Source organism: Oceanisphaera ostreae, assembly GCF_042676125.1.
In the GTDB taxonomy this organism is placed as follows: Bacteria; Pseudomonadota; Gammaproteobacteria; order Enterobacterales; family Aeromonadaceae; genus Oceanimonas; species Oceanimonas ostreae.
In genome coordinates this window covers 1-52,213 of record NZ_JBHTJS010000019.1, presented here as the reverse complement: position 1 = coordinate 52,213, position 52,213 = coordinate 1, and the positions used below count along the sequence as shown (strand labels likewise).

The 52,213-nt window shown below is 49.4% G+C and carries 43 protein-coding genes and 1 pseudogene; 23 read left to right on the top strand and 21 right to left on the bottom strand.

Annotation, left to right across the window (positions count from 1 at the left end; translation table 11 throughout):
• Positions 1-1,284 precede the first annotated feature (1,284 nt).
• Positions 1,285-1,548, top strand: a complete 264-nt coding sequence (locus ACFQ1C_RS06000; protein WP_379557693.1) for a GrxA family glutaredoxin — start codon at positions 1,285-1,287, stop codon at positions 1,546-1,548.
• Positions 1,549-1,902: 354 nt separating this feature from the next.
• A complete protein-coding gene (locus ACFQ1C_RS05995; protein WP_379557692.1) occupies positions 1,903-3,117 on the top strand; it encodes a pyridoxal phosphate-dependent aminotransferase in 1,215 nt (404 codons plus the stop codon).
• 359 nt (positions 3,118-3,476) lie between these two features.
• Here ACFQ1C_RS05995 and cls read toward each other — a convergent pair whose 3' ends face one another.
• Positions 3,477-4,934 (bottom strand): cardiolipin synthase, encoded by a 1,458-nt coding sequence (cls, locus tag ACFQ1C_RS05990; protein WP_379557691.1) that lies wholly within the window; start codon positions 4,932-4,934, stop codon positions 3,477-3,479.
• Between the two features lie 342 nt (positions 4,935-5,276).
• On the opposite strand from cls, the gene ACFQ1C_RS05985 reads away from it, so the two are divergent.
• Complete coding sequence (locus ACFQ1C_RS05985) at positions 5,277-5,822, top strand: DUF1439 domain-containing protein (RefSeq protein ID WP_379557690.1); 546 nt, start codon at positions 5,277-5,279, stop codon at positions 5,820-5,822.
• Positions 5,823-6,453: 631 nt separating this feature from the next.
• On the opposite strand, the pseudogene ACFQ1C_RS05980 reads toward ACFQ1C_RS05985, so the two are convergent.
• The 4 genes and pseudogenes from ACFQ1C_RS05980 to purL all read right to left on the bottom strand — a co-directional run bounded on the left by ACFQ1C_RS05980 (position 6,454) and on the right by purL (position 12,264).
• Positions 6,454-7,142: pseudogene (locus ACFQ1C_RS05980) on the bottom strand (EAL domain-containing protein).
• A 66-nt stretch (positions 7,143-7,208) separates the two neighbouring features.
• Positions 7,209-7,877 carry a diguanylate cyclase domain-containing protein gene (locus ACFQ1C_RS05975; protein ID WP_379557689.1) on the bottom strand — a complete coding sequence of 223 codons (669 nt, stop codon included), beginning with the start codon at positions 7,875-7,877 and terminating at the stop codon, positions 7,209-7,211.
• 6 nt (positions 7,878-7,883) lie between these two features.
• A complete protein-coding gene (locus tag ACFQ1C_RS05970; protein WP_379557688.1) occupies positions 7,884-8,234 on the bottom strand; it encodes a PAS domain S-box protein in 351 nt (116 codons plus the stop codon).
• A 139-nt stretch (positions 8,235-8,373) separates the two neighbouring features.
• Positions 8,374-12,264, bottom strand: coding sequence for a phosphoribosylformylglycinamidine synthase (gene purL, locus ACFQ1C_RS05965; RefSeq protein ID WP_379557687.1), 3,891 nt, complete (start codon positions 12,262-12,264; stop codon positions 8,374-8,376).
• Positions 12,265-13,344: 1,080 nt separating this feature from the next.
• On the opposite strand from purL, the gene mltF reads away from it, so the two are divergent.
• Both mltF and ACFQ1C_RS05955 read left to right on the top strand, forming a co-directional pair.
• The gene (mltF, locus tag ACFQ1C_RS05960; protein ID WP_379557686.1) at positions 13,345-14,766 is read left to right on the top strand and encodes a membrane-bound lytic murein transglycosylase MltF; all 1,422 of its coding nucleotides are present in this window, start codon (positions 13,345-13,347) and stop codon (positions 14,764-14,766) included.
• 104 nt (positions 14,767-14,870) lie between these two features.
• Positions 14,871-15,032: a hypothetical protein gene (locus tag ACFQ1C_RS05955; RefSeq protein ID WP_379557685.1), complete on the top strand. Its 162-nt coding sequence runs from the start codon at positions 14,871-14,873 to the stop codon at positions 15,030-15,032.
• Between the two features lie 616 nt (positions 15,033-15,648).
• Here the strand turns inward: ACFQ1C_RS05955 and ACFQ1C_RS05950 are convergent.
• A complete protein-coding gene (locus ACFQ1C_RS05950) occupies positions 15,649-16,107 on the bottom strand; it encodes a TlpA family protein disulfide reductase (protein ID WP_379557684.1) in 459 nt (152 codons plus the stop codon).
• A gap of 139 nt (positions 16,108-16,246) precedes the next feature.
• Between ACFQ1C_RS05950 and arsC the strand changes: the two genes are divergently transcribed.
• Together arsC and ACFQ1C_RS05940 are read left to right on the top strand one after the other, a co-directional pair.
• Complete coding sequence (gene arsC / locus ACFQ1C_RS05945; protein ID WP_379557683.1) at positions 16,247-16,594, top strand: arsenate reductase (glutaredoxin); 348 nt, start codon at positions 16,247-16,249, stop codon at positions 16,592-16,594.
• A complete protein-coding gene (locus ACFQ1C_RS05940) occupies positions 16,594-16,971 on the top strand; it encodes a DUF2069 domain-containing protein (protein WP_379557696.1) in 378 nt (125 codons plus the stop codon). Before arsC ends, ACFQ1C_RS05940 begins: the two co-directional genes overlap by 1 nt.
• Positions 16,972-17,354: 383 nt before the next feature.
• On the opposite strand, the gene ACFQ1C_RS05935 is transcribed toward ACFQ1C_RS05940, so the two are convergent.
• From ACFQ1C_RS05935 to ACFQ1C_RS05920, 4 genes are all read right to left on the bottom strand, one after another.
• A complete protein-coding gene (locus ACFQ1C_RS05935) occupies positions 17,355-18,032 on the bottom strand; it encodes an ABC transporter permease (RefSeq protein ID WP_379557682.1) in 678 nt (225 codons plus the stop codon).
• Between the two features lie 3 nt (positions 18,033-18,035).
• Positions 18,036-18,776: an ABC transporter permease gene (locus ACFQ1C_RS05930; protein WP_379557681.1), complete on the bottom strand. Its 741-nt coding sequence runs from the start codon at positions 18,774-18,776 to the stop codon at positions 18,036-18,038.
• A 165-nt stretch (positions 18,777-18,941) separates the two neighbouring features.
• The gene (locus ACFQ1C_RS05925) at positions 18,942-19,718 is read right to left on the bottom strand and encodes an ABC transporter substrate-binding protein (RefSeq protein ID WP_379557680.1); all 777 of its coding nucleotides are present in this window, start codon (positions 19,716-19,718) and stop codon (positions 18,942-18,944) included.
• A 77-nt stretch (positions 19,719-19,795) separates the two neighbouring features.
• Complete coding sequence (locus ACFQ1C_RS05920; protein ID WP_379557679.1) at positions 19,796-20,563, bottom strand: ABC transporter ATP-binding protein; 768 nt, start codon at positions 20,561-20,563, stop codon at positions 19,796-19,798.
• 276 nt (positions 20,564-20,839) lie between these two features.
• Here ACFQ1C_RS05920 and ACFQ1C_RS05915 point away from each other — a divergent pair, with 276 nt between their 5' ends.
• Positions 20,840-21,745, top strand: a complete 906-nt coding sequence (locus ACFQ1C_RS05915; protein ID WP_379557678.1) for a lysine exporter LysO family protein — start codon at positions 20,840-20,842, stop codon at positions 21,743-21,745.
• Positions 21,746-22,189: 444 nt separating this feature from the next.
• The gene (gene asd, locus ACFQ1C_RS05910; protein WP_379557695.1) at positions 22,190-23,293 is read left to right on the top strand and encodes an aspartate-semialdehyde dehydrogenase; all 1,104 of its coding nucleotides are present in this window, start codon (positions 22,190-22,192) and stop codon (positions 23,291-23,293) included.
• Positions 23,294-23,747: 454 nt separating this feature from the next.
• On the opposite strand, the gene ACFQ1C_RS05905 is transcribed toward asd, so the two are convergent.
• On the bottom strand, positions 23,748-24,812 hold the full coding sequence (locus tag ACFQ1C_RS05905) for a GGDEF domain-containing protein (RefSeq protein ID WP_379557677.1): 1,065 nt from the start codon (positions 24,810-24,812) through the stop codon (positions 23,748-23,750).
• Positions 24,813-25,683: 871 nt separating this feature from the next.
• Here ACFQ1C_RS05905 and ycaO point away from each other — a divergent pair.
• A complete protein-coding gene (gene ycaO, locus ACFQ1C_RS05900) occupies positions 25,684-27,435 on the top strand; it encodes a 30S ribosomal protein S12 methylthiotransferase accessory factor YcaO (RefSeq protein WP_379557676.1) in 1,752 nt (583 codons plus the stop codon).
• 222 nt (positions 27,436-27,657) lie between these two features.
• Here ycaO and ACFQ1C_RS05895 read toward each other — a convergent pair whose 3' ends face one another.
• From ACFQ1C_RS05895 to ACFQ1C_RS05880, 4 genes are all read right to left on the bottom strand, one after another.
• On the bottom strand, positions 27,658-28,392 hold the full coding sequence (locus ACFQ1C_RS05895; RefSeq protein WP_379557675.1) for a DsbA family protein: 735 nt from the start codon (positions 28,390-28,392) through the stop codon (positions 27,658-27,660).
• 71 nt (positions 28,393-28,463) lie between these two features.
• Complete coding sequence (locus tag ACFQ1C_RS05890) at positions 28,464-29,087, bottom strand: energy-coupling factor ABC transporter permease (RefSeq protein ID WP_379557674.1); 624 nt, start codon at positions 29,085-29,087, stop codon at positions 28,464-28,466.
• A gap of 411 nt (positions 29,088-29,498) precedes the next feature.
• Positions 29,499-30,230: a DUF3108 domain-containing protein gene (locus ACFQ1C_RS05885; protein WP_379557673.1), complete on the bottom strand. Its 732-nt coding sequence runs from the start codon at positions 30,228-30,230 to the stop codon at positions 29,499-29,501.
• A complete protein-coding gene (locus tag ACFQ1C_RS05880) occupies positions 30,230-31,546 on the bottom strand; it encodes an MFS transporter (RefSeq protein WP_379557672.1) in 1,317 nt (438 codons plus the stop codon). The genes ACFQ1C_RS05885 and ACFQ1C_RS05880 overlap by 1 nt, the downstream gene beginning before the upstream one ends.
• Before the next feature lie 172 nt (positions 31,547-31,718).
• Here ACFQ1C_RS05880 and ACFQ1C_RS05875 point away from each other — a divergent pair, with 172 nt between their 5' ends.
• Positions 31,719-32,345, top strand: coding sequence for a response regulator (locus ACFQ1C_RS05875; RefSeq protein WP_379557671.1), 627 nt, complete (start codon positions 31,719-31,721; stop codon positions 32,343-32,345).
• A gap of 53 nt (positions 32,346-32,398) precedes the next feature.
• On the opposite strand, the gene ACFQ1C_RS05870 is transcribed toward ACFQ1C_RS05875, so the two are convergent.
• Together ACFQ1C_RS05870 and ACFQ1C_RS05865 are read right to left on the bottom strand one after the other, a co-directional pair.
• The gene (locus tag ACFQ1C_RS05870; protein ID WP_379557670.1) at positions 32,399-35,896 is read right to left on the bottom strand and encodes a hybrid sensor histidine kinase/response regulator; all 3,498 of its coding nucleotides are present in this window, start codon (positions 35,894-35,896) and stop codon (positions 32,399-32,401) included.
• Between the two features lie 322 nt (positions 35,897-36,218).
• A complete protein-coding gene (locus ACFQ1C_RS05865) occupies positions 36,219-37,397 on the bottom strand; it encodes a 3-phenylpropionate MFS transporter (protein ID WP_379557669.1) in 1,179 nt (392 codons plus the stop codon).
• Between the two features lie 80 nt (positions 37,398-37,477).
• On the opposite strand from ACFQ1C_RS05865, the gene ACFQ1C_RS05860 reads away from it, so the two are divergent.
• From ACFQ1C_RS05860 to ACFQ1C_RS05845, 4 genes are all read left to right on the top strand, one after another.
• Positions 37,478-38,410 carry a ChaN family lipoprotein gene (locus tag ACFQ1C_RS05860; protein WP_379557668.1) on the top strand — a complete coding sequence of 311 codons (933 nt, stop codon included), beginning with the start codon at positions 37,478-37,480 and terminating at the stop codon, positions 38,408-38,410.
• 186 nt (positions 38,411-38,596) lie between these two features.
• Positions 38,597-38,920, top strand: coding sequence for a DMT family transporter (locus ACFQ1C_RS05855; RefSeq protein WP_379557667.1), 324 nt, complete (start codon positions 38,597-38,599; stop codon positions 38,918-38,920).
• 103 nt (positions 38,921-39,023) lie between these two features.
• Positions 39,024-39,761 (top strand): glycerophosphodiester phosphodiesterase family protein, encoded by a 738-nt coding sequence (locus tag ACFQ1C_RS05850; RefSeq protein WP_379557666.1) that lies wholly within the window; start codon positions 39,024-39,026, stop codon positions 39,759-39,761.
• A gap of 172 nt (positions 39,762-39,933) precedes the next feature.
• Entirely contained in the window at positions 39,934-41,247 is a 1,314-nt protein-coding gene (locus ACFQ1C_RS05845; RefSeq protein WP_379557665.1) for a DEAD/DEAH box helicase, read from the top strand.
• Between the two features lie 411 nt (positions 41,248-41,658).
• On the opposite strand, the gene ACFQ1C_RS05840 is transcribed toward ACFQ1C_RS05845, so the two are convergent.
• From ACFQ1C_RS05840 to hutX, 4 genes are all read right to left on the bottom strand, one after another.
• Positions 41,659-42,873: a benzoate/H(+) symporter BenE family transporter gene (locus tag ACFQ1C_RS05840; RefSeq protein ID WP_379557694.1), complete on the bottom strand. Its 1,215-nt coding sequence runs from the start codon at positions 42,871-42,873 to the stop codon at positions 41,659-41,661.
• A gap of 168 nt (positions 42,874-43,041) precedes the next feature.
• Positions 43,042-43,494, bottom strand: coding sequence for a CBS domain-containing protein (locus ACFQ1C_RS05835; RefSeq protein ID WP_379557664.1), 453 nt, complete (start codon positions 43,492-43,494; stop codon positions 43,042-43,044).
• A 229-nt stretch (positions 43,495-43,723) separates the two neighbouring features.
• Positions 43,724-44,251 (bottom strand): heme utilization protein HutZ, encoded by a 528-nt coding sequence (gene hutZ, locus ACFQ1C_RS05830; RefSeq protein WP_379557663.1) that lies wholly within the window; start codon positions 44,249-44,251, stop codon positions 43,724-43,726.
• Complete coding sequence (hutX, locus tag ACFQ1C_RS05825; RefSeq protein ID WP_379557662.1) at positions 44,244-44,747, bottom strand: heme utilization cystosolic carrier protein HutX; 504 nt, start codon at positions 44,745-44,747, stop codon at positions 44,244-44,246. The genes hutZ and hutX overlap by 8 nt, the downstream gene beginning before the upstream one ends.
• A 425-nt stretch (positions 44,748-45,172) precedes the next feature.
• On the opposite strand from hutX, the gene ACFQ1C_RS05820 reads away from it, so the two are divergent.
• The 8 genes from ACFQ1C_RS05820 to ACFQ1C_RS05785 all read left to right on the top strand — a co-directional run bounded on the left by ACFQ1C_RS05820 (position 45,173) and on the right by ACFQ1C_RS05785 (position 52,040).
• Entirely contained in the window at positions 45,173-45,805 is a 633-nt protein-coding gene (locus ACFQ1C_RS05820) for an energy transducer TonB (protein WP_379557661.1), read from the top strand.
• Positions 45,806-45,808: 3 nt separating this feature from the next.
• The gene (locus tag ACFQ1C_RS05815; protein WP_379557660.1) at positions 45,809-46,432 is read left to right on the top strand and encodes a MotA/TolQ/ExbB proton channel family protein; all 624 of its coding nucleotides are present in this window, start codon (positions 45,809-45,811) and stop codon (positions 46,430-46,432) included.
• Complete coding sequence (locus ACFQ1C_RS05810; protein ID WP_379557659.1) at positions 46,429-46,851, top strand: ExbD/TolR family protein; 423 nt, start codon at positions 46,429-46,431, stop codon at positions 46,849-46,851. The genes ACFQ1C_RS05815 and ACFQ1C_RS05810 overlap by 4 nt, the downstream gene beginning before the upstream one ends.
• Complete coding sequence (locus tag ACFQ1C_RS05805) at positions 46,851-47,699, top strand: heme/hemin ABC transporter substrate-binding protein (protein ID WP_379557658.1); 849 nt, start codon at positions 46,851-46,853, stop codon at positions 47,697-47,699. Before ACFQ1C_RS05810 ends, ACFQ1C_RS05805 begins: the two co-directional genes overlap by 1 nt.
• A 2-nt stretch (positions 47,700-47,701) precedes the next feature.
• Positions 47,702-48,718 (top strand): FecCD family ABC transporter permease, encoded by a 1,017-nt coding sequence (locus tag ACFQ1C_RS05800; RefSeq protein WP_379557657.1) that lies wholly within the window; start codon positions 47,702-47,704, stop codon positions 48,716-48,718.
• On the top strand, positions 48,715-49,509 hold the full coding sequence (locus ACFQ1C_RS05795; RefSeq protein ID WP_379557656.1) for a heme ABC transporter ATP-binding protein: 795 nt from the start codon (positions 48,715-48,717) through the stop codon (positions 49,507-49,509). Before ACFQ1C_RS05800 ends, ACFQ1C_RS05795 begins: the two co-directional genes overlap by 4 nt.
• 162 nt (positions 49,510-49,671) lie before the next feature.
• Complete coding sequence (gene ettA, locus ACFQ1C_RS05790; RefSeq protein WP_379557655.1) at positions 49,672-51,339, top strand: energy-dependent translational throttle protein EttA; 1,668 nt, start codon at positions 49,672-49,674, stop codon at positions 51,337-51,339.
• 179 nt (positions 51,340-51,518) lie between these two features.
• Positions 51,519-52,040 (top strand): porin family protein, encoded by a 522-nt coding sequence (locus tag ACFQ1C_RS05785; protein ID WP_379557654.1) that lies wholly within the window; start codon positions 51,519-51,521, stop codon positions 52,038-52,040.
• Positions 52,041-52,213: the final 173 nt, after the last annotated feature.

Below are 52,213 nucleotides of genomic sequence, written 5' to 3'. Positions count from 1 at the left end.
TTTGGTTCGGTATTGCATACACTTCCTCACTCTGAAGAAGTGTCTACTTATTCGGGGCCATTCCAAGCACTTAACTCAACATTCATAATTAAAAACTCAACACTAGTATGTAGCTGCTGGGACTGCGGAGCAGGATGGTTTTTAAATCCCGCAAAGAAACGTCATCCTCGCGTAGGCGGGGACGGGAGTACCAGCTACTCTTTATTCAAAACATGAGCAGCCTACAAAATACACCGAACATTGTAGCCAGCGCTTCAGCTGCTGGGACTGCGGAGCAGGATGGTTTTTAAATCCCGCAAAGAAACGTCATCCTCGCGTAGGCGGGGACGGGCATCCAGGCTTTGTGGCGCAGAACGGTCAGCCTGCGGGACGCCGGCAAAGGACACTGGACCCCCGCCTTCGCGAGGGTGACGATAAAGGTAAGCCAGCGCTTTAGCTGCTGGGACTGCGGAGCAGGATGGTTTTTAAATGTCTGCAAAGGACACTGGACCCCCGCCTTCGCGAGGGTGACGATAAAGGCAAGCCTGCGCTTTAGCTGCTGGGACTGCGAGCAGGATGATTTTTAAATCCCGCTGAGACGGGACTGGCAGCTAAAGCGCCAGCCTACATAAACATCGAACTTTGTAGCCTGCGCTTCAGCTGCAGGGACTGCGGAGCAGGATGATTTTTAAATGTCTGCAAAGGACACTGGACCCCCGCCTTCGCGAGGGTGACGATAAAGGCAAGCCTGCGCTTTAGCTGCTGGGACTGCGAGCAGGATGATTTTTAAATGTCTGCAAAGGTCACTGACCCCCGCCTTCGCGAGGGTGACGATAGGGGTAAGACTGCGCTTTAGCTGCAGGGACTGCGGAGCAGGATGGTTTTTAAATGTCTGCAAAGGTCACTGGACCCCCGCCTTCGCGAGGGTGACGATAGGGGTAAGACTGCGCTTTAGCTGCAGGGGCTGCGGAGCAGGATGATTTTTAAATGTCTGCAAAGGGCACTGGACCCCCGCCTTCGCGAGGGTGACGATAAAGGTAAGCCAGCGCTTTAGCTGCTGGGACTGCGAGCAGGATGGTTTGGTCGTTGATCTTAATTTATAGCTAGCAGCTTTGCTTTCGGCAGTCTTACCCATAAGTATTTTTTCAGATCTAATCACTATTGTTCCGTGGGTTTCGTGGATTCCGTGGCAAAAAAAAGTATTTGTATTTTGATCTCTCAGTAACTGAACGCTTAAAGCTTTCGGCTTCAAGCTATCCCACACACCTGTTAAACTGGGTGCAATTAATTAGTCTGGAGAAATGTATGTTTGCAGTTATTTTTGGTCGTCCCGGTTGCCCGTTTTGTGTTCGTGCTAAAGAGTTGGCAGAAAAGCTCACCGAACAGCGTGACGATTTTAACTTTCGCTATATCGATATTCATGCCGAAGGCATTTCTCAAGCAGATCTAGAGAAGACCGTCGGCAAGCCGGTAGAAACCGTGCCACAGATTTTTCTCGACCAAGCACACATCGGCGGCTACACCGAGTTTGAAGCCCACGCCAAAGCCAACTTAGGCCTGTTTGATTAAAACAAGCGCCCGGCGCCCAGCACCAAGCGCCTAGCTAAAAACACATCGACAAAAGATATCAAACCAGCGCTCTAGGTTCGGTGTTTATCTTTAGCTGGGCGCCGGGCGCTTGGTGCTCGGCGGTGTTTGCCCTTATCTGACCGCTGAAAGCTGATCGCTGACCGCTTTAATTACCGCTTCCCCCTTTTCATCTTGATTGCAAAGTCTCATTATGGGCATATCACTAGTCTTTGCTGGCCAGTGGCTCCCAAATGGCGTTATTGCGGTACCACGGAAGGTATGAACTGCCCCTGTGTACGACACGTTGTTCGGTGACTGCCCAGGCTGAAGCTTATTCCGAGGCCGTTTGTACTCATGTATTCCCTAGATAAATCACACAAGTTAGCTAACGTCTGTTACGACATTCGCGGTCCGGTTCATAAAGAAGCCCGTCGCCTAGAAGACGAAGGCCATCGCATTCTCAAGCTTAATATTGGTAATCCGGCAAGCTTTGGCTTTGATGCCCCAGAAGAGCTGCTCAAAGATGCCATCGTTAACATGCCTACCAGCCAAGGGTATTGTGAGTCTAAGGGCCTGTTTTCGGCCCGCAAGGCCATTATGCAGTACTACCAGCAGCAGGGGCTGCGCACCACTGATGTAGAAGATATCTACATTGGCAACGGGGTGTCTGAACTAATTGTAATGGCCATGCAGGCGTTGCTTAATAATGGCGACGAAATTTTAGTACCTTCGCCAGATTATCCGCTGTGGACCGCCGCCGTTACCTTGTCAGGCGGCAAGGCGGTGCATTATCAGTGTGATGAACAAGCCGATTGGTATCCTGATTTAGACGATATTCGCGCTAAAATCAGCCCGCGCACCAAAGGCATCGTGCTGATAAACCCCAATAACCCTACTGGGGCTGTGTATGACAGCGAGTTTTTACTCGAGGTTATTGAGATTGCGCGACAAAACAAGCTCATTATTTTTGCCGACGAAATTTACGATAAAATTTTGTATGACGATGTCGTTTTCCGTTCTGTATGCACCTTGTGTGACGATGTGTTGGTGGCCACCTTTAACGGCTTATCTAAGAGCTATCGGGCCGCCGGATTCCGTCAAGGTTGGATGATGATCAGCGGACCTAAGCATCAGGCCAAGGGATATATAGAAGGCCTAGAAATGCTGTCGTCCATGCGACTGTGCGCCAACGTACCTATGCAGCATTGTATTCAGGCGGCACTGGGCGGCTATCAGAGTATTAATGAACTGGTGTTATCCGGTGGCCGGTTACGCCAGCAACGCGACGTGGCGTGGCAGCTACTGAACGATATTCCTGGGGTGTCTTGTGTTAAGCCTAAGGGCGCGATTTATTTATTTCCGCGTCTAGATCCAAAGGTATACAACATTAAAGACGATCAAAAGATGGTGTACGACTTGTTGCTGCAAGAAAAGCTGCTGATTGTGCAAGGCACCGGCTTTAACTGGCCCACCCCCGATCACTTTCGTTTAGTCACCCTGCCCCGCGTAGAGGTACTAGAAGACGCCATCGAGCGCCTAGCCCGCTTCCTTAAGCATTATCGGCAATGAAAAAGCGGTAAGCCGTAAGCTGTACGCTGTCAGTTAAAGACAAACCCTAGATCCTGATGTGCATCAGGATGACGGCTGAGGACGAGCTCCTGACGTGCGCCTTAAACATAAACACGCGCCGCCCTATGCCGTCATGCCGGACGCGCTCCGGTATCTCGTTTTGTCTTTGAAGGCTCTAAACCTAAGTGCGAGATCCTGATGTGCATCAGGATGACGGCTGGGGGCGAATCATTTCAGCTTAATCGAATATCCAGTGAATATTCGCAGTGGGCTGAAACGATGAGTATCAACTCCTAAAGCGTCGGACTACAGGCGAATTGGAGTCTATTTTCTAGCTGACAGCTTATCGCGGAAAGCTGCTACAACAATGGACTCAGTAGATAGAAGAGGTTTTCTAGTACCCGCTGGCGTAGGGGCCGTTGGCGCCACTTTAGCCACGAGACGGGCTTGGTGTCGGCTAGGTAGCCGTCGGCTAGCTGCAGTAGCTCTCCCATGGCTTGGCCGTCATCTATAAGCAGCGTCATTTCAAAGTTAAGCCACAGGCTGCGCTTATCTAAGTTAACGGTGCCCACTAATCCGAATTGATGGTCGACCAACACACACTTGGTATGTAGTAATCCCGCTCCGTAAAGGTGTATTTCTACTCCCGCCTGCAGCAATTCATCGAAGAAGGCATTGCAGGCATAGTTGACCATGCGCGAGTCATTTTTCTCTGGCAATATCAATTGTACTTCTACGCCACGATCAGCCGCTGAACACAGTGCGGCAACGAGCGGATCATCGGGCACGAAGTAGGGGGTGATTAACACCAAACGTCGCCGCGCTTGATAGATGGCCGTTAACAAACTTTGCTGAATGGCATCGCCGCCCATAAAGGGACCCGAGGGCAGTAGCTGCAATTTAAGCGGGCTGTCGAGGCAATTAATGGGGTGATACTCCAGCTGCTCTAACAAGCGTTCGCCGGTTTCCATTTCCCAGTCCCACACAAACAGCGACCAGAATATGGGCACTATGGGCCCGCGAATACGCAGCATAATGTCTACCCACTGGCCCACACCGGCATTTTGTTTAAAGCAGGCAGGATCGACTAGGTTCATGGAGCCGGTGTAGGCAACATCATCATCGATGACCACCAATTTGCGGTGCATGCGCAAGTCTTGTCGCTCAAACAACAGCCGAAATGCCCCCACCGGCAACACTTCTACTACCTTAACGCTCGCAGCTCGTAGCCGCTTTAGCCAGTGACTGCGAAAGAAATCGGCGCTGCCCACTGAATCCAACAACAGCCGACAATCGACACCACGACGTGCGGCAGCCATCAGCGTAAAGGCAATATCATCGGCTCGCCCACCGGCATGCCAGATATAAAACTCTAAATAACAAGAGCTGCGAGCGTCGTGAATATCGGCTTGCAGCGCTGCAAGAATGTCGTCGGGGTGCTGCAACAAGCTCATACCATTGCCGCTCAGCATGGGCATGTTGAGTCTGGCTTTTACTAATTCATAGATAGGCCGAGCGGGTTCGCTTACTTCAAACTTCTGGCCAGGAAAGCGCTCAACCAGTACATTGATCCAGTCGGCGTAGGGGCGATACATGGTTTTGGCCCTGTCGGCTCGTTTGCGGCCCAGACGGACTTCGCCCAATAAGAGGTAGGTGGCGACACCCAAGATAGGGATAGCATAAATAAGTGCCAGCCAAGCTAAAGATACCCCCACCGGGCGACGCTTCATTATCACCCTAAAGGTGACCCCAAACACCAAGCTGGTATGAACGGCAAACAACAGCCAACCGAACAGCGTAGAAATATAATCACTCAAAAATACCTTGCTCCTCTAAAGCGGGACGGTGCAGACTAGGGTCTATTGACCTTTCGCGGTTAAGTTTTGTTCGAGTTAAACGCGTTTTTATCGCGGCGAGTGGGGTGTAGCCTAGTCATTCTAAGCAAACGCCCACTCAACAAAGAGAAAAACGCGTTTAGCCGAACCCGAAGGGCAGCATTTGTGGAGCCTTTCTACGGCGTTATCGCTTATTTATGGAGAATGACTCCATGGCATAAGCGATGCCTTGTATAAAAACCCCACAAACTGCTGCAAAAATAATCTCGAAAGGTCAACAGACCCTAGATAAGATACTAAATTTTGTTGAATGGATGCTATTTGATGAAAATAATCATGTTGTTAGTCATGTTTACCATGAGTGCGCTGGCAAGTGCACAAACTCTAACGCTAACCGAACAACAGCTTAATACCGAGCTTAAAAAACAGCTAGGTAAAGAGTTTCCACTTGGTTTAGGTCAATGGTTGTCGGCCGCAGTAAAAGTGCGAGATGTGAATGTTGAGCTAGGGCGCCAGAGCCCAGATAAAGCCAGAGTATTGGGCCAAGCCTTAATTTCACTTAACCAAGGCCAGCAGCAATATCATTGGGATGTTAGCGGTGACTTTAGTGCTCGCCCTCGCTATGACAATGAACAAGGTGCGCTGTTTCTTGATGAGTTTGAACTGTTAAATTACAGCCTTAACCAAGATGACAGCTCCCAACAGGCGCGTTTTATTTTGCCAATGCTGTTACAGGCATTAACGGGGTATCTATCGCAATATCCGGTGTATACCTTAGATGAGAAAGATCCGCTGCAGCGCCAACTAAAAAATCAGGCAGTAAGCCTAGGCATAACCCCCGGCAAAATATCGCTACATGGGATTGATTGAAAGTCGTAAGGGCAGCGGTAAGCTTGAAGCCGTAAGCGACAAGGCAGACATAAATACACTCTGCCCTCAGCCGTCGTACCGGGCTTGACCCGGTATCTTATTTAGTCTTTGAAGATTAAAAACGAGATCCTGACGTGCGTCAGGATGACGGCATAAATACAAAAGTCTTCCCCCATTGTAGCCAGCGCTTTAACTGCTGGGACTGCGCAGCAGAATGATTTTACATCCCGCTGAAACGGGCCTTTAGGACTTGTGGCGCAGAACGGTCAGCCTGAAGGACGCCTGCAAAGGTCACTGGACCCCCGCCTTCGCGAGGGTGACGATAAAGGCAAGCCAGCGCTTTAGCTGCTGGACTGCGAGCAGGATGGTTTTTAAATCCCGCTGAGGCGGGACTGGCAGCTAAAGCGCCAGCCTACATAAACATCGAACTTTGTAGCCTGCGCTTTAGCTGCAGGGACTGCGGAGCAGGATGGTTTTTAAATGTCTGCAAAGGTCACTGGACCCCCGCCTTCGCGAGGGTGACGGTAAAGGCAAGCCTGCGGGACGCCTGCAAAGGGCACTGGACCCCCGCTTTCGCGAGGGGGACGATCAAGGCAAGCCAGCGCGCTTTCTTTTAGCTGGGTGCCGAGCGCTATGTTTCTAAGTAGGTTTCTAGCTCATTGGGGCTCATGGGTGGGGCGAGTAGTCGACCTTGAACACCGTGGCAGCCGTGTTGGCGTAAAAATGCCCATTGAGCTTGTGTTTCAACTCCACAGGCCACTACGTTGATGCCTAACGACTCAGATAATAATAATAATAATAATGAACGAATGACAGTCTGCGAATACGTACAACTGGGGTTGGTAAACAAGCTGCGATCCAGCTTAATGCCATCAATAGAGATTTGGTTAAATTTGCTGAAGTTAAAGCGCCCTTCCCCTACGTTATTCAGGTAAATTTTAATGCCTACCGCTCTTAGTTTAGTAAGGGTGCCGCTAAGGGATTCGCTACGACGCATCAGATGGTCGCCACACAGTTCTAAGATAAAATCAGCCGGATCAACCCCTTGTTGCTGTAATAAAGCGACTAGCGGCTCTACTCTTAATTGCTCTAGTTCTAGTCCGCTAAGGTTGATGCTAATGCTACCCTGAAAATATTGGTGCGCCCGCCAATAACGTAACTGTTGGGCCGCGGCAATAAACACCCACTCAGCCAAACTGTATAAAGAGCCTGCAGCAGCCGCGGCCGATAAAAATTGTCCGGATATAACACGCCCAATTCGGGGTGTTGCCAGCGCAATAATACCTCAAGACTGAGCAGCTGCTTGCTCTGCGCTGCCAATATCGGCTGATATTGCAAAAAGAACTGACTGTCTGTAATGGCCTGATGAAAGTTGCTACTTAGGCGTTACTGAGATTGTAACTGAACATATTGAGAGTGGTCGAACAGACAGATTTTATTGTGACTATAGCGTTTGGCTTGATACATAGCGGTATCGGCATAACGCAGCAAGCTTTCAATATCTTCACCGTGTTCGGGATAAAAACTAATGCCGATGCTCGCACCGACGCTCAACTCATAGCTGCCAATTGGCACCGGCATTTTAAGCTGGGTCAGTAAATGTTCAGCCTTACTGTGCAAATTAGTTGCCGTTGCGTTGGTACGCCAAATGATCACAAACTCATCGCCGCCGATGCGCGCTACCAGTTCATTGGTATCCGCCTCTTTTTGTAATCGACTAGCTAACTCTTTCAGCACTCGGTCGCCAACGCCATGGCCAAAGTTATCATTAATGGGCTTAAAGCGATCGAGGTCGATAAACAGCAGTGCCAGCGACTCTCCTTTTGCTAATGTTGATTTTAATTTGCTAAACCAACTCAACAAAAAAGTACGATTAGCAGTACCGGTTAATGGATCATGATGGGCAAGATAGCTAAGCCGTTCTTCGGTCTGTTTTAGCTGACTCATGTCATCCAGTATGCCAATAATATGATCCACTCGGCCTTGGCTATCTTTAACCAGATACAACATTAGCCAGTGAGTAACCAGCGCGCCTTTACGGTTATAGTGCTGCACTTCGCCTTACCAGTGATCAAGCTGTAGCAAGTGCTGCCAAATATCACGGTAATAGCGTCGCCGATGCAAACTACCATTAATATTAGTGATATGTGCACCTTGCACCTGAGCCTCATCCAATTCGCTTAGATGACAAAATGCGGGATTAACGTCTAGCACTCGACCACGGGCATCCATCACCACTATGCCCTCTCGGGTATGATGCATGATCTGTTTGGTCAAATTAATTGATCTAGTTGCAAGCTCCCTGAGACTGTCGCTACTCGCCTGTTGCCAAGCAATAGGGGCAGCCCATAACAAGTTACTATGATCCATATCCGTGATCGACTCGTGAGTGAATGGTGTTTTTGTATACATTAGGGTCTGCTGATCTTGATATTAAATATCGACTATTTGCCGTGATGGTTACCAAGCAGCTATATCGTATAGACTCAAGCGAATAATAAAAAGCCCACTTTAGAGTGGGCTTTTTCAAAACTAGAGGCAAACTGCAATTTTAACCGAGGTTTTTCCGTGCATTACGGAAAATTCGCATCCAGCCGCCATCTTCACCCCAACCATCAGGATGCCAAGAGTTGGCCACGGTACGGAACACCCGTTCTGGGTGCGGCATCATAATAGTGACGCGCCCATCTTGGCTGCTCAGCCCGGTAATACCATTGGCAGAGCCGTTCGGGTTAGCCGGATAACGCTCGGTTGTTTGACCGTGATTATCCACAAAACGCAGCGCAACCGTGCCACTGGCTTCAATGGCATTAATGTCTGCGTTTAGGGTTTGTATGCGGCCTTCACCGTGAGACACCGCGATAGGTAGGCGCGAGCCGGCCATGCCCGATAAGAACAGACTAGGCGACTCTTGCACTTCCACTAAGCTAAAGCGCGCTTCAAAACGCTCCGACTGGTTGCGCACAAAGTCTGGCCAGTGTGCAGCACCAGGAATCAGGTCGCGCAGGCGCGAGAGCATTTGGCAACCGTTACATACACCAAGAGAGAAACTGTCTTCTCGGGCAAAAAACGCGGCAAACTGCGCGCGCAATGCCTCGTTAAACAGCACCGACTTGGCCCAACCACCACCGGCACCCAATACGTCACCGTAAGAGAAACCACCACAGGCGACCATACCGGCAAACTCGTCTAACCGGTAACGGCCACTTTGCAGGTCACTCATGTGCACGTCTACTGCCGCAAAACCGGCGCGGTCGAAGGCGGCCGCCATTTCTACGTGCGAGTTAACGCCTTGCTCACGCAAGATGGCCATACGCGGATGCACACCTTTAGCAATATAAGGCGCGGCAATGTCTTCTTTAGGATCAAAGCTCAGCGCAACAGATAACCCAGGGTTATTCGCTTCTAACTTGGTCGCATATTCGGTTTCGGCACTTTCGGGGTTATCGCGCAATGCTTGCATCTGATAGCTGGTTTGTGACCATAAACGGCGCAGCTCGGTGCGAGCCTCCGTGTAGACGGCTTCACCGGCATAAAAGAAGCGCAGCTGATCGTCTTGGTTAGGCGCACCAATCACATGGCTGCACGTCGCCAAGCCGTGGCCGGCTAGACAAGTCAGCACCGCTTCTTTGTCTGCTTGGCGCACTTGTATTACCGCACCCAGCTCTTCGTTGAACAAGGTGGCCAGATGATCGCTACCTAACAAGTCGAGCTCGACATCTAGGCCGGTATTACCCGCAAAGCCCATTTCTGCCAGCGTGGTAAATAAACCGCCGTCACCTTTGTCGTGATAAGCCAACAGTTTCTTATCGGCCACTAGGGTTTGCATGGCATAAAAGAAGCTTTTCAGCTGTGCTGGGCTGTCTAAATCGGCTGGAGTATCGCCGAGCTGGCGATAAACTTGCGCCAATGCCGAGGCACCTAAGCGATTTTTACCATTACCCAAATCGACTAAGATCAGGCTGGTATCACCCTGATCACAACGCACCCAAGGGGTAACGGTGTCGCGAATATCTTTGACCCGTGCAAAGGCGGTGATCACCAATGACAGCGGCGAGGTTACCGACTTGTCTTCACCCGCATCGGTCCAGCTGGTTTTCATCGACATGGAGTCTTTGCCCACCGGAATGGTCAGCTCTAACTCTGGGCATAATTCTTCGCCAACGGCTTTTACTGCTTCATATAAACCGGCGTCTTCGCCTGGGTGTCCGGCGGCGGCCATCCAGTTAGCAGACAGTTTAATGTGCTTAAGCTCGCCAATGTTGGTGGCGGCAATGTTGGTAATGGCTTCGGCAACGGCAAGTCTGGCCGAGGCGGCATAGTCCAGCAGCGCCACGGGCGTGCGCTCGCCCAACGACATGGCTTCACCTACGTAGCTGTCGTAAGACGCGGCAGTTACCGCACAGTCGGCCACCGGCACCTGCCAAGGTCCCACCATTTGGTCTCGCGCGACTAAACCGGTCACGGTTCTATCACCAATGGTGATTAAGAATCCTTTATCGGCTACGGCAGGCAACGTCATTACACGCTCGGCGGCATCTTTTAGCTCGATGCCGCTCAGCTCTAATGCTGGGCTTTGATGACGGTTAGTTATTGCGTCACGCTGCATTTTGGGTGCCTTGCCTAATAACACTTCTAACGGCATATCGATGGGCTGATTGTCGAAGTGAGTATCGTGCAGGCTTAAATGCGGCTCGGCGGTAGCTTCACCCACTACGGCAAATGGCGCGCGCTCGCGACGACAAATGGCTTCAAATTCGGCCAGTCGATCGTTGGCCACCGACATCACGTATCGTTCTTGAGATTCGTTACACCAAATTTGCAGCGGGCTCATGCCCGGCTCATCGTTAGGAATGTTACGCAAGTCGAATCGACCACCACGGCCACCGTCGTTCACTAACTCAGGCATAGCGTTAGACAAGCCGCCCGCGCCCACGTCGTGAATAAACTGAATGGGGTTGTTCTCACCCATAGCCCAACAGCGGTCGATCACCTCTTGGCAACGGCGCTCCATTTCTGGGTTGTCACGCTGCACGGAGGCATAGTCTAAGTCTTCGCTAGACTGGCCCGAGGTCATGCTAGACGCAGCACCGCCGCCCAAGCCGATGTTCATGGCCGGACCGCCCAGTACAATTAGCTTGGCGCCAACGGTGATCTCGCCTTTTTGTACGTGTTCGCCACGAATGTTGCCCAAACCACCGGCCAACATAATGGGCTTGTGATAGCCACGCACTTCTTCGCCGTTAAAGCTGGATACTTTTTCTTCGAAGGTACGGAAGTAACCCAACAGTGCCGGACGACCAAACTCGTTGTTAAAGGCAGCTCCGCCCAGCGGGCCCTCTAGCATGATATCTAGGGCGCTTACGATGCGGTCTGGCTTACCGAAATCTTGCTCCCAAGGGCGCGGGTAGCCAGGTATTTTTAGGTTCGATACGCTAAAACCGACTAAACCGGCTTTAGGCTTAGAGCCGCGCCCGGTGGCGCCTTCATCACGAATTTCACCGCCAGAGCCGGTAGCTGCCCCCTCATAAGGAGAGATAGCCGTGGGGTGGTTATGGGTTTCTACCTTCATTAAGATATGAATATCTTCTTGATGATAGCGATATTCACCTGACTCGGGGCTGGCAAAGAAACGGCCGGCAACCGAGCCGCTCATGACGGCGGCGTTGTCTTTGTAGGCAGACAACACATGCTCAGGCACTTGCTCGTGGGTGTTTTTGATCATCTTGAACAGCGACTTAGGCTGCTCTACACCGTCTATGGTCCAGTCGGCATTAAATATTTTGTGACGACAATGCTCAGAGTTCGCTTGAGCGAACATATAGAGTTCGATGTCGTTAGGGTTACGGCCTAACTCGGTGAAGCCATCGAATAAGTAATCAATTTCGTCTTCTGCCAGTGCCAAGCCTAAGCGCAGATTTGCCTCGGCAAGGGCCTCACGGCCACCGGTTAGCATATCCACGGCGGTGACGGGTGCCGGCTCTGCTTGGGCAAACAGGCAGCTGGCGTGCTCTAGTTCGCCGAGCGTTACTTCGGTCATGGGATCAAACAATAATCCCGTAATAGCATCTAGCTCGGCGTCCGTTGGCGTGCGCTCGAAGCTTAAATAATAGCTAATGCCACGCTCAATGCGCTTTACTTGCTTTAAGCCACAGTTGTGCGCAATGTCGGTAGCCTTGGTCGACCAAGGTGACAAAGTACCAGGGCGAGGCGTAACCAGTACCATCAGGCTATCGGGGGCGGGAGTGAGGCCCTGAGCCGGGCTGTCGAGCAATTGGCTTAATACTTGTAGCTTTTGCGCCTCGAGGTTGGCGTGAACAGCAACAAAGTGTACATATTCAGTAGCAATGGCAGCCAGCGGCAGCTGCTTTTGCTGGGCCTGGCGAACCAATGCTTGGGTTCTGAAACCAGATAAGGCGGCTGAGCCTCTCAGTATTTCCATAGTGGCGATTCTCAAAGCGTGAGTGAATGGGGGGTTGAGAAGTTGGGCGGTATTATAGGATCCCCCCCCTGCTCTGTCGACGACCATTTAATCAGGGGTAAGGTGTGAAGGGTAAAAGCCCTTCGGGCAGCGGTAAGCTTGAAGCTATAAGCGATCAGCCATAAGACAGAGAAAAACCTTTTTTTGCCACGGAATACACGGAAAAACACGGAAAAATTAAGATGGGATAAGGTCGAAAAGTGACTAAGAGATCTTATTGGTAAGGGCAAGAGATAGCGCCTGACGCCCAGCTACCAGCGCCGAAAGTGCAAAAGGGTAAAGGTTTTTGTTTATGCCGTCTTCCTGACGAAGGTCAGGATCTCGGTTTAATGTTTAGATTTTGTAGGTCCATATTTTATGGTACCTGATTACGTATGAACCTCAGCTACGATAGAACCCGTATCATGCTGTAACCCCAGTGAACAGGCAGGTACTAGATGATTAGGCAACCAAAGCAAGATTGACTTTGCCTTAACAGGGGTAACTTAAACATTACCTACCATGTAACAGATTGAATTTATTGATAATAACCTCACCATAAGTATAACTAAGCTTCGTGGGCAATCAGGTTATGGTAAGAGTATTGGACCGGCTTTAGGTCTTAACAAGAAGATATGTTTTTCAGATTTGAGCACTATTTTTCCGTGTTCTTCCGTGTATTCCGTGGCAAAAAGGTATTTAGTCTTACGTCTTAGCTTATCCCCTTCACTCTTCACAAGGTTTAAGGCTGCTGCTTTAACTAGCAGTCCCGTCCCCGCCTACGCGAGGATGACGTTTCTTTGCGGGATTTAAAATCCATCCTGCTCTGCAGTCCAGCAGCTGAAGCGCAGGCTTACCCCTATCGTCACCCTCGCGAAGGCGGGGGTCCAGTGTCCTTTGCAGACATTTAAAAGCTATCCAGCTCCGCAGGACTACAAACGAGGGTTCGGTGTTATCTTAGCTGATCGCTTACAGCTTCAAGCTTATCGCTGCCCGAAGGGCTTAGACGAAGCTGGCGAGTTCTGTTATAAAATGGCGATTGTCTAAATTGAGGGTCTGCTTTTGCGCCTGGTCATATTGCTAATTAAGCCTTTACTGCTATTAAGTTTGCTGGCGGTAAGCGGCTGCGATTTAGATGCCCGTCACACCAGCGGTGTTGAGCGGATAAAAGATCGCAAAACCTTGCGCGTGGGTACCTTGTATCACCCGCTTTCTTATTTTTTGCGCGATGGACAAGAAGAAGGCCTAGATTTTGAACTAGCGCAGCAATTTGCTCACTCACTGGGCGAAGATATAACGTTAAGCATGGTGCCCGCTTATAGCTTGAGCGAGCTGTTTACCCTACTAGATAACGGCACCGTGGATATGCTGGCAGCCGGTTTAACCAGTACCGAGCAGCGACGTAAGCAGTATCGATTTGGCCCCAGTTATTATCATATTGAACACACCTTGGCTTACCGTAACGGACTGTCTCGGCCTAAAAACCCTGAAGAAATACAGGGAGATATATTAGTACTGGCGGGTTCTAGCCAAGCGGAGTGGCTGCATACGTTGCAACAAGAGTTGCCCGAGTTACATTGGGAAGTTCGGCGTGACACCGATGCCGAAGATTTATTGCGCCAAGTAGCCGAGGGAAAAGCAGATTACACCTTGGTATCTGACCTTTTACTGGCTAGAACCCAGCGCTATTATCCCAATGTTCAAGCGGCATTTACCTTAGGTGATCCGCAACCCGTGGCGTGGATGCTGCCTAACAGTAGCGACGACAGCATGTTGGCCAGCATGCTGGATTTTTTTAATCAACAATATGACAGCGGCAACTTGGCCCATTTGCATGAAAAATACTTTGGCCATGTGCAAAGCTTTGACTACGTAGACACTCGAACTTTTTTACAGCGCATAGACAAGTTACTGCCGCAATATCGTCCGCTGTTTGAACGCCATGCCGGTGAGCTAGATTGGCGACTGTTGGCGGCGATGAGTTATCAGGAATCACACTGGGATCCTGAGGCGACCTCTTATACGGGAGTGCGCGGTATGATGATGCTTACCGAAGATACCGCCGCCCAAGTCGGCGTAAAAAACCGTTTGGATCCCGAGCAGAGCATTCGCGGCGGTGCTCAATATTTAACTTCGCTAATAGAACGCTTGCCAGAGTCGATTCCTGATGGTGAACGTATTTGGTTTGCGCTGGCCGCCTACAATATTGGCTTGGGTCATGTATTAGACGTACGCCGTCTTACCCAGACTCGCCAACAAGACCCTAATTCTTGGGCTCAGGTTAAAGCGAATTTACCGCTGTTGCATCAGCCACAATGGTATAAGCAAACCCGTTATGGCTATGCCCGTGGGCGCGAAACCAAGCAATTTGTGAATAATATTCGCCAGTATTATCAAAGCTTATTGTGGCAAGACAATGCCCAAACGGACGCCAGCCTAGCCGCCCAACACGATCCTTTGTCGACAGAGCCCGACATTTATTAAAAATGTCACTTTACCCAGACCGCACAAACTGATATTTAGTGCTCTATCGCCGCTTTTATCAAGTAGCTCAGCTTGTCCGTTAACAACGTGACACAGGAATTAATATGTTGAAAAGAAGACGCCTGTTATTAAAACAGCGCAAAACGGCGACCTGCTCGCCACGTCGAAAAATACTGATGAAAGACGTACGACGCAATATTCTGCGCCGTAACAACGCCTATTTTTTAGAAGAAAAAGCAGAACGAACAGCAAATAGTGAAGGGTGATAGCCCTTCGGGCAGCGGTAAGCTTGAAGCTACAAGATAGAGCAAAACCTATTTTTGCCACGGAATACACGGAAAAGGGGGCCAAGGGAAAACTTACAAACTCAGCATTCAACACCCAAGCCCCTGACCTGCGTCAGGTATTCATACCAATCTAAGTAAGTATGTGATCTGTTTTGAAGTTGAGCGCTAGAGGTACAAAGGGCAGCTTTAAGAGCTAATATTTATCCAAGTAACAGCCAAAAAAAATGGTAAATACCAACTCTCCCCGAGCGTAATTTCGCCTTATTTAGGCAAGGAGTATTCGACCTCTTTAGGCCGCGCTATGGTTTTTGGTCGATTGAAATCGACCCTACAGAAGACATAAAAATCTGATCCGTTAGTTTTCCAGATTGGTATCAGTCTCTATTTCGCCTTTCACTTTTGCTTAGGTCTGGCCTTGGTCTTTTGTTTAACTTACAGCTTACAGCTCCCCGAAGAGTCGCCCTTACCATCAACATTGCTTTCAGATCTGATCTCGATTTTTCCGTGTTCTTCCGTGTATTCCGTGGCGAAATCGTCTTTAGTGTTTAGGTTTGTCCTTCCGGGCATTATGAAATATCCCGCGCCGCACCTAAGTTTATTTAGACCAGTACGCGGTTTGCCAACGGGTAAGATCTTCTGGTTTAAGCTCCCCTTGAACGCTGTCTACTAGATTACCCTTTGGGTCTAGTATCATGGTGGTGGGTAAGGCGTTGGGAGTATCAAAAGGCCACTCTCCCGTGAGCTCCAGCACCACCGGCATGGTCATTTGGTAACGGGCGGCCAAGCCCTGTAACTCAGCGCCAGATAACTTATCGTAGCTAACAGCCAATACCGCCGGCCCTTGGCTTGCGCTCAGCTCATTAAGCAGTGGCATTTCTCGCAGGCAAGGGGCGCACCACTCCGCAAAGTAATTCACCACCAACCACTGGCCTCGGTAATCACTTAGCTGTTGTTGCTCTCCATTCGCAAGCGTGAGGCTGGCCTTTTCACCGCATCCCGAGAGAGACAGCAACGCTGCACACATTATTAAAAACCCTGCTGTTCGCTTTACCATATGCTGTACCCTCTGCACTCTCTTTTATACAATCGACTGTAAACAATCCGCTTTCGAACAATCATCTGCGTTATCATTTGCCGCTACTATTACCATTACTACTGCCATTACACTGGCCAGATTGCCACAGGAGTTTAGAATGAGCCTATGTATTTACCATAATCCGCGCTGCTCTAAAAGCCGCGATACCCTTGCGCTGCTAGAGGAAAAAGGACTCGCCCCCAATATTATCAAATATCTAGAGACCCCACCTGATGCCGGCCAGATTAGTCAGCTGCTTTCTTTATTGGGCATGAGCTCGGCCCGCCAGCTCATGCGTACCAAAGAAGCGGTATATAAAGAGCTGGAGCTCGCCGAGGTGCACGATGAACAAGCCCTGATTAACGCTATGGTGGCAAATCCTAAGTTGATTGAACGCCCTATTGTGGTAAATGGCAAGCAAGCCGCTTTGGGTCGCCCACCCGAGCAAGTACTGGATATTTTATGATGACCACGAAGCTGGCACGTTTACTGGCCTTGGTTGGTTATTTTGGCCTTATGCTGTGGGTGGTTCTCTGGCACGGCTTTATTTCTCCTCATCCTCAATTAAGCGTGACCTTTATGTTGGTCATGTGGCTACCTTGGCTGCTGGTCCCCATTAAAGGCATGCTTAACGGTAATCCCTATACCCATGCGTGGGCTGTTTATATGTTGATGCCCTATTTTTTGCATGGCGGCGTACTGCTTTGGTCAGATGAAGGCGAGCGCTGGCTAGCCATCGTCGAGCTATTGCTGGCCAGCACCATGTTTATTGGCAATATGTATTACGCCAAACTACGCGGTCGCGAGCTGGGTTTAAGTATTCGCAAGAAGAAAAAAGCTTAACAGACAGCGATAAGCCGTAAGCTGTCAGCCGTAAGAAAAAACAAAAAACCGAGCCCACCACAGGCTCGGTTTTTTATTTAAAATCTGAAGGGTGAAGAGTACGATATAACATCTAAACCTAAACCTATTTTTGCAACGGAATACACGCCTCTTTATTTATGAGAGGCACGGAAAAATAGAGATCAGATCTGAAAAGACATATCTTATTGTTAATACCTTACAAAAAATATGTTTTAGTCATTTTTCGCCCTTATCTCAGCTTAATTTTTCCGTGGGTTCCGTGGGTTCCGTGGCGAAGAATGTTTAATTTCTTTGTTTAGCTGGGGCTTGGTGCCGGGCGATCGGCGCTATATTTTCCCTTTACCCTTCACGGCGAAGCAATATTATAAAGCTCGGGACCAGCGATTTTCTAGGCGTCTAAAGCCCCAGACCAATACGAAGGTTAGGCACATATATAGTAACCCTGCTGCTAGAAAGGCCTCAAAGGGTGAATAATAACGAGAGTTTACAATGCGTGCCGCACCGGTTAAATCCACAATGGTGATCACCCCAGCCACCGCCGAGCCATGTAGCATAAAGATTACTTCGTTACTGTAGGCGGGCAAGGCACGGCGAAAAGAGTTAGGTAAGATAATGCGCCGCAACGTAGTGTACCTGTTCATGCCATAAGCATAAGCCGCTTCTACTTGTCCCTCTGGCATCGCGTTAATGGCGCCGCGAATAATTTCGGCCGTATAAGCACTAGTATTTAAGGTAAAGGCCAAAATGGCACAAAACCAAGCTTGGCTAAATAATTCCCAAGCCGCTGATTCACGCAGCCACTCCCATTGCCCTGCGCCATAATAAATAAGAAAGAGCTGTATCAGCAGTGGTGTACCACGAAAAAAGTAGATATAAGCCCATGCAGGACCTTTAAGTAACCAGTTGCTGCTGTTGCGAAAAATACCCAGCGGCACCGCAACTAACAAGCCGATAAACAGTGAAACGGCGACTAGCCACACAGTGGTATAAAAGCCTTGCCAGTACACAGTCCATTCGTTTGCGATAATGGTAAAATCCATAGCCTATCTCGCCGCAATTGCGTAATGACGTTCGGCCCACTTCAACAGTGAGGTCGATATCGTGGTAAATAACAAGAAAATGACCGCCACCGCCATATAAAAAGTAAAGGGCAACTGAGTGGCACCGGCGGCTAATGATGCCTTACGCACCATATCGTCGAGCCCGATAATGGACACTAAGGCGGTGGTTTTAAGCAGCACCAGCCAGTTATTACCCAAACCCGGTAGCGCGTGGCGCATCATTTGTGGAAATAAAATACGACGCAGCACCAGCATTCGGCTCATGCCATAGGCTCGAGCGGCCTCTAGCTCGCCTTTATCTACCGCCAAAATCGCGCCACGAAAGGTTTCTGTCATATAAGCACCAAAAATAAAGCCAATGGTAAGAATGCCGGCAATAAAAGGGCTTATTTCTATATAGTCAGGCACATAGCTTACCCACTCGTGAGCGGGATTATCGGCACCTAGCCACGCATTTAGCTGTTCATTAACGGAATAGAGTGAGTTATTCAGTAATACCTGACCGCCAAAGAAAATCAACATCATCAACACTAAGTCGGGAATACCGCGAATAATGGTGGTGTAGCCGGTGGCCAACCAACGGACAGGGGTAAATGAGGAAAGTTTAGCCAGCGCTCCTAGTAAGCCCAATGTGACCGCTAATAACAGCGAAAACAGCGCTACTTGTATAGTTAGCCCGGCTCCTTCTAGCAAAGAGCTTTCGTATCCTTGCAGGTCCAACATAACGACGTCCTATGTTATTGGCCTTGACCATAACGTTGTAAAGGGTGAAACGAAAAGAGTGAAGAGGACAACACGGATAAAAACGGTGCCTAAATACTCAGTATTTAGCTTGTCCCCTTCACCACCAACCCTTTATTCTTCACGTTATTAAAATCTAAATACTACTTAATTTCCGTAAACGTCGTATTCAAAATACTTGTTGTTTACCGCTTCATATTTACCGTTTTCACGCAGATCTTTAATGGCGTTATTCAACTTTTCTTTTAAGTCTTTATCTTGTTTGCGCACGGCAATACCAAAGCCATCGCCAAACCATTTTTCATCAGTAACCGAGGGCCCCACAAACTCAAACTTGTCGCCACCGTCTTTATTCAGCAAACCTTCTTCAATAGCCGTCGCATCTAAAAAGACATAATCAACACGGCCCGCTTTCAAATCCAGATACGCTTCATCGGCGGTGCCGTAGCGTACCAACTTTACGTCTTTACCAAAGTTATCGGTCACATATTTGTCATGAGTGGTGGCTATTTGCACGCCCACTCGCTTGCCTTTTAGTCCGGCTTCGCTTAAATCAAGTTCGGTGCCTTTTTTGGCGACAAATTTATTAGGCACTAACGCATATTTATTGGTGAAGTCTACGGTGCGCTTACGTTCTTCGGTGATCGACATGGCGGCGAGAATAGCGTCATATTTACGCGCTAATAATCCAGGAATAATGCCATCCCAGTCTTGTGCAATCAGTTCACATTTTACTGCCATTTGTTCACACAAGGCGTTCGCCATATCGACATCAAAGCCTTGCAGCTCACCGCTTTTATCGGTCCAAGAAAATGGCGGATAAGCTCCCTCTATTGCAAAGCGTACCGTTTCCCACTCTTTTGCTTGTACGGCTCCTGCCGCAAACGTCGCCATGATGGCACCTGCAACTAACAGTTTTTTCATCACATTACTCCTTGTATTACGCTTGTTGTATATCCGTTTTAGCCATTTTCGGTAGGCCTGTTTATTGACAAACAGCTTTAATAAACCGACGAGATAAATTGTTTAAACCGCTCTGAACTTGGGTTAGCAAACACCTGCTGGGGATCTCCCTGTTCTTCTACCATGCCTTGATGCAGAAACATTAACTTATTAGACACTTCTTTAGCAAAGCTCATTTCATGAGTCACTACCAGCATGGTACGGCCTTCTTCGGCAAGGCTGCGCATAACGCCTAATACTTCCCCTACCAATTCAGGGTCCAGCGCCGAGGTGGGCTCATCAAATAGCATGACTTCTGGGTCAACCGCTAACGCTCTGGCAATGGCTGCCCGTTGCTGTTGCCCACCCGATAAATGATTAGGGTAATCACCTCGTCGTTCATACAGCCCCACCTTGTGCAGCAGCGCTTCGGCCTTATCTATGGCCTCTTTTTTGGGCACTTTTAATACATGAATAGGGACTTCAATAATATTTTCTAATACGGTCATATGTGACCATAAATTAAAGCTTTGAAACACCATAGCCAAGCGAGAGCGAATACGTTCAACTTGGTGCATACTCACCGGCTCGCGTTCCCCCCCCTTGCCGGTACGCATTTCGATAAGCTCGCCATGTAGGCGTACGTCACCTGCAGAGGGCGTTTCTAACAGATTTATACAGCGTAGAAAGGTGGATTTACCTGAGCCAGAAGAGCCGATGATAGAAATAACATCGCCATTTAAGGCTGTTAAATCAATGCCTTTTAGCACTTCTAGGGCACCGTAATGTTTGTGCAAACCAGACACTTCAAGGGCTGCTTTATTCATCTATTACACCCTTATTTTGATACGGCTTTATGAGCATAGCGCTATCTTAACTCGTTAATGACTTGTTACACTTGATGGAAAAAATATCACCTGTTGCCGCTAATAACAAGGTGTGATGCTGTACACCAGCCAAGTAATCGCTTACTTTTCAAACAGTAACAGGCTATCTGATAACTCAAAGACTCGTTTACTATTTTTTATCTATGGCTGCTCGCGTATTCTATACATTTCAAATAGCATGGCCTTTAGCCTGTATCAACCCATTGGAAATGACACATGTACTCGGGATTATTGCTCGTTTTATTACCTCTAGCATTGGGATATTGCATTCCATGCCGTTCGCAATCGTTGTTGCATGTGCTGAATGTGTCTGTGGCTCGCATGGTATATTTGATCTTATTTCTGATGGGGATCAGCTTAGCGTTTGTAGATAATTTAGTGGCCCATCTAGGTACTATTTTCCAAGTAAGCCTTGTGTTTTTAGCGTGTATTAGCGCAGCAAATTTAGCGGGATTATGGCTGTTAGATTTACGCCGGGGGCAGCTGAAGGGAAAACGTGGTGTGCCGGTCATTAGTAAGTGGGCGTTACTGTTAGACTCGGCAGGGTTATGCCTCGTCATTCTTGGCGGCGTGATCACCGGGCAATTTCTTGATGCAGACTGGTTTAAAGTAGATACCTTAAGCGAATGGGCACTGATGCTACTGCTGTTACTGATTGGCGTGCAGCTACGTAACTCTGGAATGAAGCTCAGACAAATTTTGCTCAATCCCTGGGGGCTCAGCATTGCCTTTATTGTATTGGTCAGCTCTTGGGCCGGCGGCTTATTAGGTGCTTGGTTGCTAGATATGCCTCTAAACCATGGCTTAGCTTTTTCATCAGGTTACGGCTGGTATTCTCTGTCTGGCATTTTAATTAGCGACCAATTAGGCCCAGTGCTAGGCAGTGCTGCTTTTATTAACGACCTTACACGCGAGCTGGTGGCGATTATGATGATCCCTGCTTTAATGCGCCGCTTTCCTTCTTGTGCGGTGGGCTACGGTGCAGCCACCGCCATGGACTTTACGCTGCCGGTATTACAGCGCTCCGGTGGCGTAGCCATTGTTCCCATTGCCATTGTTTCTGGCTTTATTTTAAGCTTAGCAGCACCCATTTTTATGCTGACGTTTCTCTCGCTGGGTTAGACAGCAAAATATTGTAAAGGGTGAAGGGGAAAGGGAAAAAACAGCGCCGAGCGCCCAGCTAAACAAAAAATTAAACATACAACGCTTTAAGTCGTCATCTGTAAGGTAAGTTCACAACCAAACCATCTTGCTTCGCAAGACTTGCAGCTAAAGCGCAAGGCTACAAAAACGGGTATGTATCTTTAACTTATGGCGTACAGCGTAAGGCGTATAGCGGGTATGACCGCGTCATTTTAGACAATAAACGTAGCGGACGAGTCTTTTTTTGTCATTTTTGGCTCTAGCTTGGTGCTTGGCGCCGGGCGCTTTTTTTTTGGTGCTTTTTGAGGCTAAAACAGCTGATTTTGGGGTTAAAATCCCTTTATATCTTGCACCTGAGCGCTCAATCGGTATTGTAAATAAGGAATTTTGGTTTATTTACTTCCAAAGGAAGGATATTTAATGATGAAAACTGTAGGTCTAGTCGGTTGGCGCGGTATGGTGGGTTCGGTATTAATGAGCCGTATGGTAGAAGAAGGCGATTTCTCCCGTATTAAACCGGTCTTTTTCACTACCTCTCAAGCAGGTCAACCCGCCCCCGACTTTGGCACCGAAGCCGGTACCCTGCAGAATGCTTACGACATAGACGCTCTTAAAGAGCTCGATGTGGTACTTACCTGTCAGGGCGGCGACTACACCAATGACGTGTATCCTAAGCTGCGCGCCGCTGGCTGGAATGGCTATTGGATTGATGCCGCTTCTGCCCTGCGTATGGATGACGATGCTCTAATTGTATTGGATCCCGTTAACGGTAATAAAATTAGCGAAGCGCTGGCAAACGGCACTAAGACCTTTGTTGGCGGTAACTGTACCGTTAGCCTGATGATGATGGCGCTGGGCGGTTTGTTTGAAAAAGACTTGGTTGAGTGGATTGCGGTATCGACTTATCAAGCCGCATCCGGTGGTGGCGCACGTCACATGCGCGAACTAATCACCCAAATGGGCATGCTACGTGATGAAGTAGCCACAGAGCTTGCCGACCCAGCATCAGCCATCCTTGAACTAGAGCGCAAGGTTACCGAAAAAACACGCAGTGGTGATTTACCCGTCGATAACTTTGGTGCTCCTTTAGCTGGCAGCCTGATCCCTTGGATTGACTCTCAGCTAGAAAACGGCCAAAGCCGCGAAGAATGGAAAGGCCAAGCAGAAACTAACAAGATCTTGGGTACCGAGAAAGTAATCCCAATTGATGGTTTGTGCGTGCGCATAGGCGCACTGCGCTGCCATAGCCAGTCGTTCACTATCAAGTTGAAGGAAGATATCTCAATTCCTGAAATTGAGAAAATTCTGGCTAGCAACAACGACTGGGTTAAGGTGATTCCTAATGACCGCCAACGGTCGATGGACGAGCTAACACCTGCAGCGGTTACTGGTACTCTAAGTGTACCGGTCGGTCGATTGCGCAAGCTGAACATGGGCCCACAGTATTTGTCTGCCTTTTCGGTTGGCGATCAGCTGCTGTGGGGTGCCGCCGAGCCCCTACGCCGTATGCTGCACCTATTGCCATAGGTATGATTTTGTCATGCTAAAGCAAAAGCCCGCCATTTTGGCGGGCTTTTTCATGATCATACTTTAACCGTTCGCTATAATACCAATCACACTAAAAAAATGGTCTGATTTTATTTCATGTAAAGGTCGAACAAAGGCTCTATTCCACCGACACGCTGCAAGCACATCCGTGTGACGCTCAAACACATAACATCCCTGTTATGTGATGGTCGGTGGAGTAGATACCTTCACTCGCCCCTATGCCACGGAGCCGCCTGAGGGTGAGGTTAGCAGACAACTCGGTGCTTAAAGAGAGGTAACAGAGATGGCCTCCCACGACCGTGATATGCCAAGGATGGCATGTCCGAGCTTACATGGATGTACTCGTAGCGTGTCATGGGAGGCGGCTGTGTTACCTCTGACGTTCCGACCCAACACCTGACCAAATACTTAATGTGATTGGTATAAATACCTGTTATGCCTGCGCCTCTTTCATTGTTACAGCATGCAGCTCGTCGTCGGCTATAATCTTGTTCCGTCCGGTATTTTTAGCGTGATATAACCGCTCATCTGCCAGTTTTATGGTTGCGTCAAAGGTTGATATATCATCAAAAATGGCCAACCCGGCACTAAATGTTACTGATAGGGTGGTGTCATTTCTATTAAAAACAATTTTTTCAAATTCATCTTTTATCTTATTCATCAACATCTTGGATGAGTCCATACTGATATCGTAAAAAACGAGTAAGAACTCCTCCCCACCCCACCTAACCGTCAAGTCACCGCCTTTAACATTATCCGTTAATACTCTTGAGAGCCTGACGAGTACCAAGTCGCCAAAGTCATGACCATAACTATCATTAACACTTTTAAACTCATCTATATCTAAAATAGCCATTATAGCTGACTTTTTGAGGGTACCTTTCTTCAATGCAACCATGATACCGCTTCGATTTAGCAAGCCGGTCAACGGGTCGGTGTTAGCGAGGTGTCGATGGTTTTCTGAAGCTTCGGATATGGCGTCATAAGAGCCAATTCGAATCAATTCACTAGTCAATATCAAGACATACAGCGCAACGGACGAGGCTATTATTCTGGTAACTTCAGCATTGGAATAGTTATAAACAAACGAAAATGGCCCCAAAATAAAGACCAAACTCACTAATAGATAAAGACCCATATAAATACTGCCAACCTTGGGCCCGGCAAGAATGACCATCAGCATAGATAACGAGTAGGTCCAGTAAACCCCTGAGCCATCGGCACCGCCACTCAGCAACAAATACCACGTTAGACAGAGCAAAGTAGAAGAAAGAAAAAGACTGGCAGGCCGAATATGCGGTGTTTTTTTGATGACAAAGCTAACTGCTAGCACAATAGCGATAAACAAAAAAAGCACGTAAAAGAGTACTACTCGACCTTGAGTAAGGGAGACTACCCCAAAAATGCAGAGCAAAAGGGTGCCAATAGCAGAAAATGCAAACACGAGTGTACGTTTGCGCTCATTTTCTATTTCATCTGGTGTTTTTCCAAATTTCAACGTTTATCCCCTAATATAACGCCACATCAAGTTGGAGAAATGACGACGCCGGAATGCTTATCACCTTGCACCAAAACGCGGGATTACCGTCTAATTGAGCATCCTGCTCGTAGCCTGCTGCACTAACGCCCAGTGGTTACGGGAAGTAGTACTTTTTATTTTTTTGAGTCTGTTGCCAATACTGCACTAACATTCGCGTACGACGCTATCATTATACGACGCAACCATTGCAAAAAGAAAGTTTTGAGAGCCTCCGAGCAGCGCAGTTAGAACACATCATAGCCAACATGGTGTCGTCATCAAGTTTACAACGCACACGACAAGCCCTCTCCCATATAGTAATACCAATCAGGAAAATTAACTGATCAGATTTTTATGTCTTCTGTAGATACTCTGTTGGGTGTCAAGGTCTCACGTTAGCTTTGTAGGCTGGCCTCTTTTAGGCCGTGCCACCATTATTGTGCGAATAAATTCGCCCCTGCAAAAACAAGGATCCATCCTGATCGTAGATCGATTTCAATCGACCAAAAAACATAGCACGCCCTAAAGAGGTCGAATACTCCTTGCCTAAATAAGGCGACCCTATGCTCGGGTGGGTTGGTATTTACCACTTGTTTTATGATTTTACTTGGATAAATATTAGCGCTTAAAGCTGACCTTTGTACCTCTAGCGCTCAACTTCAAAACAGCTCACATACTTACTTAGATTGGTATAACTGTAGACAAACATTTCCGTTTTACACGGAAAAAAGCGTGAAGTGTGAGGCAGACGAAATAACATCAAACCGGTTTTAGCCTTAAACAAAACTTGTTCACAAAATCGCCTCGGGTTAGGATCTGCCCCCTTTTGCCGATCACACCCGAGGCCCTCATGAAAACATTCATTCCTAGCAAAGATGCTGCGCTGGAAGACTCCATCAGCTACTTCCAACAACAGTTGGTCAACTTAGGATTTGATATCGAGGAAGCCTCTTGGCTGAATCCGGTGCCTAATGTGTGGTCGGTGCATATTCGCGATAAACAATGCGGTTTGTGCTTTACCAACGGTAAGGGTGCCAGCAAAAAAGCCGCATTAGCCTCGGCACTGGGTGAGTACTTTGAGCGTTTAGCCACTAACTACTTTTTTGCCGACTTCTACCTAGGCCAAGACATCGCCGAGGGTGACTTCGTACATTACCCCAATGAAAAATGGTTTGAACTGCCCGCCGATAATAACCTGCCTACCGGCATGCTTGATGAGTATACCCGTGGCTTTTATAACCCCGACGGTGAAGTTACCGCCGATATGTTGATCGATTTGCAATCGGGCAACGAAGAACGCGGCATCTGTGCCCTACCCTTTGAGCGTCAAGGCGATAACCAAACCGTTTATATTCCCATGAATATCGTCGGTAATCTGTATGTGTCTAACGGCATGAGTGCCGGTAATACCCGTACCGAAGCCCGCACTCAAGGTTTATCGGAAGTCTTTGAACGTCATATTAAAAATAGAATTATTGCCGAGCGCATCAGCTTGCCCACTATTCCTGCTGAGGTGATGGCTCGTTATCCGCATATTCAGCAGCCGATAGCCGCACTAGAGGCAGAAGGCTTCCCTATTCATGCCTTTGATGCATCGCTTGGTGGCGCATACCCGGTGATTTGCGTGGTGTTATTTAACCCTGATAACAGCACCTGCTTTGCTTCTTTTGGTGCTCACCCGCGCTTTGAAGTAGCACTAGAGCGTACCGTCACCGAGCTGTTGCAAGGCCGCAGCTTAAAGGAACTGGACGTATTTGTGCCACCTTCTTTTAATGATGACGAAGTAGCCGACCATCATAATTTAGAAACCCACTTTATTGATTCTTCTGGCCTGATCAGCTGGGACCTTTTCCAAGAGCAGTCTGATTATGACTTTGCCGATTGGGATTTTAGTGGCAGTTCGGAGCAAGAGTTTGCGCATCTATTGGCGATTTTCAAACAGTTAGAACAGCCCGTCTACATTGCCGACTACGAGCATTTGGGCGTGTATGCTTGCCGTATTCTAGCACCTGGCATGTCGGATATTTACCCGGTAGAAGACCTATTGCTGGCCAACAATAATATGGGCGCTAATTTGCGAGCCACTCTGCTGAGCTTGCCAGGTTCTGATGCTGATGCCGAGCAGTTAATGGGCTTATATGAGCTGTTGGAAGAAGAAGGCTTAGACGATTTCACCCGTGTACGTGAGCTGCTGGGCATTGCTTCAAGCAAAGGTACGGCATGGCATACGCTGCGCATTGGTGAGCTTAAGTGCATGTTGGCCTTGGCCGCTAACGAATTAGAGATAGCGCTGGAATATGCAGATTGGACCTTAAGCTTTAACGCCTCGGTGTTTAGCGACGAGCGCCACCGTTATTATCGCTGCTTAAAAGCTGCCCTTGAGCTGTTCTTAAGCGAAGACCGGGACCCTACTCAATACCGCTCAGCCTTTAGCAGCATGTTTACTGCAGAAACGGTCACTGAAGTGTGGGCACAAATTGATGGCAGTGCGCGTTTTCATGGCTTAACGCTGGCAGACGAAAGCTTGGCTGATTTTCCTGCGCATCAAGCATTGCTGGCCACTTATGAAAAACTGCAGCAAGCGAAGCGCAAAGCCATGTGAATGACTTGAAAAGCAATGTTGGATGTTCTTAAAAGCAATGATGGATGTTAAATTTTGAATGTTGAATTTAAGACCTAGATCTATAGTGACTAGGGGCTAGGGACTCGTGATTGGAACACTGGGGTTGTCTGTCCGTTACTATTCCCTATTCACCAATCCCTACTCCCCTGTAATAAAAAAACCGGCTGACGCCGGTTTTTTTATTACTGAGCAAAGGTGCTATTACGACTTTTGCTTTTTTAGAATGTCTTTTAATGCAGCTGCATCTACGGCGCCGGGGATCAGAGTACCGTCAGTGAAGACCAATGCGGGAGTACCGTTTAGGCCTAAGCTGCGGAACAGGCTTAAGTTTTGGTTCAACTTGTCCGACACTTGCTTGCTATCGGCGGCTTTCAGCAAAGCTTTGCTATCTAACCCGGCCTTGTCGGTAATAGAGGCCAGCGCTGCGGTTTTTACGCGCTGCTGGCTCATTAGTGCCTGATGCAGCTCTTCATATTGGCGTGGTGCTTCTTGAGCCGCCGCCAATGCCAGTCGGGCAGCTTGCACCGAGTCTGGGCCCAAAATACCTAAATCTTTAACGATGACTTTGAGTTCAGGCTCATCTTTGATCAAGGTGTTCAGTGTTTCGTTCATACGGCGGCAATAAGGGCAGTTATAGTCGGTGAAATACACCATGGCTATTTTGCCTTTGGGATTACCCATAATACCGTCGGTTTTATTAGCAAACAACTGACTAGACTGCTGTTTTAATTGCTTAGAAAATTCAGCCTGTTGTGCCAGCTGATCTTTTTCTTCCAGCTTAATAATGGCTTCACGCAATATTTCTGGCTGTTCTAGCAGTGTTTCGCGTACTAGCTTTTTCACTTCAGCTGCGCTCATCTCTGCTTGAGCAGGCGTGGCAGAGAACAGACCCAAAGCAAGTATGGGGGCCAATGTAGTTAATAATTTAGGTTTCATCCAGCGTCTCACTTCAGATTAGGTTATCGGAGGCAGCCTATCAGACCAAAGAATACAGCAGAAGGCCTGCCTCACTTATTAATTAAATAATCGCGATCCAGATAAGTACGCATCCAGTGGGGTTTGAACACCACTAACACGGTAATCGCCATGCCGTTAAGCAACGCTTCAGGAAACAGCAACAAGGGCAACACGCTGAGGTAATTATCCAGCACTGTTTGCCAATTATATTGGTCTGACCATACCATAAACCCAGAAAAAATTAAGGTTTTCATCGAGATAGTTAGCGCAGCATTGAGGAAGCCGGCGACAAAAATATACACAAATAAATGGCGGTATAAATAGCTGTAGGTCAGTAGAAACACCAAGTAGCTAAAGCTAAACGGTATTACCACGCCAAGCAGAAGGTTAACATCGAAGGTAGACCATGACTCAAAGCCAAAGAAGGTGATCAGCAACAAGCTAAGGCTGCTCATCAATAGCCCCATGCGCCAGCCCAGCATTAGCGCAAGTGTCGTGAGGCCAAGAAAGTGCACCTCTAGCCCTTCTTTCACTCCCGCCTGCAGCATCCACAGAGGCACCAGAGCAATGGCGGCACCAAAACTTAAATGATGGCGGGTTGTGTCTGCCAACCAGTCACGCCAGTCTACATTCCAGGCGGCAATTAATACCGCCAGCACACCCAGTATAATCACGTTCCCCTCACTTTTTATGGCACGCTAAGTAATGCCGCTTAACAGGTGTGGTTCTGCCGTCATTCCCGAAGGAACGTCATCCTCGCGTAGGCGCGGACGGGAATCCAGGGCCTGTGGCGCAGAACGATCAACCAACGGACCGCCTGCAAAGAAACTGGCCCCCCGCCTTCGCGAGGGTGACGATAAAAATAAGCTAGCCCCTGAATCCACATAAGTTATGCCGGACTGCTTAAGTAACCCCGCATAACTGGTGTGGTTCTGTCGTCATTCCCGCGAAGGCGGGAATCCAGGGCCTGTGGCGCATAACTATCAACCAGCGGTCCGCCTGCAAATAAACTGGCCCCCCGCCTTCGCGAGGGTGACGAGAAAAGTAAACCTGCCTCATAATCCACATGAGTTACGTGGCCTTACTTAGTTAGCGGCTGTTTGCTCTGCAAGCTTTATTGGTGCACCAACTAAGGTGTAATCGAGTTTATCTAGGGTGACGGTAACCGACAGTTTACTGTTTTCTCTATGGCTGATTTGCACCAGTTGATAATCTAACTCGGGGGCAACCCAAAAGCGTGTTTGGCGCTTACTGCCGCCACGGTCGCGCTCCACAATCAGGCTATCAAAACTGCCAACACCGGTTTTAATCACTTCTTTGCCTACCACATTAAAGGTAACGTCTTTTATTTCGTCATCGCGCACTACGGGGTAGGTAAAGCTGGTTTTACCGGCCATAAGATCGCAACGCGCCTCAAAGAAAAAACTCACAGAGTCAAAGGCGCCGTCTTTGGTCGACATTAAGGTGTCACCTTCCTTACCCTGATAAAGCACCATTTGAGTTTTATTATCAAACACCAAGCGCTCTTCATGACGAGTACCTAGGTATTTGGTTTTATAGCTAAAGGTTTCTGGCACCGCGGTGCAATCTTTCCACCTAAAGCTGGCTTTTTGATCGACGTCTAACAGCCAATGTGCCAAAGAAAAGTGCACATGATACTGATCTTTATTGCGGTCGATATTGAGGGTGTTAACGCCACGGGTTTTATCACCGTTGAGCAGCACGCTAAATTCGGCTCGCAAATGCTCAATATCTTGAGCACCGGCGGCTCCCGTGGTCAAAAGGACACCCAGCCCTAACACTATTTTTTTAAACATCAGCTTTCCTCATCTATCTGTGCCTGAACATTGGGCAAGGTCTGCGCTAACCATACACCAATCACCCCCAGCAAAGAAAATACCAGGATAACCGCAAGGTTGGATAATAGTGCTAACAACATGCTCACGGCGCCCACCACCAATAGTAATATTCCCATTAGGGTATTACTGACCGCGACATAATCGGTGCGCCGATTTCCGCCGGCCAAGTCAACCAAATACGTTTTACGCCCCACTCTTACGCCAGCATGAGCCAAGCTAAGAACAAAAATAACCACCGGAAAGTAACCCAGCCAAGGCGTGCCGGACCACCAATCAAGGTGCAACCACACGACAACGCCCAACACAGAGGCAATGGTGGCCGCCCACTGCATAACACGACGAGCAGAGTGGTCTGCCATGCGCCCCCATATCCAACTACTAACAAACTGGGCTAACCCTTGGGCAATCACCAGCCAGCCCAGCACTTGCATACTGGTGTCATTTTCTCGCGCCAGCAGCACATAATACGGCGTGACTAACGCCGTTGATAACAACAAGGTGCGTACCAATAAAAAGCGCGCAAAGTGGGCGTCTTCTCGCACCAGCTTGAGGTTCGATAACGCATGTTGCCAGCCGTTCACCGCGCCTTCGGTGGCACCCGCCTCTTCTGCTATGTTCCAATAACACAGCATGCCCAGCGCCCACACCACGGCGGCGGCCAGTAAAATAAGCGCGTATCCCCATAACGGAATGTCATTTAAAGTACTAAGCACCAAGCCAAATAGCAGCCCTATGCCACCCGCCCAGCTGGCACCTGCCCCCGTGACTTTACCCCGTTCACGTTTAGGAACGGTTTTGCCCAATACATCTTTGGCGGCAATGGAGCATAAGCCTCGAGACAGGCTCATTACCGCCAGTAATGTAAGCAATAAAATACCGGCCAACCAACCCGAACTCATTAACGCTACCGCGGCCATCAAGACTAAACATGCCGCCTGTAAGCCCGCTCCCCATAGCCAAGCTCCTTTTCGTTTGGGCAAGCGCCTAACGTAAGCACCCAGCACGATTTGTGGCAGCATGGATCCGCTTTCACGTACCGGCACTAACCAGCCGATAATCCACACGGGCGCCCCCACCGCTTGCAACAACCAAGGTAATACGGTTTTGGCGCTGGTCATTAGCTCGGCCAAGGCCGTGGCGATTTGTGCAAGAATCAACCAGCGACGATTACCTTTAATAACGTTACAGGCTTCATCGGGAATATCTTTACAAAGCCGAGCATCTTCTTCCACATTGAGTGCGCGAGCTAAACGGGTTGCGTTTATTTTTTTCAATATCATCTCAATCTCTCACTGGATCACGAAAATGACTTCATCTTGTTCTCAGGCCGCACTAGAGACCCTATGATAACAAGCTAGAATAACACCATGAGCTTTGTTAAAAGCTATTGACGATACGCTTTATTACTTACGCTCTTTATCACCGACACAAGGATTAAAATACCAGATGGATACGGGCTACCGCATTATTATTGCCGATGACCACCCCTTGTTTCGTAGCGCCCTTCATCAAGCGGTGCAAACAGCAGTAAAGGGGGCTGAGCTGCAAGAAGTAGACTGTATTACTAGTTTAATGCAGTTGCTGAGTGAAGCCGAAGACATCGACCTATTGCTGTTGGATCTTAAAATGCCTGGGGCTAGCGGTTTTTCGGCACTCGCATCGTTACGTCATCAATACCCAGACTTACCCGTGGTGATCGTCTCGGCAAACGAAGAACCCGCCATAGTGCAGCAGGCAATGCGCTTTGGTGCCATGGGCTTTATTCCTAAGTCTGCGCCTATGCCCACCTTGGTAAGCGCGCTTAATATGATTTTAGAGGGAGAGCCTTGGTTTCCTGAGGGCATTAGCTTAGAAGATGCACCACAAGATAATATTGCCGAGCGCCTAGCCAGCCTAACTCCCCAGCAGTTTAAAGTGTTAATTATGTTGTCTGAAGGTAAGCTCAACAAGCAAATTGCTTTTGAACTAAGCGTCTCAGAAGCCACGGTAAAGGCGCACGTTACCGCCATATTTCGCAAGCTCAATGTTCAAAATCGCACCCAAGCGGTGATCGCATTGTCGCAGATGGAATAATACATAGCGCCCGGCGCCCAGCACCAAGCGCCCAGTTAACAGAAAACACCGCTCTATGTTGAGCTGGGTGCTGGGCGCTCGGCGCTCGGCGCTATGTGTTGTAACAGCGTGCGTAGCTTGAGAGGTTTGACGGGTTTGCTTAAATAACTTAACCCCAGCAGCTGCAGTTGGGCTTGTAACTCGGGTTGGCGGTCGGCACTGATCACTACAGTGGGCACAGCGCCAAACGTCTGGTGCAAGGTGGTAACGACATCCACTCCGTTCTCCCCTTCATCCAAATGATAATCTGACAGAATAATGTGTGGCATAAAGCCGTCGATATAATGCTGATGCGCCTCTGCACCGTTGAGGGCCAGCCGTAGCTCACAGCCCCAACGGCCTAATAGATCAGACATGGCGGTAAGAATGTCGGCATCATTATCAATGCACAATATGCGTACACCTGCCAGTTGACTGTTGTTGCTTGTGGGTAACGATGCGAGTGGCGATGTAATCGCTCCTGCCGATAGCGTAGCCCTTGGTACCGTCACGCTGAATACCGAGCCTTTACCTTCTACTGAACGTAGCGCCAGTCGATGGCCCAGCATGGTCGCCAACCCTTGAGCAATAGCCAACCCCAGCCCTAATCCTTGCTGGTGATGACGTTGGCCATGCTCTAAGCGCATAAATTCATCAAAAATAGCACGCTGTTTATCAACGGCAATGCCAGGTCCGTTATCCCACACCTCAAGGCACACTTCGTCACCTTGGCGACGAGCTCCCAATAAAATGCGCCCACCAGGGCTGTAACGCAGGGCATTGGTTAAAAAGTTTTGCAAAATACGACGTAACAAACGGGGATCGCTGTGCACGCCTATCTGGCTGGTCACCACGCTAAAACGTCCACCTTCTTGCTCAGCTAACACATTAAACTCGGCCTGCAAGGTATCAAACACATTGCTAAGCGCAAAGTCGACCGGCTTAGCAGTAAACTTTCCAGCTTCTAACCGTGACATATCAAGCAAGTCACTGATGAGATCTTCGGCGGCCGCTAACGATCGATCGATATGGCCGGCCAGTCGTTTACTTTCACTGTCGCTTGATGTTTCTAACCAAGACGAAGCAAATAACTTAGCCGCATTCAGAGGCTGCATTAAATCGTGACTTACTGCGGCTAAAAAGCGACTTTTAGAGGCACTGAGTTTTTCCGCTTCATCGGTCGCCATCTGTAATTGTTGATTCACGGTCGACAGTTCTTGGGTGCGTTCAGCCACGCGATCCTCTAGCACCACATTGGCGTCTTTTAGCAACTGCTCGGCTTGGCGGAAGGTGGTAATATCATTAAACGTCATTACAAACCCGCCACCGGGCATGGGGTTACCCTGCATTTCAATAACGCGGCCATCGGGGCGTACTCGGGCTGATGAGTGTGCCGAGCCGGCCTTCATGTGATTAACTCGGCGGTCAATATGCTCTTGTATCGAGCCTAGGCCACATAAGCCCCGCTCGGCGTTATAGCGAATAATATCGGCAATGGGCCGCCCGACCTGAATAAGCCCGGTAGGATAACCAAATAGCTCGATGTAGCGTCGGTTCCACGCCACTAGGTTTAGCTCTTTATCCACCACCGAAATGCCTTGGCCGATATGCTCTATCGCTCCTTGCAGTAAACCTCGATTAAAACGAAATACGTCTCCGGCTTCATCGACAATCACTACCAGTTCGTCTAGCTCCATACTGCGCCCTTGCAACACCGAGGCCAGCACCAGCCGTGCCGACGATGCACCAAATACCCCAGCTAGCACTCGTTCGGTATGGCGGATCAAGCTGGCCGGTGCCTGCAAGCTGCCATCGAGGGTGCCATGCTCACCGGCATAACGAGAAAATGCCCGGCTCACTCTGGCTTCTCCGACAAACCGAGAGGCTAACTGTTCCAGCTCCTGTACTGAGACTTTAGCCTGGTACACATCGCCATCGGCCTTATGCTGGCGGCCGACAAAGGCCCCCGCTTGCAAGCGCTCGCTAACCGTAGACACCGACCACCAAGAACCCAGCACGTAGCCCGCAAGGTTAAACAGCAAGCTCAGTAAAATACCCCAGGTGACGGGACTCATTTCGCCTACCGCGCCCCAATTAGGCGGGGTAAGTAACCACAGCAAAAAGTTAGTGTCTGCATCACCGGCAAACATGCCAGTTTCGGCCATCAGGTTCAGCAACCACATCACCATGCCCAAGCTTAAACCCCAATAGGCACCTCGGCGATTACCGCCCCGCCAATACAGTCCCAAGACCAAGGCGGGCACAAACTGAGCAATGGCCGCGAAACTTAAATAGCCGATGCGTGACAAGCTCTCAATGTCGCCTAACCACAAAAACACCAGCCAAGACGTGGCCATAATCACGATAATAGTGGCGCGCCGTATCTTTAACAGCAGTTGGGCAACGTCGTTAAAGTTCGCTCCTTGTAGCTGACGCCGGCGCAAAATCATCGGCAACACTAAGTCGTTACTCACCATAATGGCCAAGGCGATGGTAGAAATAATCATCATGCCGGTGGCCGCCGAAGCGCCACCAATAAAGGCCAATACGGCCAACGCGGGCTGTCCTTGCGCCAATGGCAGGCTAATGACATAAGTATCCGGCGAGACATCGGCCCCTAACCATTGCTGGCCAGCCAGCGCCAGCGGCAACACGAACAGCCCCATAAGTAGTAGATAAACCGGAAATAGCCGCCGCGCCCAGCGCAAATCGGCGGGCCCGTGATTTTCAACAACCGTGACATGAAACTGGCGCGGCAAGCAGATAACAGCACTCATCGACAGCAGGGTATACACCCCCATATCCAGCAGGTTAGCGCCAGTAACGTTAACGAAGCTGCCAATAAAGTCTTCCGCCACCATCACCCGTTGCTGGTTAGGATGAGCCACTATCAGCCAGAGCGCGAAGCCCCCCACCACAATAAAAGCCACCAGCTTAACGACCGACTCCAGCGAAATGGCGACCATTACCCCTCGTTGGTGTTCGGTGGCATCAATATGGCGGGTGCCAAATAACAGAATAAACACCGCAAACAGCACGGTGACCATTAATGCCACTTCGCCGGCACTGCGCCCGCCGCCGCCCACGACATCGGGCGCCATTAAGTTAAGTCCCATGACAATGGCTTTTAGCTGCAGGGCGATATAGGGCAAGACGCCGACGATGGCGATCAGGGTGACATACACCGCCAACCGCTGAGATTTACCGTAGCGGGCGGCAATAAAGTCGGCAATAGAGGTAATGTGCTCGCGCTTAGCCACATCAATAAGGCGGGCAATAAGCGGCCCGGCCAGCGAAAACATGATGATGGGGCCAAGGTAAATTGAGAAATAAGACCAACTGTCGGTACTGGCCTGCCCTACGGTGCCAAAAAAGCTCCAAGAAGAGCAATATACTGCCAACGAAAAGCTATACAGCAGCGGGCGCAAGCGCTCGGCACGCGGGCCCATACGCACTTTATCGCCCAGCCAGGCACACAAAAACAATACCGCCAAGTACGCCAGCGCGATGTTAATAACGGTCCAGCCCTGCATTAACTCTTCCTTTCGTATGAATAAAATATGAAGACAAAGCCATAAGCCTGTAGCTCGGGACACAGAGGCAACAGGGTAGCCTCCTCCGACACGCTTCAGATGAATGACACTCACCGTTTCAGCCAGCTGCGAGCATTCTCTGGATACTCGGTCAGGCTAAAACGATTCGTCACGGCGAGGCAAGCTCGCCCCCTGTGCGCTCAGCATATGACATCCGACCGCCAAGGATGGCGGGAGTGCCGAAATGGCAGGAGCATTTTTCGGCCTTGTCATGTGATGGTCGGCTGAGCCTATCCCAACAGCCTCTTCATTAGTCTCGGAGTCATCGGTGTACTGGCTGAATGTTAAGGCTGGGCGCTGGGCGCTTGGTGCTACCCGGTAAAGGCCTTCGCAGCAACCAACAGGCGGGTAGTATTATCGCCGCCATTAGCCAAAAAAGCTGTCCGCCTAAAGTCGGATATAGCTGGCCCGAGGCTACCAATAATAAAGCTACCGTCAATCCCATGGCCAAGGCTCCATATAACGCTTGGGCACCAATCACCGCTTCGGCGTCTAAATCTCGGCTAATGTAGCGCATGGCGCCTAGGTGACTAAGGCAAAAACTGCCTGCGTGTAGCAACTGCGCCATAATCAGCCATGTTATATCGGTGGTAGCCCCTAATATACCCCAGCGCAGCAGTGCACATGCGGCCCCTGATAATAATAATGTGCGGGCCGTCATCGCCTCAAACCATCGCCGGTTCATGGCTAATACGCCAATTTCAGCCAACACCCCAAGCCCCCACAAATAGCCGATGGTGCTGGTGGCATATCCTTGGCTCTGCCAATACAAAGCACTAAAGCCATAATAAACAGCATGACTGCCCTGCAATAACGCCACTATCACTATAAATCGCTTAATCTGGGGGCGGCGCCACACCTGCAGTACACTGTCGCCTTGGCGCTCGCCATGCAGATCAACCGGTGATGGAGTCATCGGCAGTAAGCTCATTAGCCACAGAGCAGCCAGCGCCATCACCATAATATGCAGGATCCACTGATTTCCCCATTGACTCGTTAGACTGCCCACCACAATGTTGGCACCAATAAACGCCACCGATCCCCATAGCCGCGCTTTGCCGTAATCTAGCTGTACCTGCACCACGAGCCGACTGGCCACGGCTTCATTGAGCGGCATTAGTGCAGAGTAAATCACATTCACCCCGATCATCAGCAAGGTCAACGCTAGCAGCGATTGATTAAGGTAAAAAGCGGCAAAGCTCAGCAAACTTAACCACGCCAACCAGCGCACGGCAGGCAATAAATGCTGGGCTCGGCGGATGCGACTCATCACCAACAAATTACCCACACAGCGGGCCGCCATGCCAAGGCCAAGCAAGACGCCAATAACATCGGCGTGCACACCCACATGACTAAGCCACAGCGACCAATAAGGTAAATAGACGCCGTAACTAAAATAAAATAGAGCAAAAAGAGAGGAAAGCCAGAATACTGGGGGCATATTTGCGACTAAGTGGTGGATCCATATTGGTTATGATAATACTTTATCTGTTAATTATTATTTCTATTTGGTTAAATTTTATGGGACGATTTATATTATTGGTAGGCCTGCTGCTCTCGGGTTGTCAGGGCTACCACTCGGCCTCTTCGGCTTCAATTCCAACAAACAATTTATTCGATTATCAGCTACAAAATCCCGCAGGAAAAACCGTGTCATTACCCGAGGCCGCCCAACAGCTGGCTGACGCCGACGTGATAATAGTAGGCGAGCTGCATGGGCATCAGGGAATACATCGTTTTCAGGCCGACTTACTCGCACAACTGCTTAGCCAACCGCGCCCCCTTGCCTTAGCCATGGAGCAATTTAGCCGGGATAATCAAGACGCGGTAAATAGGTATTTAGCAGGGAAGATGGGCGAAGATGCATTTATAAAAGAAAGTAATGCGTGGCCGAGTTATCGCAGTGATTATCGCGCCTTAGTGACGTTGGCTAAAGAAGCCGACATTGAAGTAATAGCCGCTAACTCGCCGCGCCATATTGTGCGTTGTATTGCCCAAGAAGGGGTCGATTATTTACAACGACTACCGGCGAATGAGCGCGGCTGGGTTGCCAAACAACTGACCCTTACCGATGATGCTTACAAGGCGCGTTTTATGGCAAACCGCCATCATGGTCAAGCACCCAGCGAGCAGCAATTTGCCGCGCAAACTACCTGGGATGACACCATGGCCGAAAGCATTACCCAGTATTTGCAGCTACACCCTAAACACAGCGTGCTGTTAACGGTGGGGCGCTTTCATATTGCAGAAGGCTTGGGCACGGTACAGCGGCTGCAACAGCGCAATCCCAAGCTTAAAATAGCGCTGATTTATCCAGTCACGACCGATGAAGCCGTGCCCGACGCGCCGTTATGGGCATTACAGGTTGCCTCATTACCCACCACCCGATTAGAGGGGGAGCCCTTGCCAGCGTTTAGCCTGGGCGAACCTGCTTGTGTACCAGTCGGCGACTGAACTGCCATAACGCCCAGCACTCAGGCCTGATACAAGGCTTGGTCGACGCGGTTGTGCAGGTGTTCACCGTCCGAATGACCATTAAAAAGTGGCCAACCCGCCGTTCATGGTCACCTGCAAAGTGTTATTATCAGACCGCTTTTTGGAGCAGATATATTATCTGTGGTCTTTGCAGGGGAATGTTTTTTGAACGTTTATGGATTACTGGCCGTGGCTATTATCGCCGAAGTGATAGCCACCACCGCCTTAAAAGCCTCTGACGGATTCAGCCGCTTAGGGCCAAGTTTGTTGGTAATCATCGGCTACAGCCTCGCTTTTTGGCTACTAACACTAGTGATGCGTACCATGTCGGTGGGCATTGCTTATGCTATTTGGTCTGGTGCTGGCATCGTCTTGGTTACCTTGTTAGGGGCATTGTTTTATCGTCAACTGCCCAGTGTGACCGTAATACTGGGCATGGCCTTAATCATCATCGGTGTGGTGATTATCCAGCTTGATTCCAATGGATGACGTGATGCATAAAAGGTAACGCCTGAGCTTGCAGTTCAGATGTATTACTTCTCACACCTCACCATTTATCCCTCACGGAATTAGTTTAACGAGGCATGATTAAATGTTGCTATGCGGACACAGAGGCTTGGCCAGTTTAGCACCCGAAAACACCTTATCAGGGTTAGATGCGGCCCATAAACAGGGGCTAACGTGGGTAGAAATTGACGTGCAACTCACCCAAGATAATCAAGTGGTGCTGTTTCATGATGAGCGGTTGCACCGCTGCACCAATGGTCGAGGCCTACTGCGCGAGCATAGTTGGCAGCAACTTAGCCGCCTTGATGCGGGCCGCTGGTTTTCAGCCGAGTTTGCAAGCGAGCGATTAGTACTGCTGCACGATTATCTAACCCACGCCGCCCGCCTTAATATTAAGGTCAATATCGAGCTTAAACTCTACCCTAAAGATAACGCCGCCAACCTCAGCCAACAGGTCAGCCGCGTGATCTCCTGTGGGGCGTTTGCTCACGCTAACTTGTTATTTTCTAGCTTCGAACCTAATAGCCTTGTACAAATGCAACGGCTGCAACCCACTATCGCCCGCGCTTTGCTGGTAGAGCGCATTCCCACCGACTGGCATGCCGCACTGCAGCGACTCGATTGCGCCGCGCTAAACTGTAATCACCGACATTTAACCCAAGCGCAAGCGCAAGCTGTCAACGCTGCCGGTTATCAGCTTAATTGTTATACCGTAAACAGCCAACGCCAAGCCGACACCCTCGCGAGCTGGGGAGTAAATATGATTTTTACAGATAAGCCGTTAAGACAAGCGCCCGGCGCCCAGCACCAAGCGCCTAGCTAAAAAATACGAAACATCCTGCCCTATATTGAGCTGGGCGCTTGGCGCTGGAAGCTCGGCGCTGTAAAAACACTTAAACTTATTGCCCTTTGTGCTTTTCTGTTATCATAACGCCAGTTTGCCTAACGGCAATGCCTCTCAGCCGTCCGCCAGGACCTTTTTAGTTCGGAGTCTCATGTCTTTTGCTTCCCTAGGCCTTAACGCCCAGCTCGTTCAAGCGATCAATGAATGTGGTTATACAGAGCCCACCCCAATCCAAACTCAAGCTATTCCGCTAGTACTTAAGGGCGGTGATTTGTTGGCCGGAGCCCAAACCGGCACGGGTAAAACGGCGGGCTTTGGTTTGCCAATGCTACAGCGCCTAAGCGAAACAAAAGCTAGACCGTTGGCTAATGGCCGAGCACCGGTGCGTGCCTTGGTGCTTACGCCCACTCGTGAGCTAGCCGCTCAGGTAGAAGAAAATCTACGTGCCTATGCCAAGCACTCAGACTTGCGCACCTTGGCCATGTTTGGTGGCGTAAGCATTAACCCGCAAATGAAGGCCTTGGGCGGCAAAATTGACATCGTAGTGGCTACTCCGGGCCGTTTACTGGATCACGTATCTCAGCGCTCTATCGACTTATCACGCGTTGAAATGCTGGTGTTAGACGAAGCAGACCGCATGCTAGATATGGGCTTTATTCGCGATATTCAGCGTATTATCGCCAAGATGCCGTCTCAGCGCCAAAATTTACTGTTTTCTGCTACTTTTTCTAACGAAATCAAGAAACTGGCTGAAAATTTGCTCACCAATCCCGAGCACATTGAAGTAGCAACTCGCAACGCCACTGCCGACACCATTGCGCAGCGTTTTTATGGCGTAGATAAAAATAAAAAGCGCGCCCTGCTCAGCTATTTGATTGGCCACAACAACTGGCGCCAAGTGCTGGTGTTTACCCGTACTAAACACGGTGCTAATCGCCTAGCAATGCAGTTAGAGAAAGATGGCCTGCCCGCCATGGCTATTCATGGTGACAAGAGCCAAGGTGCTCGTACTCGAGCCTTAAGCCAATTTAAAGAAGGCAAGTTGCGCGTGTTGGTTGCCACCGACATTGCCGCCCGTGGTATCGACATCAGCGAACTGCCCCACGTAGTCAACTACGAGCTGCCGCATGTTGCCGAAGATTACGTGCACCGTATTGGCCGTACCGGTCGTGCTGGTATTAAAGGCGAAGCCCTATCGTTGATCTGCTTCGAAGAAAAGCCATTGCTTAAGGCGATTGAACGGGTAACCAAGCAAACCGTTGAGCTGGAAATTATGGCAGGTTACGAGCCCATTCCTGACAGCCAACAGCCGCCAATCGAAAAAACTGCCGCGACTAATCGTGGCCGTGGCAACGGTGGTGGTCGAGGCCAAAATAGTGGCGGTGGTCGTGCACAAAACCCACGCAGCGCGAATAACAAAGCACCACGTAGCAACAAACCGCCACGTCGCCACGACGGTGGTTAACTTAAAGCGGTAAAACATAGCAGTCAGCGCTAAGCCGTCAGCTATCAGCAAACAAAAAAGCCGACCACTCTGTGGTCGGCTTTTTTAGAGTTATCTTTTAAGCCGTCTTCCTGACACAGGTCAGGATCTCGCTTTGTCTTTTGTAGACAAAACGGTTTAAACATCACACCAAGACCTATTTTTGCCACGGAATACACGGAATAACACGGAAAAATAGTGATCAGATCTGAAAGAGATCTTGATAGTAAGGGCAGAGATTAGCCCCAAGCAAAAATGACAGGCGAAACTGAGACTGAATATGCAGCTTGGTTTGGGCTTTAGTGCATAAGGGCAGATACCGGGGCAAGTGCATTAGTGATAGCGCCAAGGCAGTAAAAAGACGGTGTTTATCTTTAACTTACGGCTTACAGCTTACGGCTTACCGCTATCAGTTAAGCTGTTCCTTAGGTTCAACCAATGCACTATGCCGCCTATAACTAAGCCCCAAAAGGCACTGCCGATACCGAATAATGCAACGCCCGAGGCGGTGATCATAAAGGTTAATAGTGACGCATCTCGCTCTTGCTCGTTAGCCATGGCCACCGTTAAGCTACTACCAATAGTGCCTAGCAACGCCAAACCGGCAATCGCCATCACCAGCTCGCTCGGCAAGGCGGCAAATAAGCCCACCACAGTGGCACCAAACAGCCCCATTAATAAATAAAATACCCCCGCCCACACCGCCGCTTTATAACGCTGCTTAGGGTCGGCATCTACTTCTTTTCCCATACATACTGCGGCACTAATTGCTGCCAAGTTAAAGGCAAAGCCGCCAAAAGGGGCGAGCAATAAGCCAGTAACTCCCGTCCAACTGATCAAAGGGGAGGCTTTGGTATGATAACCATGAGCGCGTAATACGGCGATACCTGGCACATTTTGCGAAGCCATAGTGACCACAAATAACGGAATACCAATGCCGATTAAGCTGGTAATAGAAAAGCTGGGCATCATTAATACAGGGGCGGCCATTTGCCAACTAAACTGCTCAAAGTGCAGTAAGTCCAGTCCTGCAGACACCGCTAATCCGGCGAATAAGCTCAGCGGAATAACATAACGTGGTAAGCGCCGACGCAATGCTAGGTAAGTAACTAGCATCACGCCTACCAGCCAGGGTTGAGTTTGCGCCGAGACAAATAAGTTCAGGCCGAAGGTGAGCAACACGCCGCCCAGCATAGCTGCAGCTAGGCCCGCCGGCACTAATTGCATGATGCGATCGAACCAGCCGGTGACACCACACAGCAAAATCAACGCCGAGCTGAATAGAAATATCCCTATTGCTTCACTCATGGGCACACCCGCCAGAGCCGTGACCAGCAAGGCCGCGCCCGGAGTCGACCAGGCGGTGATAATGGGCTCGCGAAAACGTAACGAAAAACCAATGCAGGTCACCCCCATGCCCAGCCCCAACGCCCACATCCAAGAGCTAATCTCGGCCTGACTGGCACCGGCGGCGGCGGCGGCTTGAAAAATAATGACCGCCGAGCTGGTATAACCGACCAGCACCGCAATAAAACCCGCTGACAGATGAGCGAAATGAAAGGGCATACGCATAACAACATTCCTTAAAAGACAGCTATAAGCCGTCAGCTATACGCTGTCGGTTAAGGTCCATAACAAATCATCCTGCTGACACTGGCCCACAGAATTCAGTATTTTTATATTTTTGCCGTCTTCCTGATGAACATCAGGATTTCGCTATTTGGTACCGGTAAGACGGCAAAAGACAGTGTTCGTCTTTAACTAACCGCTGACAGCTTACGGCTTATCGCTACTCGAAGGACGAGCTTTAAGTAGCTCGGCACACAGGCGTACGAAGTCTGACGAGGTGACGATGCCAATTAAACACTGCTTTTCGTCAACGATAGTGAGGCAGCCATGTTTATTTTTTAGAAAAAACGACACCACTTCGGTCAAGGGTGCATTAACATCCACCGATTCAAAATCCGCATCAATAATTTCAACTACCCGACACAAGCGCTCACGTCGCTCTAGCGCACTGACGCCATAATCTGATAACAGCCCCATAATGGTGGAAATCATGCGCTTTTGCGTTAGTACGCCCATGAGTTTACCGGTAAGCGTATCCACTACCGGTATGTGCCTGATGCTTTTTTCTCGCATCATGTCGTGGGCATCTTTCAAGGTTGCTGACTGATCGAGCGTCAGCAAATTTCGGGTCATAATATCGCCAACAGAAATTGCAGTCATAGGTTATCTTCCTTGTTTTTATTAGTTATATTTTAGACTAAAGACCACCCCAAAAAGCAGAGAATAAATAGTCATCAACAACAATGTATGACCAGAGCTTTAGCTTGGTGCTCGGCGCTTCAATTGTTCTGTTGTGTCACAGAGCCCTGTGAGTTGCAAATACAAAAAACAAAAGCCCGTTAATAGCAGTATTAACGGGCTTTTTTGACGCGTTTTTAAACGCTATTTATTAGCCTGTGGTAGCAACCGAGCGATGGCCGTCGGTGAGGTGCAACACATCTACTAAATCGTCACCGCTAACGGCAAAGGCTTTACCAAAGCCTTTTACAAACAAGCCTTTTAGTGGCACTAAGCGAAATAAATGAAAGTCTGCCAACTTACTGAGGCCAACAACCGTGTCATCAAAGCGCGCATGCAAGGCACCAATACCCGCCTGCCATTCGGGGGTATCACGGGTTACGCGCTCGGGACGGGCATCAAAGGTAAGGCGCTTGCGCGCAAACAAGTTGCGGCAAGCTTGTTCATCTTCCACCATCATTAACGAAATCTGAGGGTTAACCAGCAAGTTTTTAGTGTGGCGCGCCATTTCACTAATCAAAATGTAATAACCATCTTCCAGTAAGGCAAAGGGAGCATAGCTGACATTAGGCACTCCTTCATCGTCTACGGTGGCCAGCACGAGGGTGTGTGTCGCATCACGAAACTCACGAATTTCTGGCTCGAGACGACCCTGCAGACGCTCTTGTTTATCAAACATTTTTTAGCTCCTTTAATGCGTTGAATGCAACGACCTGCTCAGGGAACAGCGTGCCCTGCTCGTCTCGTCCTAAATAGATTTTAAAAATACAGTCGCCATCTGTGTCGTAAAATACGATGGCGTAAGCTTCATTACCGCGATGCGGTTTACTTTGCAGTGAAATATTCGCTATCGCATCCAACTTAAGGTGGCCGTGCAACTGACCCGGCTCACCAAATAAATTGTAATAACCATAGCCGACACGCCCTTTGGGGAGGCTGGCTTTCACTTCAAAAATAGAGCCTGCCACCTCCATAATTGTGGTTACGCGGCCCCACTCTGCTACTTGCTCTAATATGGTTTGGCCATGAATGCCTGGCAGAGTAAAAATCAGCTCGCTGGGCAGGCGGCTTACCAGCTGCCATTCAGGCACCGACAAACGGCGGGCCATATCCGCGGGCCGCAGCTTGGGCTCGGTAGCCAGCAATTCCAATACTTGGGTCGTTAATTCAGCCATAGTGTTTATTTCCTTAACTTATGCCCTAACTTAAAAACGATATCGCGTATTTATATTGCGGCTCGCTTTATAGCAATCAAAGCTCGTATTCCGACCCCATGAGCGGTGGCCTACTAAGTAAGGCCGCGTAACACATGTGGATTATGAGGCAGGTTTACCTTTCTCGTCACCCTCGCGAAGGCGGGAATGACGATAGAACCACGCCGGTTATGCGGCATTACTTAAGTCGCTAGTCGCAGATTAATCTAACACCACATCGAATACAACTCGTTATCATTAGCAATAGACTTTAGATTAGAAATCCGTATTCTATGCAGCAAGAACGTAATCACTCTCATTCATGCTTGAGGTTAATTTTGAGCTTTAAACGCTACGCTTCATTTGCACTGGCCTCTTTGTTACTCCATGGCTTACTAGCGCAGGCCATGGATCGAAAAGATCTGACCATTGCTATGGCTCCGGCCGACCCCGGCCCGATTAGTGTACAGATGCTGCCCACAGTAACTAAGCCTCAGCCCGTCGTTGAACCAATCGCTGAGCCTATTCCCGAACCCAAACCCGAGCCAAAGCCAGAACCAAAACCGACGCCTAAACCAAAGCCGACACCTAAACCTGAGCCCAAGCCGGTCGTTAAACCACAACCACAACCTAAGCCTAAGCCTAAGCCTAAGCCTAAGCCTAAGCCGACTCCGAAAACGGTAGCGCCGGCCTCACAGCCCAAGCCGGTTGAAAAAATAGTGCAAAAAACACCAGCCACAAAGGCGAAAGACAGTGCGCCTAAGCGCATAGAACAACCCAGCTTTAAAAGTCGGCCGGCTCCTATCTCTTACCCGGTGCAGGCAAGGCGCCGTGGCCAAGAAGGCACTGTCATCATCGAAGTGTGGCTAGATGAAAATGGTCGACAAACTAAGCGGGTGTTAGTTCGCTCCTCCGGCGTGAAGACGCTAGATCGCACCGCTTTAAAAGGGGTATCTAAATACCGCTTTTCAGCCTATGTCGAAAACGGTAAAGGCATTGCCCACCGCGTTCATATTCCTATTCGTTTTAAATTGGATTAAATCATGTCATTTCTAAATCAACTGCATCAACAACTCGGATTAATGAGCTGGCCATTAATTTTGTGCTCCGTTATCACGGTCTCATTATGGCTAGAACGTATCGTAAGTCTGTTATGGGTCAGCATGCGCGGTGAACAAGAGAAGAAGCAATTGCGTTTAAGTGGCAGCAGTTATGCGGATGTGGCATTAAATGAGCCTAAATCCATGATCCTGCGCGGCTGCCAACTATTGGTGCAACATAAAGAATGTAATAAAGGGACTCGTGAAGACTTGGCCGGCATTTGGTTGCAGCAACAAAGACGTAAATTACATTCTGGCCTGCGGGTATTAACACTGGTTGGCGTGATTAGTCCTTTATTAGGACTATTAGGTACCGTATTAGGATTAATCGCCATGTTTACCAGCATTGGCGAAAGTGGTAATCCGGTAACGCCTGCGTTGCTTGCCGACGGCCTCGGATTAGCCATGAGTACCACGGCCGCAGGCCTACTGATTGCCCTGCCCGCCATTGCCGGTGCGCAGTTATTCGGTCTGTGGGCCGATCGCTTGCTAGACAAACTGACCGATGAGCTTAATCAGTGCAATCTGCACCTTGAGGGAGTCACGCTCGGAGGCTGCCCTTCATGATTGGTCGCCCCGATGCTGCAAATGCGGGATGGCGCTCACTGGCACCCGACATCACCCCGTTGCTCGATATTATTTTTATCGTGTTGGTGTTTTTATTATTAACCGCCAACATTCCGCTGCAATCACTAGAAGTCGATTTACCCAAGACCGACAGCAAGTCTTTAAGCTCCATACAAGACACCAAATCTATGACTATTAACATGCTTGCCGGCACCCCAGCATGGGCGCTGCAAGGTGAACAGTATGACGATTGGCAGCAGTTTAAGGCGGTGCTAGAAAATCAGCTCGAGGCGCTAAAAGAAACTGATTTGATCTTGGCGTCAGACAAAGACGTTACCGTAGACAGCATGTTAAAGCTGCTGGCGTTCTTGCAAGAGCACCACATTAACACCACTCAAATTCTTATGGAGGATGATTAATGGTCACTCGTTGGTTACTCCCTTTAGCATTGCTGGCCACCAGTACAGTGCACGGCGAACCATCACGGCTACTGAGTGCGGGTAGCGGCATGACCGAGCTAGTATTTGCACTGGAGGCTCAAGAGCAGTTAGTTGCGGTGGATAGCACCAGTGTCTTACCAAAAGGCAGCACACTTGCCCGACTGGGTTATCATCGCCAACTTAGCGCCGAAGGCATGCTGTCCACTCAACCTACGTTAGTGATTGGCAGTGAAGAAATGGGCCCAGCTAGCGCGCTTAATTTAGTGCGTCAGGCTGGTATTCAAGTAGAAACGCTGCCAGAAGCGATGACGATAGAACAACTGCAAAGTAATATTATTCGCTTGGGTGAATTGCTAAACCGCCACCCCCAAGCCGAAGCGTTACAGCAAGAAGTTGCGTATCGCGCGCAACAACTGGTTACCAAGGGCTCTGTTACCAGCAAAAGTGTCCTAGGTAAAAAAACTATCTTCTTACTTTTGGGTGAGGGTAACTCGGCCCAAATTGCCGGCAGCAATACCTTAGCCGACGCCATGATCCGCCTAGCTGGTGGCACTAATCCCGCCATTACCAGCATCGACGGCTATAAGCCGGTGGCAATGGAAGCCTTAGTCGCCATGGCCCCTGATGTCATCTTAATTAGTCGCCGTCATTTGGTAGAAGAAGCCGGTGCCGATTCGCTATTTCAGCAGTTTCCGTTGCTACGCCAAACTCCTGCCGCAGACGCTAATGCCATTGTTCCCATTAACGGCAAAGCGCTTATTGGTGGGCTGGGCTTAAGTACACTGGCCGAGGCCGAACGCTTGCATCAACATTGGTTGGCACAATAGTCATGACTGCGCGCATTACCCTATTGCCCGTGCTGCTGGGATTATTGCTAATGACAAGCTTAACCTCGCTGGCGACCGGCCCTATGGCGCTGGATATATTTAAGCTGTTTACGCCATCCCTAATTAGCCCTACCGAACAATTGGTGCTGCTACATATTCGCCTGCCCCGCACCCTGCTCTGCATAGGCGTGGGCGCTATTTTAGCGTTGTGTGGCGCGGTAATGCAGGGGTTGTTTCGCAATCCGTTAGCCGATCCCGGTATTATTGGCGTGTCTAGCGGCGCCGCCTTAGGTGCCGCATTGTCTATGGTATTACTGGCGCCATTTTCCGTCTTGTTACCCGCGTGGCTGGGCGCGAGTTTAACCTCATTAATGGCCTTTGGCGGCGGCCTAATTACCACGTTGGTCGTCTATCAGCTAGCTCGCACCACCCAAGGCACCTCGGTCAGTATCTTGTTGCTGGCAGGAGTCGCCATTGGTGCCTTAAGTGGTGGTATTTTGGGCTTGCTCAACTATTTGGCCGATGACCAAACCCTGCGAGACCTTACCCTATGGCAAATGGGTTCCATGGCCAAAAGCGACCCCTTTCAACTGGGTTTAGTGTGCGCTACCGCCGCGGTGCTGGTTCTGTTATTACGCGGCCATGCCCACAGCCTAAATGCGCTGGCATTAGGTGAGGCCGAAGCCAGTCACTTAGGCATAGATGTACAACGGCTTAAACGTAAATTGGTATTAATGGCGGCACTAGCGGTCGGCGTCAGTGTGGCGGCGGTGGGAATTATCGGTTTTGTGGGCTTAGTGGTGCCGCACTTAGTGCGCTTGATTGCGGGGCCCGATCATCGTCGCTTATTGCCACTGTCTGCTTTGCTGGGCGCGTGGTTATTATTGTTGGCTGACATGCTGGCCCGCACCTTAGCCGCCCCCGCAGAAATGCCCGTCGGCATCGTCACCGCCTTGCTGGGTGCCCCCTTCTTCTTATGGCTGTTGCTAAAACAAAAGCGGGGCATTGGACTTGCATGACTCACACAAAAGACACCGCCTACCTCAACAAACCACTGTTAGATATTAAGCAGTTATCGCTCACACTGCAGCGCCGCCAGTTGTTAACCGATATTGATTTACAGTTACACGCCGGTCAAGTCACGGTACTTATTGGCCCCAACGGGGCCGGCAAAAGCACCTTGTTCAAATGCATTGCCGGTGAGCACTCGCCCCGCGGCCACATGCTCTTGTTTGGCCGCGAACGCGCACTCTGGTCGCGCCAAGCGTTGGCCCGACAGCTTGCGGTATTACCACAACAATCTGGCCTGCAGTTTCCTTTTTTAGCCCAAGAGGTAGTCAGCTTAGGTCGTATTCCGCATAACAGTAGCGAGCGTGAGAACCTGCCGATTATTGAGCAAGCCATGCAGCGGGCCCAAGTGTGGCACTTGCGCGAAGCGCCCTACCCGCAATTATCCGGCGGTGAAAAGCAGCGCGTACATTTTGCGCGTATTTTGGCGCAATTAACCGGCTCTGAAAAACAACGGATTTTACTGCTCGATGAACCCACATCAGCGCTGGATTTAGGCCAACAGCATTTGTTATTAAGTGAAGCCCATCGCTTAGCGGCTGATGGTTGTGCGGTATTAGTGATCGTACACGACCTTAACTTAGCCGCCCGTTACGGCAACCAGCTGGTGCTGCTGCACAATGGCCGCATTGCCAGTGTGGGCTGCCCAGAGCAAGTACTTACCCCCGCCAACGTAGAACAATATTTTGGCTATAAGGCTCAGCTATTACAAAGCCCAGATGGTCATCAGGTGCTCGTTTAAGAGCAGCGCCTAGCGCCGGGGATCGGCGCTCACACACTCTCAAAGCTGGCTTTCCGCGCTCAGATAAGTACCATATACGCCATTGCTTTTCGGTTAACTGCCGGCTGATACACAGTCTGGCAGTCAGCTTGTTAACCTTCTGAAATATCAGGATAAATAGATATGGCTCAATTTGTTTACAGTATGAACCGCGTGGGCAAAGTGGTTCCGCCCAAGCGTCATATACTGAAAAATATCTCGTTGTCGTTTTTCCCCGGCGCTAAAATTGGCGTGTTGGGCTTAAACGGCTCCGGTAAATCGACCTTGCTGCGCATTATGGCCGGCATAGACACCGAAATTGAAGGCGAAGCGCGCCCGCAGCCCGGTATTAACATCGGTTACTTGCCGCAAGAGCCTAAGTTAAAGCCCGAGCAAACCGTGCGCGAAGCCATTGAAGAAGCGGTATCGGAAGTAGCTGGGGCCCTTAAAGAGCTGGACGCGGTATATACCGCCTATGCGGATCCGGATGCAGACTTTGATAAGTTAGCGAAGCGCCAAGGCGAGTTAGAAGCGATTATTCAAGCACACGACGGCCATAACTTAGATAACCAGTTAGAGCGCGCCGCCGATGCGTTGCGTTTGCCGCCATGGGAAGCCACCATAGATAAACTGTCTGGTGGTGAGCGCCGCCGCGTAGCCATGTGTCAGTTGTTGCTAGAAAAGCCCGACATGCTGCTACTCGACGAACCGACTAACCACTTGGATGCCGAATCGGTCGCTTGGTTAGAGCGCTTCTTGCACGACTATGAAGGCACCGTTGTGGCCATTACCCACGACCGTTATTTCTTGGATAACGTAGCGGGTTGGATCCTAGAGCTCGACCGCGGTGAAGGTATTCCGTGGGAAGGTAACTACTCTTCGTGGTTGGAGCAAAAAGACGAGCGCCTGTCACAAGAGCAGTCGTCTGAAGCGGCACGCCAAAAATCCATTCAAAAAGAATTGGAGTGGGTACGTCAAGGTCCTAAAGGTCGTCAGAGTAAGTCTAAGTCTCGGATGGCCCGCTTTGAAGAGCTACAAAATCAAGACTTTCAAAAGCGTAACGAAACCAACGAGCTGTTTATTCCGCCAGGACCCCGCTTGGGCGATCAGGTCATTGACGTAGAAAATCTGACCAAGTCGTATGGCGATCGCATGATCATCGACGATCTATCGTTCAGCATTCCCAAGGGTGCCATCGTCGGTATTATCGGCCCCAACGGTGCCGGTAAGTCGACGCTGTTCCGTATGCTGACCGGCGCAGAACAGCCAGATTCTGGCAACATTATCCTAGGTGAAAGCGTACAACTGGCCTCGGTTGAGCAGTTCCGTGACAGCATGGACGACAAGAAAACCGTGTGGGAAGAAGTGGCTGACGGCCAAGATATGCTGCGTATCGGTAATTTAGAAATTCCGAGCCGGGCTTATTTAGGTCGTTTTAACTTTAAAGGCATCGACCAGCAAAAACGCGTTGGTGAGTTATCCGGTGGTGAGCGCGGTCGTTTACACATGGCCAAACTGCTACAAACTGGCGGTAACGTGCTATTGCTGGATGAGCCTACCAACGACTTGGATATTGAAACTTTGCGCGCGCTGGAAAATGCCATCCTGGAATTCCCAGGCTGCGCCATGGTTATCTCCCACGACCGTTGGTTCCTCGACCGTATTGCCACCCATATTCTGGATTACAAAGATGAAGGCAAGGTAGAGTTCTTCGAAGGTAACTTTAGTGAATACGAAGACTGGAAGAAGAAAACCTACGGCGCCGAATCCGTGCAACCAAAACGTATTAAATATAAAAAAGTAACTAAATAAACTTTAATTGCTTACGGAATAATCATAAAAGCCCGCTTAATGCGGGCTTTTTATTGCTCACAAAAAACCAGCAAGATAATACATAACTTGATATTTAACTTTGTTAGTTTATTATTCGACCGAATTAATAAAGCTTTTAAAAATAATAAATATTCAACTTTCAATTAAAAGTAGGCACTATGTTTAAAAAATTAACAACAACTGCCATGGCAGTTGCAGCACTAACCTGTGGTGGCCAAGCCATGGCCGAGCACTACGTAGGCGGCAACATTTCAGCCTTGAATGTAGACTATAGTCTGCCTAAAGATGCTGATCTAGTAGCACTATATGGTCGCTTGGGTACCGAGTTTACAGAAAACTTCTCTGGCGAAATTCGTATCGGCACCGGTCTCGATGATGACAAGCTATACGGTACGAAAGTAGAGCTAAATTACTTCTACGGTGCCTATGTACGCGGCACCATTCCCGTTACCGATGCCTTCTACCCTTACGCCATCGTCGGTTTCACTCGTGCTGAGTTAGAGTATAAAGTTCCTGGCCTTTCAGTTAATGACTCCGGCAGCGATGTATCCTTTGGTGTAGGTACCGACATTCGCCTAACTGCGAACACCGACCTTAACCTGGAGTACATGAATTACTACGATAAAAATGACATTTCTGTTGACGGTTTCTCAGTAGGCTTTACTTACCGCTTTTATTAAAGCCTGCGTATAAGTCGACGCATTTAATGTGCAGCTTAAAACACCGCCCTCACCGGCGGTGTTTTTCATTAACTACTTCGGCTAAACCTACAGACCCAATGTTGTTAGTAAGCGCCCTTAAATCAGCACTTTAGCGCTTAAATACACATTTCACGAGCACGTTAGCTTAACTT

Bases quoted from the DNA above. Each gene is read 5' to 3' on its own strand.
- ACFQ1C_RS06000 (WP_379557693.1), top strand. From the start codon at position 1,285: ATGTTTGCAGTTATTTTTGGTCGTCCCGGTTGCCCGTTTTGTGTTCGT.
- ACFQ1C_RS05995 (WP_379557692.1), top strand. From the start codon at position 1,903: ATGTATTCCCTAGATAAATCACACAAGTTAGCTAACGTCTGTTACGAC.
- ACFQ1C_RS05985 (WP_379557690.1), top strand. From the start codon at position 5,277: ATGAAAATAATCATGTTGTTAGTCATGTTTACCATGAGTGCGCTGGCA.
- ACFQ1C_RS05970 (WP_379557688.1), bottom strand. From the start codon at position 8,234: ATGTATACAAAAACACCATTCACTCACGAGTCGATCACGGATATGGAT.
- purL (WP_379557687.1), bottom strand. From the start codon at position 12,264: ATGGAAATACTGAGAGGCTCAGCCGCCTTATCTGGTTTCAGAACCCAA.
- ACFQ1C_RS05955 (WP_379557685.1), top strand. From the start codon at position 14,871: ATGTTGAAAAGAAGACGCCTGTTATTAAAACAGCGCAAAACGGCGACC.
- ACFQ1C_RS05950 (WP_379557684.1), bottom strand. From the start codon at position 16,107: ATGGTAAAGCGAACAGCAGGGTTTTTAATAATGTGTGCAGCGTTGCTG.
- arsC (WP_379557683.1), top strand. From the start codon at position 16,247: ATGAGCCTATGTATTTACCATAATCCGCGCTGCTCTAAAAGCCGCGAT.
- ACFQ1C_RS05940 (WP_379557696.1), top strand. From the start codon at position 16,594: ATGACCACGAAGCTGGCACGTTTACTGGCCTTGGTTGGTTATTTTGGC.
- ACFQ1C_RS05935 (WP_379557682.1), bottom strand. From the start codon at position 18,032: ATGGATTTTACCATTATCGCAAACGAATGGACTGTGTACTGGCAAGGC.
- ACFQ1C_RS05930 (WP_379557681.1), bottom strand. From the start codon at position 18,776: ATGTTGGACCTGCAAGGATACGAAAGCTCTTTGCTAGAAGGAGCCGGG.
- ACFQ1C_RS05925 (WP_379557680.1), bottom strand. From the start codon at position 19,718: ATGAAAAAACTGTTAGTTGCAGGTGCCATCATGGCGACGTTTGCGGCA.
- ACFQ1C_RS05920 (WP_379557679.1), bottom strand. From the start codon at position 20,563: ATGAATAAAGCAGCCCTTGAAGTGTCTGGTTTGCACAAACATTACGGT.
- ACFQ1C_RS05915 (WP_379557678.1), top strand. From the start codon at position 20,840: ATGTACTCGGGATTATTGCTCGTTTTATTACCTCTAGCATTGGGATAT.
- asd (WP_379557695.1), top strand. From the start codon at position 22,190: ATGAAAACTGTAGGTCTAGTCGGTTGGCGCGGTATGGTGGGTTCGGTA.
- ycaO (WP_379557676.1), top strand. From the start codon at position 25,684: ATGAAAACATTCATTCCTAGCAAAGATGCTGCGCTGGAAGACTCCATC.
- ACFQ1C_RS05895 (WP_379557675.1), bottom strand. From the start codon at position 28,392: ATGAAACCTAAATTATTAACTACATTGGCCCCCATACTTGCTTTGGGT.
- ACFQ1C_RS05885 (WP_379557673.1), bottom strand. From the start codon at position 30,230: ATGTTTAAAAAAATAGTGTTAGGGCTGGGTGTCCTTTTGACCACGGGA.
- ACFQ1C_RS05875 (WP_379557671.1), top strand. From the start codon at position 31,719: ATGGATACGGGCTACCGCATTATTATTGCCGATGACCACCCCTTGTTT.
- ACFQ1C_RS05870 (WP_379557670.1), bottom strand. From the start codon at position 35,896: ATGCAGGGCTGGACCGTTATTAACATCGCGCTGGCGTACTTGGCGGTA.
- ACFQ1C_RS05865 (WP_379557669.1), bottom strand. From the start codon at position 37,397: ATGCCCCCAGTATTCTGGCTTTCCTCTCTTTTTGCTCTATTTTATTTT.
- ACFQ1C_RS05860 (WP_379557668.1), top strand. From the start codon at position 37,478: ATGGGACGATTTATATTATTGGTAGGCCTGCTGCTCTCGGGTTGTCAG.
- ACFQ1C_RS05850 (WP_379557666.1), top strand. From the start codon at position 39,024: ATGTTGCTATGCGGACACAGAGGCTTGGCCAGTTTAGCACCCGAAAAC.
- ACFQ1C_RS05845 (WP_379557665.1), top strand. From the start codon at position 39,934: ATGTCTTTTGCTTCCCTAGGCCTTAACGCCCAGCTCGTTCAAGCGATC.
- ACFQ1C_RS05835 (WP_379557664.1), bottom strand. From the start codon at position 43,494: ATGACTGCAATTTCTGTTGGCGATATTATGACCCGAAATTTGCTGACG.
- hutZ (WP_379557663.1), bottom strand. From the start codon at position 44,251: ATGTTTGATAAACAAGAGCGTCTGCAGGGTCGTCTCGAGCCAGAAATT.
- hutX (WP_379557662.1), bottom strand. From the start codon at position 44,747: ATGGCTGAATTAACGACCCAAGTATTGGAATTGCTGGCTACCGAGCCC.
- ACFQ1C_RS05820 (WP_379557661.1), top strand. From the start codon at position 45,173: ATGGATCGAAAAGATCTGACCATTGCTATGGCTCCGGCCGACCCCGGC.
- ACFQ1C_RS05815 (WP_379557660.1), top strand. From the start codon at position 45,809: ATGTCATTTCTAAATCAACTGCATCAACAACTCGGATTAATGAGCTGG.
- ACFQ1C_RS05810 (WP_379557659.1), top strand. From the start codon at position 46,429: ATGATTGGTCGCCCCGATGCTGCAAATGCGGGATGGCGCTCACTGGCA.
- ACFQ1C_RS05805 (WP_379557658.1), top strand. From the start codon at position 46,851: ATGGTCACTCGTTGGTTACTCCCTTTAGCATTGCTGGCCACCAGTACA.
- ACFQ1C_RS05800 (WP_379557657.1), top strand. From the start codon at position 47,702: ATGACTGCGCGCATTACCCTATTGCCCGTGCTGCTGGGATTATTGCTA.
- ACFQ1C_RS05795 (WP_379557656.1), top strand. From the start codon at position 48,715: ATGACTCACACAAAAGACACCGCCTACCTCAACAAACCACTGTTAGAT.
- ettA (WP_379557655.1), top strand. From the start codon at position 49,672: ATGGCTCAATTTGTTTACAGTATGAACCGCGTGGGCAAAGTGGTTCCG.
- ACFQ1C_RS05785 (WP_379557654.1), top strand. From the start codon at position 51,519: ATGTTTAAAAAATTAACAACAACTGCCATGGCAGTTGCAGCACTAACC.